The following is a 57,671-nucleotide window of genomic DNA, read 5'->3' as shown; positions in this document are numbered from 1 at the left end:
TTAATAAATGGGATATCAATTCAAATACGCAACTAATATCTGGAGTTAATTATCAAAAACACTTTAATCAAACAAATTCTCCTTGGGGAAATATTGATGAAGATGTGGCTAATTTTAACACGTTAGATGTTTATGGAGCTGTTGTTTTTACTACTGATTTTGATTTGACAATAAATACTGGTGGAAGATTAAATAAGCATAGTAATTATGGAAATCATTTAGTGTATCACATCAATCCATCGTTGCATCTTTTTACTTCGGATGACACTTCTTTAAAATTGCTAACTTCTTATAGTACTGCTTTTATTGCACCAAGTTTATATCAACTATTTTCTGTGTATGGAAATACAAATTTAGAACCAGAAACTAGTAAAACAGCTGAGTTTGGCTTTGAATCTACTTATAAAAAATGGTTGGAATTTAATGTAGTTTATTTCAATAGAACCGAAAACAATGCAATTATTTTTCAAGGACTATCTGTTGCTCCTTGGGGGCAATATGCCAATTCAAATGCAAGGATTAACGCAAAAGGAATTGAGTCAATAATTGAGTTAAAGCCGAGTTCAGAAGTTAATGTTGCAATTGGTTATACATACACAGATAAAGACGCTGAAGCAGATTATCTTCCGAAAAATAAAATTACAGCTCAAATAAATTATAAACCTTCAGAGAATGTATTTGTGTCTTTAGCTTATAAAAATGTTGGCGAAAGAACAGGAAGATATTATGATGCTACAACATTTACAACTGTAGAAGAGCAATTACCAACGTATCAATTGTTAGATATTAATGCGAATTTAAAACTGCTAAATGGTAGAGTAGTGTTTTTCGGTTCTTTGACGAATATATTTAATGAAGATTATGAAGAAACTATTGGATATACAACCAGAGGAAGAAATTATAAATTAGGAATTCGTTTACGATTTTAATTTCATTTTTACTCACAACAAAAAAGCTCTAAAGAAATTTAGAGCTTTTTTGTTAGATAATTTTTTTAATATCTTTTTTTAGATAAGCAATAGCAGTATCAGTAGCTGGAGCTGAATTTTGATAAGCAATCATCATTTTTTCTCTAAACTCTTGTGTATTTTTACTTGTTGATGCAACTTGTTTTAACTTGTTGATAATTGCACTTTTAGAAGCGATGATTACATTCCAACATTCTTCAGAAATGTATAATTGTTGCACCAAATTGTGTTCAAATTCTTGTTCAATGTTCTGCAATAAAAGGAATAAGTAATCTTCTACAACATCAGATTTTGGTTTTACTCTCACCAACATTTTTATTGGATTTACTCGCTCACAAAACAATAACATTCTTTCGTATGCTTGCAACTTTATAGGCAATGCATCTTTTTTTCTATCCGCAAACAACTCAACTTTTTGTTGACTGTCTTGTGATTTTAATTGAGCCTTAAAAAAATAAAAACCAATAATTCCTACAATTAAAATAATACCAATTACTTCTAAAAAACTAAAATCCATCAATTAAAATTTTATGAATTTGTACCCATTATTTTGATATTGCAACAACGCTGTCATTGCAGAAAGTGCAAACTTTACTTCAGGAATAATAACAGATCTATCAATTTTTCTAAACATAGCTGTTTGTCCACAAATAATAACATCTACACCAGCTTTGCTTAAGTCTTTAATAAGTTGGGTATTTGGATTTACAAAACCAAATTTCTTTTTATATTCAGCATCATTTAACACATCTTTCCAGGCATCAGCATGTATTGTCATTGCCACTTTTAATTGACTCGGTTTCATTCCTTCGTCTGCGTGCATATTTAAAAAACGAGCAGCAGTTACAATGTGTTTATTGATTACATTTTTCTTTTCTGAGGTTTTAGAAACATCAAAAATTACTTTCAATTCAGCAGAAGTGTCTGTTTTAATATCTGGATTTTCAACTTTAAAAGTTTCTCCGAAGTTTTTAATAATTTTTCCTTCAGTTCTATTATTTTGAGAAAAAACAACAGTAGAAAGCGTTGTGAACGCAAGTAAAAGGATGTACTTTTTCATGATAAAAAAATTTAATGTTGTAAATGTATTTATAATTTTATGAATCTAATAAATAAAATCGATGAACATTGCCTAAATTTACGCTTTAAAATTTTCCAATTGTCAAATTACTTAGATTCTTTAAATCCTGCTCAAAAAGATGCGGTTTTACAAAAAGACGGACCAATGATTATTATTGCTGGCGCTGGTTCTGGTAAAACGCGTGTGTTAACATATCGCATTGCGCATTTAATGCAACAAGGCGTAGATTCGTTTAATATTTTATCGCTAACATTTACCAATAAAGCGGCTAGAGAAATGAAAGAACGTATTGCAAGCGTTGTTGGGGTAAGCGAATCTAAAAATCTTTGGATGGGAACTTTCCATTCTGTTTTTGCAAGAATTTTACGCTCAGAAGCAGACAAGTTAGGATTTCCATCAAACTTTACCATTTACGATACGCAAGATTCTGTTCGTTTAATAACATCAATTATTAAAGAGATGCAATTAGATAAAGACAGATATAAACCGAAGCAAATATTAAGCAGAATATCTTCTTTAAAAAATAGTTTGATAACGGTAAACGCCTATTTTAATAATGCTGATTTGGTTGAAGCTGATTTGCATGCAAGCAGACCAAAAGTTGGAGAAATTTATAAAGAATATGTAGCGCGATGTTTTAAATCTGGTGCCATGGATTTTGACGATTTATTGTTAAGAACGAATGAAGTTTTAGCACGTTTTCCGGATGTATTAGCAAAATACCAAGACCGATTTAGATATATTATGGTTGATGAGTATCAAGATACAAATCATTCGCAATATTTAATTGTAAGAGCGTTGGCAGATCGTTTTCAGAACATTTGTGTTGTTGGAGATGATTCGCAAAGTATTTATAGTTTCCGTGGTGCAAACATCAATAACATTTTAAATTTTCAAAAGGATTATCCGGATGTGAGAACCTTTAAGTTAGAACAGAATTATCGTTCTACGAAGAATATTGTGAATGCTGCAAACTCTGTTATCGAGAAAAATAAAACTCGATTAGATAAAGTTGTTTGGACTTCTAATGACGAAGGAGAAAAAATAAAAGTAATGCGTACAATTTCTGACGGAGAAGAAGGACGTTTTGTCGCGCAATCGATGTGGGAAAACATGATGAACAAACAGTTAACTGCTGATGCGTTTGCTATTTTGTACAGAACAAATTCACAATCGAGAGCAATGGAAGATGCGTTGCGTAAAAAAGATATTAAGTATAAAATTTATGGGGGAATTTCTTTTTATCAACGAAAAGAAATCAAAGATTTATTGTCTTATTTACGATTGTTAATCAACCCAAATGACGAAGAAGCGTTAAAAAGAGTAATCAATTATCCAGCAAGAGGAATTGGACAAACAACAATTGATAAGTTAACAATTGCGGCAAATCATTATAAGAAATCAATTTTTGAAATTCTAAAACATATCGATAAAGTTGATTTAAAAATAAACGCAGGAACAAAAAATAAATTACAAGATTTTGTAAATATGATTTTGCGTTTACAAATAGAATCGCAAACAAAAAATGCTTTTGAAATTGCTGATGTTGTTGTAAAACAAGTCCGTTTAATCAAAGATTTAGAAAAAGACGGAACGCCAGAAGCGGTTAGTAAAGTAGAAAATGTTCAAGAATTATTAAACGGAATAAAAGATTTTATCACCGATAAAATAGAAACAGGAGAAGATGCTTCTTTAACATCATTTTTAGAAGATGTAGCCTTGGCAACTGATTTCGATTCAGATAAAAAAGATGACACACCAAGAGTTTCTATGATGACAATTCATCAATCTAAAGGATTAGAATATCCGTACGTATATATTGTTGGTTTAGAAGAAAATTTATTTCCTTCAGGAATGAGCATGAACACAAGAAGTGAACTCGAAGAAGAACGCAGATTGTTTTATGTAGCACTAACCCGAGCAGAACATCAAGCGTATTTGAGTTACGCACAAACACGTTATCGATGGGGAAAACTAACCGATGCAGAACCAAGCAGGTTTTTAGAAGAAATTGATGAAAGTTTTTTAGAATATATTACACCTAAAAAACCAGAACCGTCTGTAAATAAATTTGTTGATGCAAGTTTATTTGATACACCGTCAAAAACCATTCGTTTTCAAAAACCAATTCAGCGTAAAAAAAAGGAATTCAAAGCAAAAAAAGAAGAACCTTTTATTCCGCCGAAAAAATTAAAAAAAATACCGAATACTACTTCAGAGAATACCAATCTTTTTGATGCAAACATCACAGTTGGCACATTAGTAGAACACAATAGATTTGGAGCGGGAGAAGTATTGAGCTTAGAAGGAAATGGACCAAATAAAAAAGCAGAAATTAAATTTGGAACAGTAGGGAAGAAAAAATTATTATTACAGTTTGCCAAGTTAAAAGTAATCGGATAAAATAGCTCATTATTAATTTTTGATTACTTAAAATTAATCCTTAATTTGCAAGCTTTAAGATACTTCAAAAACAAACAGAGATAAAAAGCGTTACAGCTATATATTTCAATAAACTTTAGAATGGAATTCGAACTAGAATACAACTCAGAAAGACCGTTAATGATTATACCAGAATACGGCAGACATATTCAAAAATTAGTAGATTATTGTGTAGCTTTAGATGATAAAGAAGAAAGAAATGTAATGGCAAAAGCAATAGTTGATGTCATGGGAAACTTGCAACCACATTTGCGTGACGTTCCTGATTTTAAGCACAAATTATGGGATCAATTGTTTATCATGTCTAGCTTCAATTTAGAAGCAGATTCTCCGTACGGGAAACCATCTAAAGAAGAATTGCAAGAAAAACCAGAATCATTGCCGTATCCTAAATCTGCATCAAGATATCGTTACTATGGTAATAATATTCAAGAAATGATAGATGTTGCGCTCTCTTGGGAAGACAGCGAAAAAAGAGAAGCATTGGTGTTTACAATTGCCAATCATATGAAAAAATGTTACTTAAATTGGAATAAAGACACAGTTGATGATGTAGTGATTTTTAAACATTTATTTGAATTATCTGATGGTAAAATAGATTTAAGAAACTCTGAAGAAGTACTTTCTGAAAGCAAAAGTTTACTAAGAAAAAGAACCACTCAGCAAGGTAAAAGCAATTCAAAGAACTATAAATCTAACAAAACAAATAGATCAAATAACAATAACAACAATAATAGAAAGAAATAATTATGACATCATTTAAAATTGAAGGCGGACACAAATTAAATGGTACAATTACTCCGCAAGGAGCAAAAAATGAAGCCTTACAAGTTATTTGTGCAGTATTGTTAACTCCAGAAAAAGTAGTTATTGATAATATTCCTGACATTATAGATGTAAATAAGTTAATTTTTATTCTTGGAGAATTAGGAGTTAAGATAGAGAAACTAGAAGCAAACTCATATTGTTTTCAAGCCGATGAAATTAATTTAGACTATTTAGAATCTGCAGAATTCAAAAGAGACGGAAGTTCTTTAAGAGGTTCTATTATGATTGTTGGTCCGTTGTTAGCTCGTTTCGGAAAAGGATACATTCCAAGACCTGGAGGAGATAAAATTGGACGTAGAAGATTAGATACACATTTTGAAGGTTTTATAAGATTAGGCGCAAAATTTAGATACAATAGAGAAGAATATTTTTACGGAGTAGAAGCAGACGAATTATACGGAACAGAAATGTTGTTAGATGAAGCTTCTGTAACCGGAACAGCAAATATTTTAATGGCTTCTGTTTTAGCTACAGGAACAACAACTATTTACAACGCAGCTTGCGAACCATATATTCAACAATTATGTAAAATGTTGAACTCTATGGGAGCAAGAATTTCTGGGGTTGCTTCAAATTTATTAACGATTGAAGGAGTTAAAGAATTAAAAGGTTGTCGTCATAGAATTTTGCCAGACATGATAGAAATTGGTTCTTGGATTGGTGTTGCAGTAATGACACAATCAGAATTAACTATTAAAGATGTTAGCTGGAAAGATTTAGGTCAAATACCAAATGTTTTTAGAAAACTAGGAATTCAGTTAGAAAGAAAAGGAGATGACATTTACATTCCTGCACAAGAAAGTTACGAAATTCAGAATTATATAGATGGTTCAGTGTTGACAGTTTCAGATGCACCTTGGCCGGGTTTTACACCAGATTTATTAAGCATTATTTTAGTAATTGCAACACAAGCAAAAGGAACTGTTTTAATTCATCAAAAAATGTTTGAAAGTCGTTTGTTCTTTGTCGATAAACTAATTGATATGGGCGCAAAAGTAATTTTGTCTGATCCGCATAGAGCAGTTGTTATTGGTCACGATCATAAATCGCAATTAAAAGCAACCAAAATGACATCGCCAGATATTAGAGCAGGAATTTCATTATTAATTGCAGCTTTATCAGCAAAAGGAACATCAATTATTAATAATATTGAGCAAATTGATAGAGGTTACGAAAATATTGAAGAGCGCTTAAAATCAATTGGAGCTCGTATTGAAAGAATAGAAGATTAATATTGAACTTGATTCAATAATTTTTATAATACAAATAGTGTCAGTTTGACACTATTTTTTTATTGGCAAAATTATTGCCTATAAATTGTTTACAATTTAACGATTAGAATAAAATGAGTACAGAAGATAATAAGAAAGAAGAAGAGATTTTAAACAACGATGCAGAAGCAAAAGTTGAAGAAAATCAGGAAGTAGAAGTCAATGAACCTACTGCAGAAGAAATCATTCAAATAGAGAAAGATAAGTATTTGCGTTTGTTTGCTGAATTTGAAAACTATAAAAAAAGAACAACTAGAGAAAGAATCGAATTATTTAAAACTGCAGGTCAAGATATAATGACAAGTTTACTGCCAGTTATGGATGATTTTGACAGAGGCTTGGCAGAAATTAAAAAAGCAAAAGACAAAGAGTTGTTAAAAGGTATGCAATTAATCAATGATAAATTGAGAAAAACCTTAGAGCAAAAAGGATTAAGCTTGATAAAAGTAAAGGAAGGTGATGATTTTGATGCAGATATTCATGAAGCAATTACTCAAATTCCTGCTCCAACCAACAAATTAAAAGGAAAAGTTATTGATTGTGTGGAAAACGGATATAAATTAGGTGATAAAATTATTCGTTTCCCAAAAGTGGTTATCGGACAGTAAAAAAGTATGCAGTAACAGTAAACAGTTAGCACTGAAAACTGAGACTGAAAACTGAAACTAAAACATATGGCAAAAAAAGATTTTTACGAAATATTAGGAATAAGCAAATCAGCTTCGGCGGCAGAAATTAAAAAAGCATATCGAAAGATGGCAATTAAATATCATCCAGATAAAAATCCTGATGATACAACTGCAGAAGCGAAGTTTAAAGAAGCTGCTGAAGCTTATGAAGTTTTGAGCGATGAGAACAAAAAAGCACGTTATGATCAATACGGGCATCAAGCTTTTGAAGGTGGTCATGGCGGCGGCGGTTTTGGTGGCGGCGGAATGAATATGGAAGATATTTTTAGTCAGTTTGGAGATATCTTTGGTGGAGGTTTTGGTGGCGGATTTGGCGGCGGTGGTCAACGTCAAGCTAGAGTTAAAGGAAGTAATATGCGAATTCGTGTAAAGCTAACTTTAAAAGAAATTGCAGAAGGTGTTGAGAAAAAAGTAAAGGTTAGAAGAAAGGTTCAAGCTGATGGAGTAACATATTCAACCTGTTCAACATGTAATGGAGCTGGTCAAGTAACAAGAGTTACCAATACTATTTTAGGAAGAATGCAAACAGCAGCTACTTGTCCAAAATGTAAAGGATCAGGTCAAATTATCGATAAGAAACCAAGTGGTTCTGATGCAGATGGATTGGTTGTAAAAGAAGAAACGGTTTCAATTCAAATTCCTGCAGGAGTTACAGAAGGAGTGCAATTAAAAGTAGCTGGAAAAGGAAATGAAGCTCCAGGGAAAAATTCAGTTTCTGGAGATTTATTAGTGTTGATAGAAGAAATTCATCACGAAACATTAAAAAGAGAAGGCACCAATATTCATTACGATTTATATATAAATTTTTCTGAAGCAGTTTTAGGAGTTAGTAAAGAAGTTGAAACGGTAACTGGAAAGGTGAAAATTAAGATTGAGCCAGGAACACAATCTGGAAAAATATTACGATTAAAAGGAAAAGGTTTACCAAGTATTGAGCGTTACGGAAATGGAGATTTTTTAATTCATATTAATGTTTGGACACCACAAGAATTAAACAAAGAGCAAAAAAAGTTTTTTGAAGACATGAAAAGTGATGAAAACTTTGCTCCAAACCCAAATACTTCAGACAAATCTTTCTTTGAAAAGGTAAAAGATATGTTTATGTAACAAAAGTTACTTTGTAATTCAAAAAATATAGTTATATTTGAACTATTATTAGTGTCAAAGCTAATAATTTCTTTTTCATAGCAATTTTCCCACTTAAGAAATTAAGTGGGTTTTTTTTATTTGTACCTTTGCAGAATAATATAGCAGGTCAATCTTATCGCCACGATATTAACGTGGAGGAAAGTCCGAACACCAAAGAGTAGCATAGCGGATAACATCCGTCCAGCGTAAGCTGAGGACAAGTGCAACAGAAAGCAAGTACAGTTCGGCTGTAGTGAAACCAGGTAAACTCTATGCGGTGCAATGCCACGTATATTAGAGATTGAGAACTTCTCGTTCGATTCTAAGGGGTGGGCAGATTGATTCTAAGAGTAATTTTAGAACTAGATAAATGATAAGATTTCGTTTTATTACGGAAACAGGATTCGGCTTATAGACCTGCTTTATTTTTCTTTATTATCAATATGATAAATAACCTTGTCTTATTTTGTTATTTTTTATATATTTATTACTATCAAAGTGTTAAATTATCATTTTTGTAATAATTTTACGATATCACTGTTTATTATGTAATCTCATTATAAAATCGTATTTTTGCATTACAATAATTAAACAATTACTACCTATGGCTTTTGATATTGAAATGATAAAATCGGTTTATTCAAAAGTAGTTGAAAGAGTAGATGCTGCTCGAGAAATTACTGGTAAACCACTAACACTTGCAGAAAAAATACTATACTCACATCTTTGGGATGGAACACCAACTAAGGAGTTTGAAAGAGGAAAAGATTATGTAGATTTTGCACCTGATAGAATAGCTTTGCAAGATGCAACTGCACAAATGGCTTTATTGCAATTTATGCAAGCAGGAAAAGCTAAAGTTGCAGTTCCCACTACAACGCATTGTGATCATTTAATTCAGGCTAAGAACGGAGCAACAATGGATTTACAAAGTGCATTAAACACAAGTAATGAAGTTTTTAACTTTTTAGAATCTGTTTCAAATAAGTATGGTTTAGGTTTCTGGAAACCTGGAGCTGGAATTATACATCAAGTTGTATTAGAAAATTATGCATTTCCTGGAGGAATGATGATTGGAACCGATTCACATACAGTAAATGCAGGTGGATTAGGAATGGTTGCAATTGGTGTTGGTGGAGCAGATGCTGTTGACGTAATGGCAGGAATGGCCTGGGAATTAAAATTCCCCAAATTAATTGGAGTAAAATTAACTGGAAAATTATCTGGTTGGACAGCTCCAAAGGATGTTATCTTAAAAGTTGCTGATATTTTAACTGTAAAAGGAGGAACAGGAGCAATTGTAGAATATTTTGGACCTGGAGCAACAGGAATGTCTTGTACAGGAAAAGGAACTATTTGTAATATGGGAGCAGAAATAGGAGCAACTACTTCTACTTTTGGTTATGATGAATCTATGGAGCGTTATTTACGTGCTACAGATAGAGATGATGTTGCAGATGCAGCAAATAAAGTAAAAGATTATTTAACGGGCGATGCAGAAGTATATGCCAATCCTGAGCAGTATTTTGATCAAGTAATTGAAATTAATTTATCAGAATTAAGTCCATTATTAAACGGACCTTTTACGCCAGATTTATCTACAAAAGTAGGTAAAGACATGACAGAAAAAGCAACAACAAATGATTGGCCATTACAAGTTGAATGGGGATTAATTGGTTCTTGTACAAACTCATCATACGAAGATTTATCTAGAGCAGCTTCTATTGCACAACAAGCAATTGACAAAGGTTTAAAAACAAAAGCAGAATTCGGAATTAATCCAGGTTCTGAAAAAGTAAGATACACTGCAGATAGAGACGGAATTTTAAGTGTTTTTGAAAAATTAGATGCTACAATATTTACAAATGCTTGTGGACCATGTATAGGTCAATGGGCTAGATATAGCGATCCTGCAAATGCACCAAAAAACTCAATTATACATTCTTTTAATAGAAACTTTGCAAAACGAGCAGACGGAAATCCAAATACACATGCATTTGTTGCATCACCAGAAATGGTTGCTGCAGTAACTATTGCAGGACGTTTAGATTTTAATCCGATGACAGATAAACTTATCAATGAAAATGGAGAAGAAGTAATGTTAGATGAACCAACTGGATGGGAATTACCTCCAAAAGGTTTTGAAGTAAAAGATGATGGGTATTTAGCTCCAGAAGCAGATGGAAGTGGTGTTAAGATTGCTGTAAATGAAGATTCTGAACGTTTACAATTATTAGAACCTTTTACTCCTTTAGGAAATGATTTAAAAGGAGTGAAGTTATTGATAAAAGCTTTCGGAAAATGTACAACAGACCATATTTCTATGGCTGGACCATGGTTGCGTTTTAGAGGACATTTAGACAATATTGCAAACAATACTTTAATTGGAGCAGTTAATGCGTTCAATCAAAAAACAAATTTTGTAAAGAATCAATTAACTGGAGAATATGATGCAGTACCTGCAACACAAAGAGCGTATAAAAAAGCAGGAGTTAAATCTATTGTAGTTGGAGATCATAATTACGGTGAAGGTTCATCTAGAGAGCACGCAGCAATGCAACCAAGACACCTAGGTGTTGCCGCAGTTTTGGTAAAATCTTTTGCTAGAATCCACGAAACCAACTTAAAAAAGCAAGGAATGTTAGGTTTAACATTTGCTAATGAAAGCGATTACGATTTAATTCAAGAAGATGATACGTTTAACTTTATAGATTTAAATGAGTTTGCTCCAGGGAAACCTTTAACGCTAGAAGTTGTTCATGCAGATGGAACGAAAGACATTATTGTTACAAATCACACGTATAATCAAGGACAAATTGATTGGTACAATGAAGGTTCTGCGTTAAATCTTATCAAAAAAGAAAATGCTGCATAACTCTTTTCTTAATTGATACACAATAAAAAATGCTCCTAAAATTTAGGAGCATTTTTTATACAACTTATAATGTTAATCAATAATCATCATCGTTGTTATTATTGTTTCTAATTTTGCCAGTAACTCCTGTACTTTTAATATAAAAATTTATATAAAGTCTGCTTTTATCAATTCCTTTGTTAATATCGAAAGCTTCAACGTAAGTTTTTTGTCCGTCAGAAAGTTTAAAAACAAATCCAAATGTCGATGAGATTGCTGTAAGTTTATCTTTATCAATATGTAAAGAACCGTAACTAATTATTGGATAAGGAATTGTAACATATTGTAAATTGTTTATTTTATAATAATGATATCCTTGATGTTTTCCATTAGAACTATAATTATCTTCTGTATAAGAATCAACTGGAGAAATATTAGAAGGAATTGGAATATATTTTACAGAATCGGTAGCAATAAAATCTCCTTGTAAATTTTTTGCTCCAACATATAAGGTTCCTTCATTCCAAGTTGTTTCTGTGTAATTGGTTAAATCAAAATTAAACGAAGTATCTTCTAAAACAAAATCATTTACAAAAACAATACAAGAATTAAAAATAAATGTTAAAAGTAGTAAAGAGAGAATATGCTTTTTCATGTTTTTTTTTCAAATTTAAACATTTTACCATACTTAACTTTTATTAGTAAGGTTTTTATTTTGAACCGACAGAAAGTAATATCTTTATATCTATATGAAAATAACTAAAAAACATATTACAAATATTGCTTTTGTGATAATAATCGGATTGATGATTTATCCGCCAACAAAGGTATATTTTATCAGGTTAATTTCTTTTTCTCCATCAGAAATTAAAACAGAAAATCAACAGCAAATCAAAAATACAAACTGGCAATTAAAAGGATTGAATACCGAAAATATCAATTTAAAAGAATTAGAAAATAAGGTTGTATTTGTAAGTTTTTGGGCAACTTGGTGTGCGCCATGTATTGCAGAAATGCCAAGTATGCAAAAATTATATGATGATTATAAAGACGACGTAACGTTTCTCTTTGTAACCAATGAAGATTGGCAAACGGTTTCTAAATTTTACACAAAGAAAAATTTTGATTTCCCTACATACAACCAAATAACACTTTCTCCGAGTGAGTTAGAAAGCTCATCTATTCCTGCAACATTTATTTTAGATAAAAGCAAAAATATTGTTGTTGAAAAAAGAGGAGCAGCAGATTGGAATTCAACATCAACAAGAAAAATATTAGATAATTTATTAAACTAAGAAAGCTCCCAATTTCTTAGAAGCTTTCTACATCAATCAATCTAAACCAAACTAACTAGACTGAATCATTTTTAATGGAATTCTATAAACTGTTCCTTTTGTAATTCCTTTTACAGTTAATTTTTTATAATTCAATTTTGACTTTACATAATTGGTAACTGTTTCACTGTTAGAATTTACAGAAACAACCACTAATTCGTTTTTATTATTCAACATCACTGAAACTTGCGCTTCTAATGTTTTTTCTGATAAATTGTATGAATGATTTCCTAATAAGGATATAATTTCTGTTCTTAAAATGGTTTTTGAATCTTTAGAAGTTGGCTCTGTGTTTGTGTTTGCTGCTACAGAAATTACTGAAGAAATACTGATTGCTACTACAGCGATAATTGTTTTTAAATTTTTCATTTTATATGTGGTTTTAAATTAATGTTATATCAATATAGACCAACAGAAAACGAAAAGGTTGCATTGAGAAATGGGTTTTGGCAGTAACTTAACAGCATTTAACATACTTTAAGAAGTAGTTGTTAAATTCTAAGAAAAATTTAAGAAGAGATTGAAAAAAAAAATTACAAACAGCTACATCCAAACAAATCTATTGAATCAGACCAAAGATTAACTATTTTATTATCCTCAGTAATATAAAAAAGTGATCTACTTGGAGTATAAGAATCATCTCTATTTGGTGTAGGATTGTTAAACGAAAAAAAAACATTTTTTGTTCCTTTTAACTTAGCAAAAGTTTTATTTTTATCATATGAGTTAAGACAGTCGCTACATTTATTAATTATATTATCTTTTATTAAAGAGTCAATATTACTCCAATTTCCAAATTCTACATTAATATTATAAGGACTAACCACGAGTGGATTTGTGATTGAATATTTATTAGCTGTAATAAAATTGTAAAACACATAAGGTTCACATTCACTGTTTTGTTTACCCAGGATTGTAACTAAAGCTTCTGAAGTTTTATTTTGACCTATAACAAAAATTTCTCTTTCATTTTTGTTAACTTTATTAAGTATGTTCTTATAGTACTTTCTTGATTCACCAAGAAATTCATTTGAATCATTAGTTTCTACTTTATTTAATAGTTTACTTTCAGGATAATAATTAATATAGCCTTCTCCAATTTTCTTCCATTGATAATTAGAAATAATAAATGGTTCAGGAGCTAAATCTTTAAAAACAGCAGAAAGAGGTTGTTTAAACTTTAATAGAGAATCTTTATTTTCTTTTAAAGCATATAATAAACTAATGTTTTCAAATGATAAAGATTTTTTATTCTGATTTATAATCTTTTGAATAATACTATCTTTTTTAGATTGAAGTTGAGACCAAGATTTCCAGATGCTATCACAATTAATATTTTTTTGGACGAAAGAAGTATTACTTTTTTCTAAAATAGTTGTATCTTTTTTATTGTTCTTTTGACAAGAACATATTATAAATACAGTGATAAGAAAAATGTTATTTTTTTTCATTTTTTTAAAACTAAACCACTTCTTCAAAAGCATCAATAATAATTGCACAACCTTTTTTAAGTTCGTCATCAGAAATAGTTAATGGAGGCGTTATTCTAATGGCTTTTCCTTCGAACAACAACCAAAACAGGAGTAAACCCTTGTCTAAACATTTTAAAATGATTTTAGATGCAAGTTCTGGCGTTTCTACAATTGCTGCTAACATCATTCCTTTTCCTCTGATTTCTTTAATTGCTTGGTGTTGTAAATGCTTTCTAATTAATTGTTCTTTTCTGAGCGTTTCTTCAATTAGATTTGAATTATTTAACTCCGTAATTGTTGCCAAACCTGCAGCAGCAATTACTGGATGTCCACCAAAAGTAGTAATATGTCCTAACTTCGGGTTTTCTTTTAAGCAACTCATCATTTCTTGCGAAGCCATAAATGCACCAATTGGCATTCCGCCGCCAAGTCCTTTTCCTGTGATAATAATATCCGGAACAACCTTATAATTTTCAAATCCCCAAAAAGTTCCTGTTCTTCCTATTCCAGATTGAATTTCATCTAAAATTAACAACGCACCAACTTCTTCACACTTAATTTTTACTTTTTGCAAATAATTATTTGTTGGTTCTATAAAACCTGCGCCACCTTGAATGGTTTCTAAAATAACAGCAGCAGTATTTTTGGTAATCTTTTTTATATCTTTTTCTAGATTAAACTCGATGAATTTAATTCCCGGAATCAAAGGTCTAAATGCTTGGTTTTGTTCTTCTGCACCACAAACGCTCATGGCACCTTGTGTATTTCCGTGATAACCCTTTTTTGCAGCAATAATTTCTGATTTTCCTGTAAATCGTTTTGCTAATTTTAATGCGCCTTCTGTTGCTTCTGTTCCAGAATTGGTTAAATAAACTGCACAATTTTTAGAGGGAATTGTAGTTGCCAACGCTTTACACAATTCCACTTGTGGTTTCTGAACAAATTCGCCATACACCATTACGTGCGTATAGTTATCAACTTGATTTTTAATTGCTTCCGTTACTTTAGGATGATTATGTCCCAAAGTATTTGCAGAAACTCCAGCGATAAAATCTAAGTATTTTTTATGGTTTGTATCATAAACATAACTTCCTTTTGCGTGAGAAATTTCTAAAGCAAGTGGGTAAGGAGATGTTTGTGCTTGATATTTTAAAAAATCAGTTTTCATCTATTTTTCCTTTTTTAGAACTTTAGAAGTGTTTATTTCCTTTTTTCTTGGAATTTTATCTCCAACAACAAAAATGTCTTCCATTGTTTTTGGTTGTTCATCTTCTCGCCAAATAAATCCTTTTAATTTTCTGGCATTTTCTGGTAAATCTTCTGGCGGATACGAAGTTCCTTCTGGTTTCTTAATATATTTTACAGATTCTATATTGTTGGTTTCGTCTAACGTAAACTCAATAGAACTACATTCTTGTTTGGTAATGGTTTCTAAAATTCCTGCTTCGTTTCTGTTGTAAAAAACAACTTCTGCGTTTCCTTCAACTAAAAAATATTTGAGTTTTCCGTCAGCAAATTTACCAAACATATTTCTTCCTTTAATTTGATTGAAGGTAGAAATGCCATCAATAATCGTATCTAATTGAACAATTAACGCATTGTTTAAAATTTTTAAAGAATCTAATTTTTCAGTTTCTTTATTGTTTAAAAGCTGAATGCTATCACCAGTAATTTGGTTTTTTCCTGACCATAAAACAGGATTTTTAAACATTCTCGTTAAACCTGTTGTTTGATTCATGTGAATAGAATCTGCTTTTCCTTGCAAGTCTGTTTTAAAGATTTTTACATCGTTATAAATCCGCGTAATTCTATTTTCTGGCTTTCCAGTAACCAACAATGTATCTCCATGAATGTAGAGCGAATCTTTTTCCATCAACGAAATGGCAACAGCTTTATCAACAATAAAAACAGAATCTTTTAGTTCAAAAAACTCAGCATAATTTCCTTTTGCAATAAAATTTTGAATAGTATCAATAAACTTGATATTATTAGTTGCAGAAGCAAAACCTTTAAATTTATCATAATACAAACTATCGCCTTCAATGGTTTTATCTGTAAAATAAATTTTAGAATTTTTAACAAAATGAGAAATCTCTGATTTTGTGTTGTAAAATCCTTTTTCTGTATAAATAGTATTGTCTTTTCCTTTTATGGTTGATGGACCATACAAATAAGCATGCGCAGAATCTGTATAATAATCTAAATGATTCGATTCTAACACATGTTCTGGATTTGTTACCGTTACTTTAGTAGTTGCTGTAAACTTTTTATTTTCTAGAAAGTAATTTCCGACTTTACTTTTAAGAACATTGGTTTCGTCTTGTATAATGGCGTGGTTTTTATAAAACAACAATTGCTTTTGTCGATCAAAATGCAACGTATCAGTTTTTAAAGTCATTTTTGGATCTTTCAACACAACATTTCCCCAAGACAACGCTTTTTTTGTATTTCCGTCATAATCAACATAATCGCTAGTTTGTGTAATGGTATCGCCTTGCTTGATTAAAACATTTCCAAATGCTTTTGCAAAATTTCGTTTTTTATAAAGTATAATTCTCTTAGCAGTTAGAATAGCTCCTTCATGAGAAATTTTCACTAAACCTTCTTTATCTTTAGTTAAAATAGTTGCTCCAGGAAATTTTTCTTCATCCGCAGTACTAACTCCAGCATAAATAATATTAATCTTTTTAGCTTGAGAAAAGCTAGCAAAAGAAGCAAATAATAAAAAGAATAGAGTAAATTTTTTCAACCGAAATTTTATTTTCAACAAAAATAGTGAAAAGATTACGGCTTCTTATTAAAGAAAAGTGAAATTTAAATTGATTCATTTTTATTGTTTTTTTAATAAAAGATTCTCTGTTTTATTCTAATAATATATATAAGTTGACGTATTTTTGCAAAAAATAAGAACTCCATGAAATCGCCATTTGATTTAACTAAAGAAGAAATGAAAGCGTATGGCTATAAAATTATAGACATTATCGTAGAACATTACGATACCATTGAATCTCAAAAACCTGTAACTTCAGGTACACGAGAGCAAATGGATTCTCTTTTTTTACAAGAAGCACCAAATGAAGCAATGCCAGCAGATGAAGTGTTAGATTTTGTTATGCAAAATGTAATTCCGCATAGTAATTTAACAACACATCCAAAATCATTTTCTTTTGTTCCAGGTCCAAGTAATTATATCAGTACGCTTGCAGATACTTTGGCAACAGGATTTAATGTTTTTTCTGGCGGATGGATTGTTTCTCCGGCTGCAGCAGAATTGGAAATTGTTACCATGAACTGGTTGTTGAAAATGTTTGATTTCCCAGTGCAAAAAGGCGGTGGAATTTTTACAAGTGGTGGTTCGATGGCAAATTTAACAGCTTTGGTTACTGCAAGAAGAATAAAATGTGGCGACGATTTTTCGAAAGCAATTATTTATTTATCAGATCAAGCGCATTCATCAAACATAAAAGCAATTCGTGTGTTGGGTTTTAAGAAAGAACAAATTAGAATAATCCCAACTGATTTAGAATTTAAAATTAGCTTTAACAAACTAAAAAATGCCATTGCAAAAGATCGTTTAGAAGGAAATCAACCGTTTTGTTTTATTGCATCAGCAGGAACAACAAACACAGGAACTGTAGATCCGTTAGATGATATTGCAGATATTTGTGAGAAAGAAAATCTTTGGTTGCATGTTGATGGAGCTTATGGTGGTGCAGCAATTTTATCTAAAAAAGGAAGTAGAGTTTTAAGAGGAATTGAACGTGCAGATTCGTTAACAGTTGATCCTCACAAATGGTTTTATCAACCTTATGAAATAGGATGTTTATTGGTAAAAGATTCGTCTTGGTTAAGCAATACTTTTTCTGAAAAACCTGAGTATTTACGAGATATTGAAGGAAATGAATCTGAAATTAATTTTTACGATTACGGAATTCAATTAACAAGACGTTTTAGAGCATTAAAGTTTTATATGTCAATCAAAACTTATGGTTTAGACACTTTTAAAAAAGCAGTTACTTATAGCATTGATTTAGCTGAACAAACAGAAGATTTTTTGCGTAAAAGTAAAAACTGGGAAGTCATTTCTCCGGCAACTTTAGCAATAATAAATTATAGATACAATCCGATTGGTTTACATTTATCTGAGCCAGAATTAGACAAGTTAAATCAAGAAATTTCTGCAAGAATTACTAAATCTAAAGAAGCCTTATTAGTAACAACCATATTGCAAAATCAGGTTGTTTTAAGAATGTGTTTGATAAACCCTAGAACTACATTTAAGCACATTACAGAAACGTTTAATCAATCTGAGGCATTTGCTACAGCGATTCTTGCTGAGTGGAAGAAGTAAAACTCGATTTTAACAATATACCAAGAATTCCCAACGGCATTAAAGCGCTACAAATTACTAAATAAGTAAAATAATTATCTAGTAAATAGCGTTGTTGCCAAGCAGAAAACCCTTTGTAAAAAATGAGTAATTCTGATAAAACAAATCCGAGTATATAAATATTTATCCAAATCTTTGGGAGTGCTATCAACTTATAAAACCTTAGAAAAACAAGTGTAGATAAAGTTACAACGCCTAAAAAAGTTAAGTGTAAATAACCGATAACAAAATCTAAAATTATTGTTGCTAACTCAGAAAAATATGGAATTGCAGTACATGTTTGTAAAATAATTTTAATAAAAATTAAAACAAAAGCAATTTTGAGAAGTGCATAGAGTTGTGGTTTTAAAAGTTTCTTTAGTTGCACTTTAATTTCTTTTAATTGTTTGTAGTAAACCCCAAATGCAATTAATTGTAAGATAGCTCCTAAAGCTGCAATTATATAAATAATTGATGATGGTTTCATCCATAAAAAAGACAAACATAACGTAAGCACACAGCTTATAAGCATCAGTCTATAAAATTGATTTGCAATTTTTATAGAAAACTGAATTTTAGATTTTTCAAGTAGAAAATAAAATACACCAATTAACGAAAAAATAAACCAACCATTATATTGAAAATGCAAATAGAAATAAATAGCATTTTTATACCAAGATGATGTTGGTCCAAGTGTATTCATTATTGCTCCTAACGCCCAAGGACCAATTGTTGAAATTACCATTAACAATAATGATGTTGAAATAAATTTATAGGAAACACTTTTAACATCAAATGTGTGATTTTTTTTAAAGAAAAAGTAAAACCAATAAGAGCATATTAAAAACAATGTAGAAAAAATAATAGAATACAAAGCGTACCCAATAAAAGGAAATGTAACTAACATTCCTATAATGGTAATTTGTGTACTCCAGAAAATAAGATTGTATTTTTTTGCTTTCTCTTTATCTATTCCGAAATGATAAATAAGTGTTGTTAACGCTATGTAAACCCAGCCTAAAAGGGCGATATGCGAATGTGTATGGATGATGTATTTATATGTTGCATTAATATTTGTAACATAAAATAGTCTTAAAACAATTCCTAAAAAAGCAGCAATAAAAAGATACAATAAAGCAATTTTACTGTGTAGTTTTACGCAATTATTGGAGTTTAACAACATCTAGTAAATTATTATTTTTTGCATATTCATCAGCCATTTCTACAATTGTTTTTGTTTTTAATTTATCTAGCAATTCATTTTTAAATGGATAATATAAGTGATGTATAATACACGGGTTGATGTTGTTGCATTCTTTTTGACCTAGAAAACAACTATCAATCTTTTGAAATCCATCGATACTTTCAACAACATCAAAAAACGTTTTTTTATTATTTTTTGAAGTTAAATAGAACCCACCATTTGGTCCTTTTAGAGAAGAAATGATGTTCTTCTTTGTTAATTCTTGTAATATTTTTGCTAAAAAAGGAGCAGGAATTTGCAACTCATCTGCAATTTGTTTAGAACCAATTTTAGTATGTTTAGTACTATAATTTGATATGAAAATAACAGCTCTTATTGCGTATTTACTAGATCTTGATAGCATAAAATAATTTAAGGCGTGAAATTAAAGACAAAAAAGTCTTTTTTTATGACTTTTATCATATTTTTAAGCTATAAAAGTAATAATTTTGCATCAATATTATAAGTATATAAGTATAAAAAGATGAAACTAAAAATTATTATGGCATTCCTAGCAGTAGGAGTAATGGTAAGTTGTGGTAGTGATGATAAAAAACAACCAGCTAGCACAAAAAAAGTAAAAAAAGCAGTAGTTAAAAAAACTCCTGAAAAGAAAGAAGTAGAAAAAGAAAAAATAGTTGTTTCTATTGATATGAGTAATAAAGGTATTGGACCAATTAAGTCTGTAACTTTAGGAAGTTCAATCGATAAAGCTTTGGCAGACAATGGTCAACAAATATTTAAAAATAAGTGTTCTGCTTGTCATAGAACGGATAAAAAATTTATTGGACCAAACCCAACTGGAATTTTGGATAAGCGTTCGCCAGAATGGATTATGAATATGATTATGAATCCACAAGAAATGACAGCTAAAGACCCTATTGCAAAAGAATTGTTAGCACAATTTAACGGTGTTCCGATGGCAGATCAAAATATTCAAGAAGAAGAATCAAGAGCTATTTTAGAGTATTTTAGAACTTTAAAATAATGTAATTAAATTTTTTTTTGGTTGATAAGACTGTTTAATGTCTAAAATTGTAATGATTTTAGCTTTAGGCAGTCTTTGTTTTTTATTTGTTAATATTTTCTTAAAATATTTACCTTTTTGTGATAATTATCATGTTTTCAATTTTCATAAAATAATAAATTTGCTACATAAAAGATAAAAAGGTCTTTTATTAACTAAATTCAACTAATTATGTTATCAAAAAAACAAGCAAAAGCATTCTTTCTTGGAGGTACTTTAGTCACATTTCTAATTTTTATTGGATTGACTATTTATTCATTTTCAAAAAGTAATGATCAATCAAATTATGGAGACATAACCGATTCTGTTGTTAGGGGTAAAGAAATATGGGAGGTTAACAACTGTATGGGATGTCACACCATTTTAGGAGAAGGAGCATATTATGCTCCAGAATTAACCAAAGTAATTGACAGGTTAAATGAAAAGTATAACGGCGCAGGAGAAGACGTTATAAAAAGTATTTTAATGTCTCCAGTTCCATGGCAACCTAACGGAAGAAAAATGGTTGCTTACAAAATGTCTGAGCAAGAAGCAAATGACATGGTAGCATTTTTTAAATGGATTGGAAACATTGATTTAAACGGATTTGGAGAAGTTGTTGGTGTTGATAGAAAGATATCTCCATTATCAAAAGGTAGAAACAAATAAAACAGAGCATTATGAAATATAAATCACAAAAAGTAGCGTATTGGTTTTTTGCATTATCAATGCTCTTATTAGTATTACAAATCACATATGGATTCATTATGGGATTTGCACGAATTGGAATGGATAATTTACATGATTTTATACCATTTAACACTGCAAGAGCAGTGCACACAAACTTATTAGTAGTTTGGTTGTTATCAGGATTTATGGGAGCTGCGTATTATATTATTCCAGAAGAAGCACAAAGAGAACTAGCAAGTGTTAAACTAGCGTATGTACAATTAATCAGTTTAGCTATAGTTGGAGTTGTATCTATTGTTGGGTTTCACTTTAATATTTGGGAAGGAAGAAAGTTTTTAGAGATTCCAAGACCTTTAGATTATTTAGTAGTTGTAAATGTGTTACTATTTTTAGGAATCATTTTAATCACATTATTTAAAGGAAAACGTAGAACAACTACAGCTTTAGTACTCTCAATGGGTTTATTATTTGCTGCATTACTATATTTGCCAGGAATGTTACCATTTGATAGTCAAGTAACAGATTCATTTTTTAGATGGTGGGTTGTTCACCTTTGGGTAGAAGGAGTTTGGGAGTTAATTATGGGTGGTATTTTATCATTCTTATTAATTAAACTTACCGGTGTTGATAGAGAAGTAATTGAAAAATGGTTATATGTAATTGTTGGTTTAACTTTCTTATCTGGAGTTTTAGGAACAGGACATCATTATTACTATATCGGAGTAAATGATATTTGGTTAATTGTTGGTGGTGTATTTTCAGCATTAGAACCTTTAGCTTTCTTAGCAATGGCATTATTTGCTGTGAATATGTATAGAAAAGGAGAGAAAAAACATCCAAATAAACTAGCATTATATTGGACGTTAGGTGCAGCAATTGTGTCATTTGTTGGAGCAGGTTTATTAGGATTTGCACACACGTTACCACAAACAAATTTATATACTCACGGAACTTTAGTTACTGCAATGCATGGACATTTAGCTTTCTGGGGGGCATACGGTATGATTGTATTTGCAATAATTAGTTACGCATTGCCAAATATGACTGGTAGAAAATTATATGATAGTGCAAGAGGAAGAATGGCCTATTGGTTTTCTAATATAGGAATGATTGGTATGACTGTTGCTTTTGGAGTTGCAGGTGTTGCACAAGTATATTTAGAAAGAAAAATGAAGCTAGAATTTATGACAGTACAAAATGAAATTAGTATCCACTTTGTGGTATTAATGCTATGTGCATCTTTATTTGCAACAGGAATTATTCTTTACATCGTTGATTTCTATAAGCATGGGAGACCAAACGATGAAGCATTAGAAATAGAATAATATTAATTTTATAGTACTTGTAAATAATCAAATTATTTATATATTGTCATAATAACAGCAAAAATAAAAAACAATCAAAATTAACTTAAAACTAAAAAAATGAAATTATTAAAATCATTAAGTCTAATAGTAGTAGCAAGTATGTTACTAACAAGTTGTGGCGACAATGACAAAAGTGCAAAAGCTGTAGATGCGGCAACAATTCCAATAAGTGGAACAATGAAAGCAGATTTAACGTCACCACCATTTGTACCTGCACCAGTTGGAGACAGACCAGCAAAAAAGCTAATAGTAAATATGGAGATTATTGAAGAAGTTGGTGAAATGGCTAATGGTGTAAGTTATGTTTATTGGACTTTTGGAGGATCTGTACCAGGAAGCTTTATTAGAACTAGAGTAGGAGATGAAGTAGAATTTACCTTGTCAAATCACCCAGATAATAAATTACCTCACAATATTGATTTACATGCTGTAACTGGTCCTGGAGGTGGAGCAGAATCATCTTTTGTTGCCCCAGGTCACGAAAAAACATTTTCTTTTAAAACGTTAAATCCAGGTTTATATGTATATCACTGTGCTACAGCACCAGTAGGAATGCACATTGCAAACGGAATGTATGGTTTAATTTTAGTTGAGCCAGAAGGAGGTTTACCTCCAGTTGATAAAGAATATTATGTAATGCAAGGTGATTTCTACACTAGTGGAAAAAATGGAGAAAGAGGTTTGCAGGCTTTTGATATGCAGAAAGCAATTGATGAAAATGCAGATTACGTTGTATTTAATGGTAAAGTTGGTGCTTTAACTGGCGATAATGCAATTACTGCAAATGTTGGAGAAACTGTACGTTTATATGTTGGTAATGGTGGTCCAAATTTAACTTCATCTTTTCACGTAATTGGAGAAATTTTTGATAATGTGCATGTTGAAGGTGGAGATTTAATCAATAAGAATGTTCAAACAACATCTATTCCTGCTGGTGGTGCGGCTATAGTTGATTTTAAAGTTGATGTACCTGGAACACTTATTTTAGTAGATCATGCTATTTTTAGAGCATTTAACAAAGGTGCTTTAGGAATGTTAAAAGTAACTGGTGAAGAAAATAAAAAAGTATATTCTGGTGTAAAGCAAGAAGGTATTTACTTACCTGAAGGTGGTTCAATCCAATCAATGCCAAAAGGTGCTAAAAGCAAAGTTGTAGAAGTTGTAAAAGAAAAATCTTTAGCACAGAAAATGTCAGATGGTAAACAAGTGTATATGAATACTTGTTTCGCTTGTCACCAAGGAGAAGGTCAAGGAATTCCAAATGCTTTCCCACCACTTGCAAAATCTGATTACTTAAATGCAGATGTAGATAGAGCAATTGGTATTGTAAAACATGGATTAACAGGAGAAATTACTGTAAACGGAAATAAATACAATAGCGTTATGACTGCTCAAAATATTACAGATGTAGAAATTGCAGACGTAATGACTTACATATATAACTCTTGGGGTAATAACAAGACGAATGTAACTATTGAAAGAGTTAAAAAAGTAAAATAAAAATACAATGAAAACTATTTTAAGATTGACAATTTGCGGACTACTATTTCTAAATTCTTATTTAGCAAGTTGTCAATCTGAAATGGTATCAATCAAAGGTGGAGAATATACTCCCTTATACGGTAGAGACTCAATAAAGGTAGCTATTTCAGATTTTTTAATGGATGTTTATCCTGTTACAAATGAAGATTATTTAAAATTTGTAAAAGAAAACCCAAAATGGAGAAAATCTAAAGTTCTTAGACTTTTTGCGGATAACAGATATTTATTAAACTGGAAAAATGATACTGAATTAAGTGATAAACAAAAATTAAATTCTCCAGTAACCGATGTTTCTTGGTTTGCTGCAAAAAATTATTGCGAAATTCAAGGAAAAAGATTGCCAACCGTAGATGAATGGGAATATGTGGCAATGGCAAATGAAAAAGTGCCAGATGCAAGAAGTATTGAAGCTTATAATAAGTATATTTTAGGTTGGTACGAAAAACCAAAAACCTTTGATAATGTTGTTGGTTCTACCTTTAAAAATTACTGGCGTGTATATGATTTACATGGATTAGTTTGGGAATGGACATCAGATTTTAATTCGGTTTTAATTACAGGAGAATCTAGAAAAGATGTAGATAAAGATAGCGATCTTTTTTGCGGAAGCGCTGCTGTAAATGCTACAGATTTAATGAACTACGCTGCTTTTATGCGCTACGCAATTCGTGGTAGTTTAAAAGCAAAATACACAATGAAAAACTTAGGTTTTAGATGTGTACAAGATGTTAAAAAACCAATACAATGAAAATTACAAAACCTCTTATAATATTAATATTAGCAATTATTTCATTTGGCTCTTGTAAAGAATCAGATAAAAAAGAAACAGCTAAAATAGAATACCAATGCCCGATGAAATGTGAAGGTGAAAAAATCTATCACAAAGAAGGAAGTTGCCCAGTTTGTAAAATGGATTTAAAACCAATTGCAGCATCAACCAAAATATTAGCTGATGATAATGAAATTTCAGATTCTTCTATTTTTAATTTAACAACAAAATGGAATACTCAAGATGCTAAAAGTATTGAGCTAAAAGAACTAAAAGGTAAAACCTTGGTAATGGTTATGGTATATACAACTTGTAAAGCCGCTTGTCCAAGATTAGTTGCAGATATGAGAAATATTGCCAAAGAGATTCCAGAAAAATACACCAATGATGTACAGTATATATTTGTTAGTATAGACCCAGAAGTTGATACTCCAACCCGATTAAAAGAGTTTGCGAAAGAAAACTTTATGGATACCGATAATTATACTTTTTTACAAGGAACTGACAGTGGAGTTAGAGAATTTGCAAATGTATTAGCGGTAAAGTATAAAGAGATTTCTCCGTTAGATTTCTCGCATTCAAACATTATAAGTGTTTTTAATCCAAAAGGAGAATTGATTCATCAGCAAGAAGGTTTAGGTGTTGATAACAAAGAAACTATTGCTAAAATTATTGAAACCGCGGGTAAATAACAAATTATGAGTACAGAAGCTTTGATTATGGAAAAGACTATTCATGAAGTAAAAAAAATCCCTTATTATAAACCTTTAGGAAAAGAAATTAACGTTTTTGAGCATTCTTACAAACAAAAACTTCCTATTTTATTAAAAGGTCCAACAGGAACAGGAAAGTCGAGATTTATTGAATTTATGGCGCATCAATTAGACAAACAATTGATAACAGTTAGTTGCCATGAAGAAACATCATCAACAGATTTAATTGGTAGATATATAATTAAAGGAGCGGAAACTATTTGGTTAGATGGTCCATTAACTATTGCTGTTAAAACAGGTGCTATTTTATATTTAGATGAAATTGCGGAAGCAAGACCAGACGTAATTGTTGCAATCCATTCTTTAACAGATCATCGAAGAGAATTGTTTATTGATAAATTAGGAATTACTGTAAAAGCGCATGAAGATTTTATGTTGGTTGCCTCCTTTAACCCAGGATATCAAAAAGGATTTAAAGAATTAAAGCCATCTACAAGACAACGTTTTGTAGCGGTTTCTTTTGCATATCCAACAGATAAAACAGAAGTAGAAATTTTAACAAATGAAACTTCAGTTTCTGAATCAGATGCAAAAAAGTTAGTGCAAATAGCAACAAAAATTAGAAACCTAACAGAATTAGGATTAACAGAAACAGTTTCTACACGTTTATTGGTTGATGCAGCAAAATTAATAGCTTCTGGCTTACCAAAAAGATTAGCAGTTCACGTTGCAGTTGTAGAGCCTTTAACGGATGATATTGAGGTTGTGGCAGCATTGAATGATTTATGTGACTTAATGATATAAAATTGTCAGTATACAGTCTTAGTTTACAGTTTTAATAACTTTGTTATTATAAAACTTAATATTGAGATATAAATAAAAAACAATGTTTGAGTTTGAACCAGACGAATATATCTTTACAAAATTTGCTTATTACTTTAAAAGAAGAAAGAAAGCAAAAGAAAAAAGCAAACAATATGCTGCAAAGCTAGATGAGTTAAAACCTCGATTAACTTTATTTGCAAGAGCAATTACTGGTAAAACTATAGAAATTTATGAAGCAGAACGAGAAGGCGGTTATAAAAACGATAACTTTTTTTTGCCTAATCAAATCGATTTTTTTAAATCTATAGAACAAAATGTTTCTTTCTATTTGTTTAGAGTTTTGTATTTGTCAATTCAAAAAAACGGAGATTTCAATTGGAATGATAATAAAGAACATGACTTAATAGAGTCTCAAGAAAAAGCACAAGAAACTTCAGCTTTAATCTTAAAAGAACTTTTTGAACAATTCCCCATTACAGAGGATTATTACAGCAGTTTTATAGCTTACTTTAAATCAAAAGAAACAACCAAAACTTCTGTAGATTATAGTTTTATCTACGGAAAATGGATGCGGAATAGTTTAGAAGATGCAGAAAATAAAAGACTCGAAAACTTTACAGACAAAGCTAAAAAAGCAAAAGAAGAGAAGATTGAAACTATTTTAAAAGCCAATGCAGTAGAAGAAATTATTTCTGTGCAAATAGATCAAAAACAACAAGATGATGCAGTTTTACAACATCAATTTGAAAAAGTTGAAACTGCTGAAGAATTTGGTGGAAACTTTAAAGACTTTGATGGCGAAGACGAATTAGATGAACATTCTAATGCGTTAGAAGATTTAAATATGAAATATACTGTTCGTGTAGATGATACGGCACATTCTGTATATCAAGCAGATTTTATCGAAAACACAACAGTTTCTGAAAGTGCAGAAAGTGATAGTTCTGGTTATTTTATTACCTACGATGAATGGGATTATTCTAAAAGAAGATACAAAGACAATTTCTGTAAAGTATATCCAAAATCAATCTTAAAAACGGATGTAAACTATTATAAAAAAACAATCTCAGAAAACAGTTCAACTTTAATGGGATTGCGAAAAATGCTAAGCAGCGTTAATAATAGATATCAACAACAACGCAGACAAACACAAGGAGAAGAGTTTGATTTAGATGCATTAACCGATTTATTTGTTGATGTAAAATCAAGACAAACGCCAACCGAAAAAATATATTTATCAAAAAGAAAAAAAGAAAAAGACATTTCCATTTTATTGCTGTTAGATGTTAGTTTGTCTAGCGATGGTTATGCAAACGGAAATAGAGTTATTGATGTAGAAAAACAAGTTTCTATTTTATTTGGCGAAATTTTAGATGAATACAATATCGATTTTTCTATCGATTGTTTTTATTCTAAAACGAGAAATCATTCAACTTATATAACAGTTAAAGATTTTGATGAAGATTGGAATCGTGCAAAATTTAAAGTTGGAGCAGTAGAACCAAGTGGTTATACAAGAATTGGAGCTGCGTTAAGACATTCTGGCGCATTATTAGATAAAAGAAGTACCAAAAATAAATGGGTTATTTTAATTTCTGATGGAAAGCCAAACGATTACGATAAATACGAAGGAAAATACGGAGTTAACGATGTAAAACAAGCATTACGAGAACTAAATGAACGCAATATCAATTCGTATGCATTGGCAATAGAAGCACAGGCAAAATATTATTTGCCACAAATGTTTGGACAAAATCATTATCAAATTCTTACAACGCCAGTTGAATTGTTAAAATCACTTGTGCAATTGTATGAAAAAATTAAAAATCAATCTTAAAATTAATTAATTTCAATAATGAATAAAAGCCTTGTTAAGAGCATCTATTATCCTCCAGGAGGAATTTTAATGTGGATAGTTATTTTTTTAGAATTGCTAACATTTGGAATGGCATTAATTGCAATGGCGGTTTATAGCCAAGATGAACCAGAAGTTTTTCATAATTCAAGATTGTTATTAAACACAACTTTCGGAACAATTAATACATTATTTTTAATTACTAGTGGTTTTTTTATGGCTTTATCTGTTAGCTATCTAAAGGAAGGAAACGCTAAAAAATCATCTTTGTATTTAAAACTGACAATGCTTGGCGGATTGTTATTTTTAATTTTAAAAACAATTGAATACAATGCAAAAATAGACGCCGGGCTTACAATTGATTATAATACTTTCTTTACTTTTTATTGGATGTTAACGCTGTTTCATGTAATTCATGTTATCGTTGGTTTGGTTATTTTAGTTATTGTTGATAGAGATTTAAGTAAGAAAAAAGAGCAAACCAATTTAGATGATTTTGAAGCAAGTGCTGCCTTTTGGCATATGTGTGATTTAATCTGGTTATTATTATTTCCAATAATCTATTTAATTTTTTAAAATGACTAGAAAAAACCTTTTTATAGTTTGGATTTTACTGCTTATTTCTACAGTAACAGTAGTCTTTTTTTCATCTTCTTTAGTTAGTGAAAACTCTTCGGCAGCACTCATTATTTTAATTTCTGTATTAAAATTTTTAGCTGTTTCGTTTTATTTTATGGAAATGAAGAACGCACATGTTTTTTGGAAAGCTTCAATTATAATATACCTTCTGCTTTTTTCTGGAGTTGTACTTTTTTATTAATTCTAATTAAATTTTAAAACTTGACATTTATCAGTTTATTAGGTTTAAATCTACTGTAACTTTACAGGGTAAAAGATGAAATAGTCTTTTATTAATCATATAACATAAAAGAAACATATTATGAGAAAATTAATTTTTTCATTACTAATGATAACAATATTTGCATTGCCGTTATCTGCACAACAGGTTCATTTATCAGGAGAATTAAGACCAAGATATGAAAACAAACATGGATACCAATCTTTACTTAAACTAGGTGAAGAAGGGTCAAGTTTTATATCTCAAAGAACAAGGTTAAATTTAAATTATCAGCAAGATAATTTTAAAGTTAGAATTTCTTTACAAAACGTTCGTGTTTGGGGAGATGTTGGAACTTTATCAGCACAAGACAAATCAAGTTCATTTCATGAAGCTTGGACAGAGTTTTCAGTTGCAAATTATTTTGATTTAAAGTTAGGAAGACAAGAAATTATTTATGATGATAGTAGAATTTTTGGTAATGTTGGTTGGGCACAACAAGGTAGAAGTCATGATGCAATTATTGCCAAATTTAAAACATCAGATAATGGAAAATTAGATATCGGATTTGCTTTAAATAATGATTCACAAGCTGGAGTTAAAACTATTTATAGCAATGTAGCAGGCTATAAAACATTTCAATATGTATGGTACAATACAAAAATTAATAATTTCGGAATTAGCATTTTGGCTTTAAATAATGGAATTGAGCATTTAGATGTAAATAACGAAGCAGATGTTAGTTACTCTCAAACTTTTGGACCAAGAATAACTTATAAAAAGAAAAGCCTTTCAATAGACGCAGCTGCTTATTTACAATCAGGAAAAGTAAAGACTACGCCAATTTCTGCAAGCTATTATTCGGCTAATATCAATGTAAAAACTACAAAAGAATTTAATTTAGGACTTGGTTTTGAATACTTATCAGGTAAAGACACAAACGATTCAAGTACAGATTTAAAATCGTTTAACCCAATATTTGGAACAAACCATAAATTTAATGGTTGGATGGATTATTTTTATGTTGGAAATCATATAAATTCAGTTGGATTAATTGATATACATGCAACTGTTTCTTATACAAAAGATAAATTTTCGGCAAAGTTAGTTCCACATATTTTTAAATCTGCTGCAGATATTTATAACGGAACTACAAAAATGAATAGCAGTCTTGGTACAGAAATCGATTTTACTTTAGGATATAAAATAGCAGATAATATTCAGTTTAGCGCTGGTTATTCACAAATGTTTGGAACTACTTCTTTAGAAGCATTAAAAGGTGGTTTAAGCAATAAAAATAATTCATGGACTTGGTTTATGTTAACATTTAAACCAACTTTTTATGCATCAAATTAGTTTTTTTAGTTAACGAGAAAGCCTCTTTAAGATGTACATCAAAAAGAGGCTTTTTTTATATTAAAAAGAATAATATATAATACTAAATATATATTTTAAATAATGAAAAAAGCACACACATTTCATATTCCAGTAATGGGAATAGGATTTACAATAGATTCGCCTTTAAAAGTTGCACAATACGGAATCGATTCTGTTATTTCTTTGGTTGATGATATTTTACTAGAAAAATTACGAAAAGTTTATAGTGAAAAATTTGAAGTTCCTTATAAAGAAATATCTGATAAAGTGGATGATTTTAGAGCAAAGAGAATTACTTCTTATTTAAATTTAATTCATGAACAAACCGAGAAAAAGTTCAATCAATTAAAAAACATCACTTCTGAAAAAAGCAAAGCTTTAAAAGATTATATTCAGATGTTACCAGAATATTCTTCCATGAAAAAAGATTTTCTAAAACTAACTGAAGAAGGAGTAGATTTTTCTAAACTAAAAGATTGGGCTAATAAAAATTTAACAATGGGAAGTATTGATGTAAATATTATGACCAAAGTTGATAAAGGAAATTATAAAAATAAAGAATTATTGCCCATAGAATTTAATGACGCTCATGCTGCTTTAAGAGGATATTCTAAAAGTAAATTATCATCTTCTTTAGTACTTTCTGCGGGAATGAATCCGAGATTGTATTCGTATATAAGTAGTTTTGATGATTTTTTTCCGGATGAAAACGGAACAATTAAAAAGAAAATTATTTTAAAAGTTAGTGATTATAGATCTGCAATGATTCAAGGTAAGTTTCTAGCAAAAAAAGGATTGTGGGTTTCAGAATACAGAATAGAATCTGGATTAAATTGTGGTGGTCATGCTTTTGCAACTGACGGATTCTTACTTGGTCCTGTTTTATATGAATTCAAAGAAAATAAAGATGTTTTAAAGAGTGAAATCTATGCTTTATTGATTGATGCACTTAATGAAACAAATAGAACTGTACCAAAACATGGATTAAGTTTAAAAATAACAACTCAAGGTGGAATTGGAACAGAAGAAGAGCATTCCTTTTTAATGGATCATTATAAACTTGATTCTGTTGGTTGGGGAAGCCCGTTTTTATTGGTGCCAGAAGCAACAAGTGTTGATGAAAAAACGATGGAAAAATTAGCAAAAGCAAAAGAAGAAGATTTGTACTTGAGTAATACATCGCCACTAGGAGTTCCGTTTAACACATTAAAAGGAAATACAAAAGATTTTGAAAAACAACAATTTATAGATAAAGGCAGACCAGGAAGTTCGTGTCCGAATAAATTTATAGCTTTAAATAATGAGTTTAAAAAAACAGGTTTGTGTACTGCGTCTAGAGAATATCAATTTTTAAAATTAAAAGAATTAAATACTTTAGAAATTTCATCAAACGAAAAAGCACAAAAGCATCATAAAATTATAGAAAAGTCTTGTATTTGTGTTGGTTTAAGCACTTCTACATTAATTTTAAATAAGATGAGTACCAAGAAAACTGGAGATGGAGTTTCTGTTTGTCCTGGTCCAAATATGGCTTATTATGATAAGGTGATGAGTTTACGAAACATTACAGATCACATTTATGGTAGAAAAAATGTTTTAACAAGAACTGACAGACCAAACGTGTTTATAAAAGAATTATCTCTTTATATTACACATTTACAAGAAAAAATTGAAACTGTAAAAACTTCAATTGATAAAAAGCAGTTGCGATATTTATTAAAGTTTAAAAATAATTTAGATGAAGGTATTCGTTACTACAAAGAGTTATTTTTAAATCAAAAAGAATCTTTTGTTTCTTGTAAAGAATCACTTATAGAAGCCTTAAGGATAGAGCAGCAGAAGCTTGTTTTATTAGGTATTGAGATAGAGAAGCTTTAACAAATTGTTTCCATTAAAAAAGCATCTTTCAATAATTGAAAGATGCTTTTTAATATTTTATATAGTAATAATTATCTGGTAATCGTTTGTTTTCTATCTGGTCCAACAGAAACAATACTTACAGGAACACCAGTTTCTTTTTCTATAAAAGCAACAAAATCTAATAAATTTTGTGGCAATTGATCTGCACTAGTCATTTTAGTTAAATCATCTTTCCAGCCTTTAAATTCTGTATAATTTACTGATACATTTTCAGGCTCAATATTATAAGGAAAATGAAAAATTTCTTTTCCTTTATAATTGTAAGAAGTACATATTTTTAATGTGTCAAAACCAGAAAGAACATCGCCTTTCATCATCATTAATTGCGTAACTCCGTTTACATCTACAGCATATTTTAAAGCAACTAAATCTAGCCAACCACAACGTCTTGGTCTTCCAGTTGTAGCACCAAATTCGTGACCAACTTTTGCCATTCTTTCTCCATCTTTATCAAATAATTCAGTCGGAAAAGGACCAGAGCCAACACGAGTTGTATAGGCTTTAAAAATTCCGAATACATCTCCAATTCTATTTGGAGCAACTCCTAAACCAGTACAAGCGCCTGCAGCAGTTGTGTTAGATGATGTTACAAACGGATACGTTCCAAAATCAATATCTAATAAAGAACCTTGTGCACCTTCAGCTAAAATTGTTTTTTTATCTTTTATCGCTTGATTTAAAAACTCTTCGCTATCAATAAATTGTAACGTTCTTAATTTGTCAATTCCTTTACAGAATTCAGATTCTAATTCTTTTAAATCATATTCGATTTGAACATCAAAGAATTCTAGCATTTTTAAATGCTTTTCTGTTAAAGCATCGTATTTTTCTTTCCAATTATCTAATTCTAAATCTCCAACTCGCATTCCGTTTCTACCTGTTTTGTCCATATAAGTTGGACCAATTCCTTTTAATGTAGAACCAATTTTAGCTTTTCCTTTAGACGTTTCTGATGCTGCATCTAGCAATCTATGTGTTGGTAAAATTAAATGTGCTTTTCTAGAAATCAATAATCTAGATGAATAATCTATTTTATGATTGTCAAGATTTTCTAATTCTTTTTTAAAGATTACTGGATCTATTACAACACCATTTCCAACAACATTTAAAGCTGTTTTATGAAAAATTCCAGAAGGAATTGTATGTAAAACGTGTTTAAATCCGTCAAAAATTAAAGTATGTCCAGCGTTTGGACCTCCTTGAAATCTTGCGATAATATCATATTGTGAAGTAAGAACATCTACAATTTTTCCTTTTCCTTCGTCGCCCCATTGTAATCCTAGTAATAAATCTACTGCCATTAGTTGTTGTTAAGAGTGTTGTTGTTTTGTTTATTTTGTTTGTTTTTTTGTGCCGTAAAAATAAAGAGAATGATTATGAATATCAATATCAAAAACTTCTTCTATTGTTTTTTTAATTATCTGAATTCTTGGATCGCAAAATTCTTTAACTTCTCCAGTATCTGTTAAAATTACATGATCGTGTTGTTTATCAAAATAACTTTTTTCGTAATGCGCCATACTTTGACCACCAAATTGGTGTTTTCTTACCAATCCGCATTCTAATAATAAATCTATTGTATTGTATAATGTGGCTCTACTTACTCGATAATTTTTATTTTTCATGTTGATATATAAAGATTCTATATCAAAATGCTCTTCTAAATCATAAATCTCTTGAAGGATTGCATATCTTTCTGGAGTTTTTCTATGTTTTTTAGATTCTAAAAATGCAGTAAAAACATTCTTTACAATGTCCTGATTTTCTTTTGTACCCATTTTTCTGAATTTATCGAAGCAACAAATTTAAACTTATTTATCAATATAAATTATCTTTTTATACAACTAATATCTACATAGTATTAACACGTTCTACTTTTTGTACGCCTTCTACTTTTTTTATGCTAGCAATTAGCTTAGTTAATTGCGTTTTATTTTTAACACTGATAGATAATTTCCCTTCAAAAACACCGTGATCGCCAGAAATATTTATATTGTGTATATAAACATCCATTGTGTTTGTAATTATACGTGTTAAGTTGTTAACAATTCCTTTTTTATCGTTTCCACTTACTTTTAAAATTGCTTTAAATTCTTGCTTAGAAGAATCTATCCAAGTAGCTTTTAAAACACGATACGCATAATTTGATTGCATTGATATTGCATTCGGACAATCTTTTTTATGAATTTTTATTCCGTCGTTAATGGTTAAAAACCCAAATACTTTATCACCAGGAATTGGGTTACAACATTTTGAAAGTGTGTAATCTAATTTTTCGTCTTGATCACCAAAAACAAGTGCATCATATTTGTTAGTAACCTCTTCTTTATCAAAGTTTTCTTTACTTGGAGAACGTTTTAAACGGTTTTTAAAGAAGCTTATAAAAGCATTGTTTTTTTGATTTGCAAAAGCTTTTAATTGTTTGTTGTCAATAGCACCATTTCCAATTCTATAAAACAAATCAAAACTAGTTTTTAATGAAAAATAAGAAGCCATTTCATTAACAACACGATCGTTTAAAGTTATTTTTAAGTGACGTAATTTTCGTGTTAAAATAGCTTTTCCTTCTTCAGCTATTTTCTTTTCTTCTTCTTTTAAAGCAGCTTTAATTTTGGTTCTAGCTCTTGCTGTCATTACAAAATCTAACCACCTAACATTTGGTTTGTTAACAGTAGATGTTTGTACCTCTACATGATCGCCACTTTTTAATTCATGACTTAACGGAACTAATTTTCCGTTTACTTTTGCGCCTCTACACTTTAAGCCAACATCTGTGTGAATTGAAAAAGCAAAATCTAATGCTGATGCTCCTTTTGGTAAGGATTTTAAATCACCAAGTGGTGTAAAAACGAATATTTCTTTAGAATATAAGTTCAACTTAAAATCTTCTACAAAATCCACTGCATTTGTACTTTGATTTTCTAAAGTTTCTTTTAATTTATTTAACCAAGTATCTAAACCGTTTTCTTTTTCTACACCTTGCTTGTATTTAAAATGTGCAGCATAGCCTTTTTCGGCAATTTCATCCATTCTTTCTGAGCGAATTTGTACTTCTACCCATTTACTATCTGGACCAATAACAGTTATGTGCAAGGCTTCGTAACCTGTAGATTTTGGTTGAGAAATCCAATCTCTTAAACGTGATGGGTTCGGTTTAAAAAAATCGGTAACAATAGAATAAATTTTCCAAGCATCAAATTTTTCATCGTTTGAAACAGGTTTAAAAATAATACGAATTGCAAATTTGTCATACACTTCATCAAAAGAAACATTTTGTTTTTTCATTTTTCTTCGGATAGAAAAAATAGATTTGCTTCTTCCTTTAATTTGATATTCAAAATCTTCTTTTTGCAAGCCTTCGTGTAAAATTGCTTCGAAAGTATCTATGTATTTTTGTTGCTCTTCTTTACTGTCTTTTATATTACTTAAAATATCTGCATAAACTTCTGGTTCTGTATATTTTAAACCTAAATCTTCGAGTTCAGTTTTAATATTGTATAAACCCAATCTGTGTGCTAATGGAGCATAAATATATAAGGTTTCGGATGCAATTTTTACCTGTTTATATTCTGGCATAGAATCCATCGTTTGCATATTGTGTAAACGATCTGCAATTTTTATTAAAATTACACGAACATCATCATTTAAAGTTAGTAGCATTTTTCTAAAATTCTCTGCCTGTATAGAAACATCTTGACTTTTATTTAAACGAGAAATTTTGGTTAATCCGCTAACAATACGTGCAATGTTTTGTCCAAACAAACGCTCCATATCTTCAATGGTGTAGTAGGTGTCTTCAACAACGTCGTGTAATAATGCAGCAGCAATAGAAGTTGCGCCTAAACCAATTTCATAAGCTACAATTTTTGCTACAGAAATTGGATGATAAATATAAGGTTCGCCAGTTTTTCTTCTTTGATCAGAATGTGCTTCTACAGCCAAATCAAATGCAGAACGAATTAACTTTTTATCTTGTGCAGATAAAGTTTGATACGTTCCTTTTAAGAGATCTTTATATCGTTTAGAAATCTCTTTATTTTCTTCTTCTATGGTTGCCTTATACATCATCATTTAAAAGTAAAACAAATAATGAACTAAGCAAAGTTTTTTTGCTTTTTTGATGAGAAGAATTATTTTTCTAAGTTTTGGACTCTTTTTAACAACGTTGGATGTGAGTAATGCATAAAAACATAGGCTGGATGCGGCGTTAAATTACTCAAACTATTTTTTGATAATTTTTTTAATGAAGTAATTAAAGGTTTTGCAGCAAATGTTTCTTTGGCATAATTATCTGCCTGATACTCAAACTTTCTAGAAATATAATTCATAAATAAACCAGTAATTTCTGATATTGGTGAATATAAAATTCCGAATACAATTAATCCAATATGAAAACTTGGATTAGAAATATTTAAGGCTTCAGAAAAAATTGGTAAGCTCACAAATAAAGATAGCAACCACAAAGTAAATCCGGTTAATAGAGTAGAAGCAATCAAGTTAAAAATGATGTGTTTGCGTTTGTAATGACCAACTTCGTGCGCTAAAACGGCAACAATTTCATCGATTTCTAAATCGTTTATTAATGTGTCATATAACGTAATTCTCTTCTGCGAACCAAATCCAGAGAAATAAGCATTTGCTTTTGTAGAACGTTTAGAACCATCAATTACAAAAACATTTTTTAGTGTAAACCCAACTTTGGTTACATATTTTTCTATAGCTGTTTTTAATTCTCCTTCTTCTAACGGCGTTTGCTTATTGAATAAAGGAACAATTAGTTTTGCGTAAAATAGATTCATAAACAAAGAAAAAATTGCAACCAAAGCCCAGGCGTAAATCCAAAAGTTATTTCCTGCAAACTGATAAAACCAAATTATCAATGCTAAAATTCCGCCACCAATAATTGCAGTCATTAATAATCCTTTTATTTTATCAACAACAAATGTTTTTAAAGTGGTTTTGTTGAATCCAAATTTTTCTTCAATAACAAAGGTTTTATAATACGAAAAAGGAGTGTTTATAATATCTGATCCAATGATAATAATTCCGAAGAAAATCAACGCAATTATAATAGAATTTGAACTGTAACTTCTTGCCAATTCATCTACAAATAGAAATCCATCAAAAAAGAAAAATGCAAGTGTGAGTACTAAAGAAAAAAGTCCTGTTATATTTGAAAATTTTGCATTTGTCTTTTTATACGCTTGCGATTTTTCATATTCTTCTTTTTCATAGACATCTTGTAATTCAGCCGGAATTGCATCATCAAAATGTTTTGTGTTTAAAACATCTAGTATTTTATCAACGATAAAGTTGATGATTAGAATTGCGATTAGTATGTAGAAAAGTGTAGTTGGAGTCATTTAATCTGGTTTGTATTCATACATGTCAAAAACATTTGAACCGCCTGATTCATTAGAGCCTCCACCAACATAAGCTTTACCATTTAAAACAAAAGAAAAATGTGAACCTCTTCCTATAATTCCAATATTTTCAATTTTATTCCACGTATCTAAATTTGGATCATATTGCCAACAATCAGTATTATTACCGCCACCAACTTTACTTCCACCAGTAATATATCCAAAGTTATTTAAAGCAAAAGAAGAACTTCTAGATCTAGCATCTGGAAAATCAGCAATTCTTAGCCAACTATCCGAATTAGCATTATACGACCAAAAATCTGTCATTCCTGTATGAGACGCTCCGTTTCCTAGATATGCAATATTATTAATAACAAACGTAGACGTGAAATTTCTTCTAAATGAATTGTTGTAAGGAAAATCGGATATTTGTTTCCACAAGTTTGAAGATGGATTATATTTGTAAAAATTTTTGTAAAAAACAGAAGTATAATTTTCATCATTTGACCCTAAACCAATATAGATTTCGCCATTTAAAAGAAACTGAGAAGCACCTCTTCTTTTAGCACCTGGATAACTTTGTTTTTGAGCCCATTGATTTGTTGCAAGATTATATTCCCAAAAATTATTATTACTACCATCGTAAAAATACAGGTTTATACCATCAGATATGAAATTATTAATTTGAATATTGTTTGGAATATCAAATCTTTCCCAACTAAAATCATTAGGGTTTAGTTTCCATAAGTAGTCATCATCCTCACTATAATGCTTTGGTCTTGCTACAAGATATATTTCATTATTAGCAGATAAATAATAGCTACTATGTCCATAATATCTAAAAGGTAAATCATCTGAAACCAAAATCCATTGATCTATTAAACTAACTTCTTTTGAATACTCTACTATTAAATCAGCAACTTTTAATTTTATTTTTAACTCTCGTTTTTTAAAAGGACCTAAAGGAATTTTTACTTTTATGTTTTTATTTTCGATTGAAATAATTTCTCCTTCAATATTATCAAATAATATTTTATTATTTTCTTTCTTTGGATTAAAATAATCAGCTTTAATTATAATCTCTGTATTTGATTTAATATTATCATCAACAAAAGTTATCACTGGTTTCTTTAAAATAAAATTTTGATTATAAGTAACATCTATAGCATTTGATTGTACCTTTACTGGGGCAAAACTTAATTCTAAATCATTTGGAACAATAACTTTAATACTATTCTTGTTTGAAGCCGAAACTTCTGCTAAAACATCTCCAAAATACACTTTGTTAAATTCTGGTTTAAGCCCAAAATTATCTCCTGTAATTGTTATTTCTTCTCCAAAAGTTGCTGTTAATGGAGCAATAGAGGTTATTGTTGGAGATTTAATTATAAATTTAGTTGCAGCATAAGTTTCTCTGTTGGCAATTTCTAAACCTACAGTAACTTCCTTACTATTAACTCCTTCTGGTACAACTGCAGTAATAATAGAATCGTTGCTCTTAATTACACTAGCTACTTTATCTTTAAAAGTAACTTTATTGTTTGAGTTTATATAACTAAAGTTTTTTCCCTTTATCTGAATAGTATCTCCCCAAACGCCTGAATTTGGTTCTAAGCTAAGAATAAGTGCTGCACTACTACCAAAACTCATAAACTCTTTTTGATTGCCATAAACTAAATAATCTTTTGTTTTTACAAAAGACCTTACATAATACTTATTGCCATTTACTAATGTGGTTGTTATCGTTGCAGAAAAACCACCTGAAGTCAAATTAGAGGATATTATTTTTTTATCAGAAATATTAATATCAGGAAATGTTCTTACTGACCAAACAAAACCATATTCTATAATATCATACTGATTTATATTGTTAATCGTTGCATTTAATTTTACTCCATTTTCAGAAACATCTGTTACTTGTAGCGTTTCTATAGTTGGGTAACTTCTTTCTAAAATATCATTTTCTGTACACTGAATTAAAAAAAGTACACTAAAAAAGATAATTGCTAAGGATTGTATGTTTTTCTTTTTCATTTTTAAAATCTTATTCCAATTAATACTTGTAAACTAGACATAGAGTTTTGATAATCACTAATTCCGGTTGATGCACCGACATAGGGATCTAATACTTTACGACTATTGCTCATTGTAGAGTTTTCGTAAACAACATCAATAAAGCCATGAAGTTTTTCTGATACTTTTTTCTTAAAACCTATACTAGCAAAGTAACCAACTGCTAAACTACCAGTTTCATATTTTTTGTTAGAAATGCTTACTACATTATTAATTTCACTTTCTCTAATCCAATTGGTAGACGAGCTAATGTTGGTATAACTTGAAACACCAAAAGTAACATAAGGTGTAAAATTTCGCTCTGGAAAAGTATAGCGAACTCCAATTGGAATTTTCAATTGTTTTAAAGTAGTTCTCACTTCACTAATATAATTAAAACTACTATTAGAGCTTAACATGTTTGTATTAAAATTATTTGTAGAAAAGAAGATACCAGTATAAAACGATATTTTTTCAGAAATTCTAGGAGAATTTAATTCAGCAAAACCACCAAACAAATAAGAGAAACTAGAATTAGATTTTTCCGTAAAGTAAAGTACTTCAGTAGATTTATGATCATAGTTTAAGCTTGAAGAACTAATTCCAATGGAAGCTCCAAAATTAGCTTTAAACCAAGGTTTATCCTCTTTATAGACAATACTTTTTTGTCCTTTACATTCGTTATACTTGCGAACTATAGCTTCTAAACTTTTTTCACCATAACCCGTAGCATCAATTTTTGATTTTACTTTTGGACAATCATTTAAGAATACTTTTAAGATACCAATATACTTTTTTGAGGGTCTTCTAAATTTATTATTATTTTGCGTATATTCTATAACATCATTATTTAATTCTTTAAGAAGTCCTTCTTTTTCAAGATAATAAGTTCCTGTTGTTTTGTATAGCGTAGCAATACCAAAAATAATAACTTCTAAAAATTTATTTTCAGTTTTATTAGCTTCAATACTTATGTTTTTTGAAGCAAAAAACTTATCATTTTCAAAGCCATATCCTCTAATTGAGTTTGGGTAGTATTCTTTAATTTGACCTTCAGGAGTTGTTTTAAATTCACAATACTCATAAATAGATGAGTTTTCTTTGTAATTTATAAATCCATTAACTTTTTCGCCTTGACTATTGATTATGTATCCTTTTCTAAAATCTGTTTGTGAAAACACACTAATAGACATTAAAAAACAAACAATTATTGCAATTTTTTTCATGAAATGATTGGGGGTAAATAAGTTTTTTTATTAAAAGTAAAGGTAAATATTATTATCGAAATTAAAGCAATTAAAACAAGATTTAGTAACAAAAAAACACAAACTCTAAATAACAATTTTTCTAATATAAATCTCAGCTATTATAATATTTGGAACCCAACACAACCAAGAAATTATGATGTATGCTTCATCAAAAGAAATATTTAAGATTGCTGGTAAAGTTGGTAACCATAATCTTAATGTAACAGCAGCTAAGGTATGGGCATAACTACGAATCATCCATTTTCTATGTGGAATAACATTTTTCTTTTTAATTGTTTTGTAGCCTTTTAAAGTTGTAAAAAACCAACCAATTGCTAAGAATGAAAAACCAAGTTGTGCAACAATTCCGCCATTAGCAAATAGCGCAACATAAAAACCAGCAATGGCACTAATTAAAACAGCAATTACATATATTTTACCTAATAAACGATGTAGTTTTAATCGTTTACCTCGAATGCGTTTAGAAAACTGAGACCAACCAACTAATAATGAGACTCCACCAAAGTAGATATGTGAAAAGAATGCAATTCTCCAAAGAGAGTTCTCTAAAATATTTATTGGTTTAGATTGAAGAAAACCTTCAGCTTCCATATCAACAATCAAATAAATTAGAGGATATAAACCAATCGCAATTGAAAAAAAAGCAATTACCCAATATCTTATTTTACTTTTCATATTTTTTCTAATTAAAATTTCGTTGTCTTTTGGCTTCAAAAATGACAATGGCAGCTGCAACAGAAACATTCATAGAATCAATTTCTCCTTGCATTGGTATATTAATATTTTGTGTTGCATCATTTCTAAAATCTTCGGATAAACCAGTGTCTTCAGTTCCAACAATAATTGCAGTTGCTTTTGTGTAATCTTCTTTGTAATATTCATTAGAATTTTGCAAAGTTGTAGCAAATGAATTGATATTTTTCTCTTTTAAAAAAGTAATAATTTCTTCGGATGTTCCTGTTGCTATCTGATTGGTAAATAAACCACCAACACTAGAACGAATAATGTTTGGATTGTACATATCCGTTTTTGGATTTGCAATTAAAACAGCATCTAAATTTGCAGCATCAGCAGTTCTTAAAAGCGCACCGATATTTCCAGGTTTTTCTAGAGCTTCTGTAATTAAAATTAATGGAGTAGAAGTAGAAAATTGAATGTTTTCTAATGAAAAGTCTTTCGTTTTTGCAAGTGCAATAATTCCTTCTGTTGAATTTCTGTACGCTACTTTTTGATATACATCTTTAGAAACTGAAATAATTTCTGTTTCTGCTATTGAGTAATTTCTTAACTCGCTTTCGGTAATATAATCATCACAAAACAAAAGAGTTTTAATTGTATAATTCCCTTTAATTGCTAATAAAACCTCTCTTTTACCTTCAATAATAAAAAGTCCTGATTTTTTACGCTCGCGAGATTTCTCTTGCAATTTTAAAATGTTTTTTATAGTTGAATTTTGAAGACTTTCAATGTATTTCATAGTTAACAAATGTATCTATTTCGCTTTAAAAATCAAGTCGTTTTTTTTTCATAATTTTAGAATGTTAAAATAAAACAATAAAATGATGAAAAAAAGAGGGATTTTTTTATCAATCTTTATGTTAATAATGATTGGTTCAATGGCTTTTACAAATACGACTGAAAGTCAAAATACATGGAGTGAATGGAAAAACACTAAATGCTTAAAAGGAATTAGCTTTAAAGTAAAAATGGGTAAATACGAAATGTCTCGTAGAGCTCGTAAATGGGAAATCCAGTTTAAAAACAGATATAACGCAAAAATTTATTTTAATTTTAAAGCAATTAGTTCTACTCAAATTAAGAATATCAGATCTGCTAGAGAAAGTAGAAATAGAATTATTTTAGAAGGCGAAGGAGCAGAGTCTAAAGTGTTAACTACTTATGTAAAAGCAAATAAAGAACTTTTTGTAGATATTACTAAAATACGTTTTGGTAAAGAAGATGTTGGAAAGAATTATTATAAATGTGATAAAAATTAATTAAAAAAACCCGAAGAATTTTCTTCGGGTTTTTTTTAATTGTTTCAACTTATTTATTTAATGACAATCTTTTTAGTACTTAAACCTTTATTTGCATCAAATAGTTTTAAAAGATAAATTCCTGGATTTAATTTCGGTATTTTATATTTGATTTCTGAACTATTTTTACTGATAATATTCCCATTATAATCATTGATTAACTGTCCGTTAATTGTAAATAGTTTTATCGATAAATCTTTTATATCTGTAGAATAATTGATTGTCATTATATCGTTTGGAGCAATTGGGTTAGGATATAATGAGAATTTTCCAATACTATTTTCATCTACACTTGCAGTTTTATTACCTGGTCCAATTTGAGAATACAAACCAGTATCTGTACCAACAAGTAAATCATCATAATATAAAAAATTAATTCTTGTTCCATTCGGATACGTATATCCTTTTGCCCAAGCTGATGCAGTTTTAGCTAAATAATAAATCTCATTATCTACTGCACAATACAATGTATCTACACCATAAGTTGTTGCTTTTCCTTCTTTTCCTGCAACAAAAGGAAACCCAGAAGTTGTATTAACGGTCCATTTTCCTGTTCCACTTAATGGCTTGTAATAACTTACAGGATGATTAGTCCCTGCATCTGTACCTGTAGCATAAACGGTATTATTTGTAGATTCATAATCTAAATCATTGATGGTAACAACAATGGTTGTTCCTGTGCTTGTTGTTGCAGCGTCCATATCTCGCGTAACCGTCCAACTAGAACTTCCTTTTGTTACTTTATAGATACTTCTTCCGGTCGGAGAACTTAAATCGTAATCTACGCCAACGTAGGCTGTGATAACGCCAGATTCTTGAGTAAATACAATATCTCTAACATCTACATCATTTGCAGAACCGCTAGAATGTAATAATTGTTGCGTCCAAGTAACTCCGGCATCTTCAGAAATAAATAAACCACCTTTATCTGCATCTTTTATTTCAAAACCAGCAAATACAATATTTTCATTATACGGGCAAATGGTTATTGCTTTTGCCATGGTTCCTACACTTGGAAAATTATAAGGAGCACTTTCAGGCGTAAAAACTCTAGACCAGTTTGTACCACTGTTTGTTGTTTTATATATTCTAACATTTCCTGCGTACGCAGTATTATCATCAGAAGGTTTCATTGCTATAGAATGATATCCAGATCCGTCACCAGTTGGAAACATTGCATTTGTCCAAGATGGAGTAGTAGTTTAAGATGTTACTTTTCTTACTCCAGATTTAGAAGCTATCCATCCAGTAGTCTTATCTGCTGTCATTTCCATATCATTTACTTGAACAGCTTCAATACCATCATCTGCACTAGAAACGTTTATTCCTTTATCAAAAGAAATTCCCAATCCTTGATCTGACGTTGCATAAAAAATATTGCTATTATTTGGGTCTACAAATACAGCTCCATCATTAGGATGCGTATAGTGTGATGTTGTTCCAAATTTAGCCCAAGTTCCACTAGCTCCTTTATTATTGCTAAACATTGTTGCTGTTAAAACATAATAACTACTTGCTGTTCCCGAAAAACTAAAATTAGTTGCAGAAACTCCAGTAATTGTAGTATCAAATTCGCTCCAAGTGGTTCCGTTATCATCAGAATAGGCAATAAATTTTGTTGAACCATTATTACCACTTATAAAAAAACGACCGTCTGGTGCAATTCCAAATGCAGTCCATGTAACAGCAGGACTTGTTAATGTTGGAGAAATGTCTGTAAATGTAGTTGTTGCATTAAAAGCATCATACATATCAGTTGAAACATATAATTTTGGAGTAGCACCTTTGCCAAATGCATAGACTAATTTTGAAGTTGCATCAATATTAAGATAAAACAAATCAGTAAATGATGGAAAACTAATTGGAGATCCAGTTCCTGTTGTATAAGATCCAGTTGCATTTAGGGAACCAAAATTCATATTACCTGCACCAGCTGCAAAAGTATAATCTCCGTTAATTAAAATATCTCCAACACCACTTATTCCAGTATCTGTTGCTGTAGCAGCACCAATTGTTGTTGTATAAAGTTTGTTGTTTTCATTGATAAATACAAATTGTTCTGATGGTTCATGTATTTGAATATTGTTGATTCTAGACCCAAAATTTTGTGTATTATCTAAACTCGGTACCACTTTAAATTTAGTGGCAGATGGTGTACCAGAATTTGTAGTGTACATATCAGCATAAAAAACTGAATTTGCACTTTCTGTAGAAATAAAAATTCTAGTAGAATCTGCGTGAATTTTATATCCGTTGATATAATTAATTCTTCCTCCATAAACTTCTTCTACGTCTGGAGCTTTAAGTTCTGTTATTGCTGTAAAAGTGATAAAGCCAAGTGATAATAATACAGCAAAAATTAATAAGTAATTCTTTTTCATGTGTAAAGTTTTTAGTTAATATACTAGCAACTAAAGTAATAAAAAAAAATTATAAAAAAAACTCTGAAGAAATTCAGAGTTTTTATAGTTGTTTTTATGTTGGTTATTGATTTTTATATTTATTGGAATACCGTTTCCAAAGTGTTGTTTGATGTGTTTCTAAACTCAGCTTTCTTCCTTGAATAAATGCATCATTAATAATATTACCTCGCATATCTAAAGCATCTCCTTCAGAAATAAATAGTGTTGCATCTTTACCAACAGTTAAAGTACCTACTTTATCATCTATTCCTAAAATTTTTGCAGAATTAGAAGTTATCATTTTTAAGGCAACTTCTTTATCGATTCCGTATGCAGCATACGTTCCAACATAAAAAGGTAAATTACGAGTATTCATACGTTCCATGCTTCCGTCCATACCAACAGCAACAGTAACGCCTTTGTCTAATAATAACTTCGCTAATTTGTATGAAAAATCATAATCAGAATCATCACCATTCGGAATTCTATGTGCTCTTTCTACAATTACTGGCACATTGTTTTTCACTAATAAGTCTCCAACTTTGTATGCTTCGTCTCCGCCAACAATTACCAATTTAAAATTGAATTTATTTGCAAAACGAACTGCATCAATAATTTCTCTTTCTCCACTTGTATGTACATATAGTTTTTTAGAACCATTTAACAAACCTTCTAAAGCTTCAAACTCTAAATTTTTAGGAGATTTACTTCCTTTTAAATAGATTTTTGCATCGTTTACATATTCTTCAAAATCTTCAATAGATTTAGCATATGTTTTGCTAATTTTTGCTCCAGCATCTTCACCTAACCACCATCTACCAAAAGTAATGCTGTTTGGCCAATTTACATGAATACCATCATCAACTTTTAAAGCTGCATCTTCCCAGTTCCAAGCATCAAACTGAACAACAGATGAAGTTCCAGAGATAATTCCGCCACGAGGTGTAATTTGTCCCATTAAAACTCCGTTTGGTCGCATACTTTCAACAACTTTAGATTCTGCATTGTAAGCAATTAAACTTCTAATATGCGGATTCATTGTTCCTATTTCGCGGTCATCAATAGATGCTTTTACGGCATCAATTTCTCCTAGTCCTAAAGTTGTATTTGCTGCAATAAAACCTGGGTACACATGTTTTCCTTTTGCGTTGATAATGGTTCCTTGTCTTGCAATTCTCATTTTTGCAGAACCTACAAAAGTTATTTTTCCGTCTGCAAACATAATAAGAGAATCATCTATTACGGTTCCGTCTCCTAAATGTGCTGTTGCTCCTTCAATAGAAAAAGCTGTAGTTTGTTTAGAAGCTGGTGTTTGCTGCGCGAAACTATTTCCTATTAGTAAGAAAAATAGCACACTATATATAATTTGTTTTTTCATAATTTTCTTATTTTAATTCAGTTTCTTCAGTTTCACAATACAAAACTCTTTTCACGTTTTTTCTAGGAGCTTGAACTTTTCCGCCATTATTCTTTTCATTAAGCATCATGTTCATTAACAAGCTACGTTCTTTTTTGATAGCAGCTCTTTTAGCCAAATCTTGATCGATGTCAAAATAAACACGTCCTTCTATAATAGTAGTTTGTGCTTTTGCATAAATAGACATTGGATGATCTGTCCATAAAACAACATCTGCATCTTTACCTACTTTAATACTACCAACTCTATCATCTAAATGCAATAATTTTGCAGGATTTATAGTAACCATTTTCCAAGCTTCTAATTCTGTCATTCCACCATATTTAATGGTTTTTGCAGCTTCTTGATTTAAACGTCTAGACATTTCTCTATCATCAGAATTGATTGCAACTGTAATACCAACGTTGTTCATAATTGCAGCGTTAAACGGAATTGCATCATTTACTTCATATTTATAAGCCCACCAATCTGAAAAAGTAGAAGCACCAACACCATGATCTTTCATTTTATCAGCAACTTTATAACCTTCTAAAATATGTGTAAATGTATTGATGTTAAAGTTGAATTTGTCTGCAACTTTCATCAGCATATTAATTTCTGATTGTACATAAGAGTGACAGGTAATAAAACGTTCTTTATTTAAAATTTCTGCTAATGTTTCTAATTCTAAATCTTTTCTGTACGGTTTACCACTTTTCTTTAACGCATCATATTCTTTAGCTCTTTGAAAATAATCGATATAAACTTGTTCAACTCCCATTCTAGTTTGAGGAAAACGTGTTCCGTTTGTAGAACGAGATTGTTTTACATTTTCTCCTAAAGCAAATTTGATAAATTTAGGGGCATTTTTATACACCATATTATCTGCTGTTTCTCCCCACTTTAATTTTACAATTGCAGATCTTCCTCCAATCGGATTTGCAGAACCATGTAATAATTGCGCAGTGGTTACTCCACCAGATAAATTTCTGTAAATATTCATGTCCGAAGGATTTATTGCATCTTCCATTGTAACTTCTGCAACAGAATTATGTCCAGATTCGTTAGAAGAAGACAATGCAATATGTGTATGTTCATCAATAATACCAGCAGTTAAATGTTTGCCCGTTGCATCTACAACTCTTGCACCACGAACTCTAAGGTTTTTACCAATTTGAGCGATTTTTCCGTCTTTTAATAAAACATCGGTGTTTTTTAAGATTCCTTCTTTTTCACTTGTCCAAACAGTTGCATTTTTAAACAAAATTGTTTCTTGTTTTGGTTTAGAAGTAAAACCGTAACCAACATTTGGATAGGTTACAGGAACTACAAATGGAGTAGTAGTTTTAGAATTTTTCTTCTTTGATGATTTCTTTTTTGCATCTTTCTTTTTGGTTGCTGTCCAAGAAGATTCATTTCCGTATTCATCAACTACAGTTCCAGTAAATCTATTTTGACTTTCATTTAAAGAACCAACAAAGCGCGTAAATTTAGAAGCATCACTTTGATTATTCAATGTGATAGAAACCCAATTGTCTTTAAAAGAAAATTTAGATTTTAAACTTGTTGTTCCACTTTTTAAAGTTCCTTTTGTGCCAGAAATAGTTAGATTTAAGTTTTTGTTATTATAAGATAAGGTGTAATCTCCACTTGCGTCAACAACATTCATATCGGTAATTACATGTTTATCTCCTTGTACCCAGTTTTCATAAATTTTTGTTGAAGCGTCGAAAATGGGACCAGAAGTAATTAAAAAGTTTGCATAACTACCATTTTTTAAAGTTCCTATTTCAGATGATTTTCCTAATAATTTTGCAGGAATCGTTGTTAATGCTTCCAATGCTTTTGTTTCGTCTAACCCATATTGAATTGCCTTCTGAATGTTTTTCTGAAAACTTGCAACAGATTTTAACGTGTGTGTTGTAATTGTAAAGTTTACATTGTTTTTTGCTAAAACCGCTAAGTTAGATGGTTCTTGATTCCATCTACGCATATCATTTAATTCTAGTTGATTTGCCAAATACGGATTTGAAACATCGTAAGCATTACGGAAATTTACAGGAACAATCATAGTTGCATTCATGTTCTTAATTTCATCAATATCTTCATATTCGTAACCAGAACCTACAAAACTGTATTGAACGCCGCTTTCATCACCAACTTTATCTGCTCTAATGGCATTTAAGTTGTTTTGACCAGCATCAAAAATTTGAGTTAAGTTTCTGTTTGCAATCAATGCTTCTAAAGACATGTCTTTATTTGTAACATTACCAGCTTCGTACCATTTTGCATCCATATAAACTTGTCTTAATAAAGACGTTGACCCCATAAATGAAGTTGGATATGCTTGTCTTGACATTCTACTTTTTCTGAAAGAAAAATATTGAGCAGATTTTGTATCAAGAATTCTAAAAGCATCAGAAGAGTTTGCATTTAAAGCAACTAAAACTCCGTTACCACGAATAATTCCGTCTTGTAAATGAGTATTTACAACTCCAAATCCAGCTTTTAATAAATCATTTGCTTTTTTGGTATCGAAAGAAAAATTGTCAAAAGCATCGGTTTCTGGTCTGATATGATCATTCCAATAATACCCTTTTCTGCCAGCTTCGTATTGTCTAACATTGCTAGAACTTCTTGGCGGAGTCGGATTTTTAATCCCGAAATTAGAATACACTTCTATAAAAGAAGGATACATTGTCTTTCCTAATAGATCTACAGTTTTAGCTCCATTAGGAATTCTCACATTTTTACCAACAGAAACAACTTTACCATCTTTTACAAGTAAAGTCCCTTTGTTGATAATTTGTGTAGGTGTCACATAAATTTTTGCATTGGTAAAAGCTACAGTTGTGTTTTTTGTAGTCTTAACACCAGAGTTTGTTGGAAAATATTCTTGAGCTTGTACAACCAAAGTTGACAAAAACAAAAATAGAAGTAGTGTTTTTTTCATTAGTTAAGTTTGTTTTAGTTTATAAATTTATTGAGAAGAAAATTGTTAAGTTACAATTAAAAGTACTTTAACATAATTTTAAGATTTTAAACCTTTTTTTGATTGGTTAGCATAACTAATAATTAAATCAACAACATAATTGTAAGATTGTATTCCGTTTGCTTGATTATTAGCTTTTAAATACGAATTATAGCCTTTCTTAATCAATGGTTCAATCGGATTTTGATATTCATTCCAAAACGCTGAACTTTCTTTAAAATCGATTAAAACTCCTTTGTTTACAGAATTTATCAATGTTTTAAAAAGTTCTTTATCACGTTTTCTAACTTCAGAAATTAAATAGCTAAATGCCATTCTGTAAGCAGCATATTTAAAATAAACATCCTCATTAGACAAGGCAGCTAAATAACCTACAAAATTGGCTTCATTTTCCGCTGCAATTCCTAATTGATGTGCCATTTCGTGACAAACAGTTGTTGGGTAACCCGTTTTTGGAATCCGATCATTTACTTGCGCTTCTCCAGTAAACGGATTAAAATATCCAGAGGTTCCATTATAGGTTTGCAATAAGCTCATCAACGAATTTTTAACAGATTTAAATTGATATTCAAATTGCGGAAAAGTAATTGCTAAAGTTGCATATCCAGAAAGTGCTTTTTGATACATTTCTTTTTGAGAATATGGATTTACAACTTTTATAGAATCGTTTTTTGTGATTAAAAACTGTGTTTCGTTTAATTGTTGAATGACGTTTTTAGAAACCTCGGTTAACTGCTCGGTTGTGTATGTTGTTTGATGATACCCTAAGTTTTTTGCCAACGGTTCTCTAAAATAATTGAATCCCCAAAACCAATAAAAACATGAATATAAAATTGAAATAAAAGCAATTGCTTGGAATGATTTTTGCTTTATGTTTTTAAATTTATTTTTAAATAAGCGATAGATAAATCGGAAGGAAACAAAAACTAAAAAACCAATCAACAAATCACCAAACGAAAAAGGAATCCAACCAAAAAGAATTCGAAATAATGTACTTGTAAAAAGATAAATTCCGTTTGAATAGTAGTGTTCAACAAAACTCGGATAGTTGCGTATCAATTGTACAAATACAATTTGAAACACAAATAAGTAAGAAAGATAAACGGTTAACTTTTTGTTTTTCATCGTTTCAAAAATAGAGAAATAGTTTTGAGTTTTGTCTTAAATTAAATTAAAAGCGCATTGTCTGTTCGAGCGAGTCGAGAACTATTCAAAACCTCTCGACTCGCTCGAACAGACAAGTTGAAAAATTAATTATCTTAAATCTTACATTAAAAATAGAGAAATAAATGAATCTTGAGGTGTTGTTAACAGGTTAATAACATTTTGTAAACAAAAAATGTGCATAAAGAAAATGAAATTTCAGCTTAAAAGTATCAACCTAAAAAACTACATTTGTTGTTATGGAGGAAACAAAATTTGTATCTGGTAAAAAAGTAGATAAAGCTAGAATTATTAGCTTAGAAAAAGGGAAAATACCACCACAAGCATTAGATTTAGAAATTGCTGTGTTGGGTGCAATGATGATTGATAAAAAAGGAATTGACGATGTCATTGATATTTTACATCCAGATGCTTTTTATGATAAAAAACACCAAGAAATTTACGCTGCTATTTATACCTTGTTTCAAAATTCTGAACCTACAGATTTATTAACGGTTTCTCAACAACTTAGAAAAGACGGAAAGTTAGAATTGGTTGGCGGCGATTTTTACCTCATCAATTTAACACAAAAAGTAGCTTCTTCTGCACATATAGAATACCATGCACGTATCATTTTACAAAAGTACATTCAGCGTAAATTAATTTCTATTTCAAGCGATATTATAGAAACTGCTTATGATGAAACAGTTGATGTTTTTGATTTATTAGATGAAGCAGAAGCAAAACTATTTGAAGTTACCCAAGGAAACTTAAAGAAAGGTTCTGAAGATGCTGGAGATTTGGTAAAACAAGCCTTAAAGAAAATTCAAGATATTTCTAATCAAGAAGGAATGAGTGGTTTAGAAACAGGTTTTTCTAAATTAGATGCTTTAACTTCTGGTTGGCAACCATCCGATTTAATTATTATTGCTGCGCGTCCTGGTATGGGAAAAACAGCTTTTGTAATTTCAATGGCAAAAAATATGGCGATAGATTTCGGTCATCCTGTTGCATTATTTTCACTTGAGATGTCTTCTGTACAATTAATTACACGTATGATTTCTTCTGAAACAGGTTTAACTTCAGAAAAACTGCGTAAAGGAAATTTAGAAGCGCACGAATGGGAACAACTAAACGTAAAAGTAAAAAAATTGTCTGATGCACCTATTTTTATTGATGATACACCATCATTATCAATTTTTGATTTACGTGCAAAAGCAAGACGTTTGGTTTCGCAACACGGCGTAAAAATTATTATAATTGATTATTTACAATTAATGACAGCTGGTGGTTCTTCTGGAAAAGGTGGAGGAAATAGAGAACAAGAAATTTCTACCATCTCTAGAAACTTAAAAGCATTGGCAAAAGAATTAGAAGTTCCGGTAATTGCATTATCTCAGTTATCGCGTGCGGTTGAAACACGTGGTGGCTCTAAAAGACCTTTACTTTCTGATTTACGTGAATCTGGTGCAATTGAACAAGATGCAGATATTGTATCGTTTATTTTTAGACCAGAATATTACGGACTTACAGAATGGGACGATGATGATCATACGCCATGTGAAGGACAAGGAGAATTTATCGTGGCAAAACACAGAAATGGTGGATTGGAAAATATCCGTTTAAAGTTTACAGGACATTTGGCAAAATTCTCAGATTTAGAAGAAGGCTTCAGTTCTGAATTCCAATCGAGTATGAATTCTGTTTCTCCAGATCAATTTATCAGCCCAAAAGATGCTTTTGGAATTGAAGATGAAAATACTGATGTTCCTTTTTAAATTTTATTAATAATTTTGAGGTTTGTCATTCCCGCGTAGGTGGAAATCTATAATAAAGTTAATGGACACAAACTAAGTTAAATATGGATTCCTGTTTTCACAGGAATGACATTTAGATCATTAAATAATTCTTAAAAAATAAATAATGCACAATTGCTTACTTGTAATTGTGTATTTTAGTTTTCTGAAATGAAAAAAATCTTTTCCATACTCGCTTTTTTATTGATTACCAATTCACTTTGGGCGCAATTCATTTATATACCAATGAGTGCAGAGAATCAGAAGAATCATTTAAAAGCTTACGGAATTGTTTTCTTTTCGTTACAAAATGGCGTCAAAGCAAAATGGTTGTTAAATTATGATGGCGGCGCATTTTTAATAGAAAATAATGAAACTATTATCAAAGAATGTAAAATCAGAGGCGTTTCGTATCAAGTAATTTCTGATGCAAAAGCACAATTAATTTTACAAGATATTTCTTCTCCGTCTAAAAATCAAGAAGCTGTAACTTTAGAAAAAGCGCCTAAAATAGCAGTGTATTCTCCAAAAGATAAAATGCCTTGGGACGATGCTGTAACCATGGTGTTGAAATATGCTGAGATTCCGTTTGATGTTATTTACGATGAAGAAGTGTTGAATGACAAGTTATTGTTATACGAATGGTTGCATTTGCATCACGAAGATTTTACTGGTCAATACGGACGATTTTATGGTTCTTTTAGAGCAGAACCTTGGTATATTGAAAGAAAAAAACAAGCCGAAGCATTGGCAAATAAATTAGGTTTCGACAAAGTTTCGGAAGAAAAATTAGCAGTTGCAAAAAAGATTAGAGATTATGTAATTGGTGGCGGATTTATGTTTGCAATGTGCTCTGCAACCGATAGTTTTGATATTGCGTTATCAGCCGAAGGCGTTGATATTGCAGAAACTATGTTTGATGGCGACCCATCAGAACCCAATTATCAATCTAAAATAGATTTTTCAAAAACCTTTGCATTCGAGAATTATACGTTGGTAAGAAATCCGACAACCTACGAGTTTTCATCCATCGATATGACACGAAAACGTAGAATTCCGAAAACATCAGATTATTTTTATTTACAAGAATATTCTGCAAAATGGGATCCTGTTCCTACGATGTTAACGCAAAATCATACACAATTGGTAAAAGGTTTTATGGGACAAACCACTTCTTTTGATAGAAATACTGTAAAGCCAACCGTTTTGGTGATGGGAGAAAATAAAGTAAATAGAGAAGCACGTTATATCCACGGAACCAAAGGAAAAGGAATGTTTACGTTTTATGGTGGACATGATCCTGAAGATTATCAACACAGAGTTGGAGATCCAAAAACTGAATTAGATTTGCATCCAACTTCACCAGGTTATCGTTTAATCTTAAATAATGTGTTGTTTCCTGCTGCAAAGAAAAAAAAGCAAAAGACTTAAAAAATGTCCGTTCGAGCGGAGTCGAGAACTATTCTTAATAACTTTTAAATTATGTCAATAAAAAGGTAAAAATGCCATTGTCAAATTGTATTTAAAAAAGTACTTTTGTCAGCAACAAACAAAACACACATGTCTACAACAGTACAACGCTTAGAAATTTTTACACAACAAGTTAGAAGAGATATTTTACGCATGGTTCATGCAGTAAATTCAGGTCATCCAGGAGGTTCTTTAGGATGTGCAGAATTTATTACTTGTTTATATCAAGAAGTAATGGAGTATTCTACCGATTTTAAAATGGATGGAATTAACGAAGATCTATTCTTTTTATCAAACGGACATATTTCTCCGGTTTATTACAGCGTTTTGGCGCATACAGGATTCTTTAAAGTAGAAGAATTAGCAACTTTTAGAAAACTAAATACACGGTTGCAAGGACATCCAACAACACATGAAGGTTTAGAAGGAATTAGAATTGCTTCTGGTTCTTTAGGTCAAGGAATGTCTGTTGGAATTGGAGCTGCAGAAGCTAAAAAATTAAACAACGATTCGCATTTAGTATATACTTTACATGGTGATGGAGAACTGCAAGAAGGACAAATTTGGGAATCTGCAATGTATGCCGCAGGAAAAAAAGTTGATAATTTAATTGCTACGGTAGATTTAAACGGAAAGCAAATTGATGGTGCAACAGATGATGTATTGCCAATGGGAAGCATCAAAGCAAAATTTGAAGCTTTTGGCTGGGATGTTTTAGAAATTAAAAAAGGAAACGACATTGCATCAATCTTAGAAGGATTAGCAGAAGCAAAATCTAGAACAGGAAAAGGAAAGCCAGTTTGTATCTTATTATATACAGAAATGGGTAACGGTGTTGACTTTATGATGCATACACATGCTTGGCACGGAAAAGCGCCAAACGATGAGCAATTAGAAAGTGCATTGGCTCAAAATCCAGAAACATTAGGAGATTATTAATTCCCTTTGTCTTTCAGACATTTCCCCAAAGGGGAAAATTTGTTAAGTTAAAACATAAAAAAAGAGTTTTTCAAATATTTGAAAAACTCTTTTTTTATGTTTTTATTTAGGATTAGAATGTAAGAATAGTTTTACCTTTACAACTAACAAGTTGAAGTTTTTGTAGCTTTAATTTTTTAAATCATTTAATCTTTCAATTATTAATATGAAAATAGGTATTGTTTGTTATCCAACTTTTGGAGGAAGTGGAGTAGTTGCAACAGAATTAGGAATGGCGTTGGCAGATAATGGACATGAAGTCCATTTTATAACTTATAATTTACCAGTTCGATTAGATTTTATTTCTCACAATTTACATTTTCACGAAGTAGTAATTGAGGAATATCCTTTGTTTCAATATCAACCTTATGAATTGGCATTATCAACAAGAATGGTAGAAGTTGTTGCTAAATATCAATTAGAAGTTTTACATGTTCATTATGCAATTCCGCATGCATACGCAGCTTATATGGCAAAGCAAATGTTAAAGGAAAAAGGAATCGACATAAAAGTAGTGACAACTTTACACGGAACAGATATTACGTTAGTTGGAAGTCACCCAACCTATAAAACCGCGGTAGAATTTAGCATCAACAATTCTGATGTTGTAACAACAGTTTCAAAGAGTTTAAAAGAAGATACATTACGACTTTTCAATATTAAAAAAGACATTCATGTTATTCATAATTTTATTGATACAGAAAAATATGATAAAGCGCATGAACAAGAATGTCAGCGAATTGCATTGGCAAAACCAAACGAAAGAATTTTTACGCACGTTAGTAATTTTAGACCAGTAAAAAGAGTTGAAGATGTTATCAAAACTTTTGAAATTGTACACAGAACTGTTCCGTCTAAATTGTTAATGGTTGGTGATGGTCCAGAAAGAAGATCTGCCGAATTATTAGTAAAAAGATTAGGCATTAAAAAAGATGTATTGTTTTTAGGAAATAGTTCTGAAGTTGCAGAAATTTTATGTTATACTGATGTGTTTTTACTGCCTTCTAAAACAGAAAGTTTTGGACTGGCTGCTTTAGAAGCAATGGCAGCTGGAACAGCTGTTGTTTCTGCAAATTCTGGAGGTTTGCCAGAAGTAAATGTTCATGGTGTAACTGGTTATTTAAGCGATGTTGGTGATGTGGAAGACATGGCGAAAAATGTCTTAAAAATTATAAAAGATGACGCTACTTTATTGCAATTTAAACAAAATGCAAAAGCACATACAAAGAAGTTTTCTATCAAGAATATCTTACCAGTTTATGAAGATATTTATGAATCGCTTAAAATAAAAGTGAGTTAAAAATTTCGCATTGTGAATTTTGATGCTGAAATGTATCAAAATTCTCAAAGAGTTAAGAATTGTAATACTGAATACTTTCAATAATCAATTCTGTTGCAGCTTTACAATCTATTTTTGTTTGCTCTAAATCAGTTAATAATACAAAATTAACTTGTCCGCCAACATTCTTTTTATCGTGTTTTAGATATTCTAGAATTCCGTTAAAATCATCTTCTAAAATTTCAGTTCTTCCATAAATATTTACAATGACTTGTTTGATGTTTTCTAATTCGTTTTTAGGAAAACCAAGAATTTCTGAAGACAGATAACACTCCGCAACCATTCCGATTGCAATAGCTTCACCGTGAGTTAAATTTTCTTTCGATTCAGATTCTAAAAAATACGATTCTATAGCATGACCAATTGTATGACCAAAATTTAAAATTTTACGTAAGTTTTGTTCTTTGGGATCTTCTAAAACAACTTCATTTTTAATTTCTATAGAACGATGAATTAACTCCGTAATATCTAAGTTTTCTGAATCTTTAATTTTATTGTACAAACTTACATCGTAGGTTAATCCGTATTTGATAATTTCTGCAGTTCCAGATCTAATTTCTCTTGGAGTTACCGTTTCTAAATAGTTTGTATCTACGATAACCATTTCTGGATTTGCAAACAAACCAATCTGATTTTTTAATACACCTAAATCAACACCCGTTTTTCCTCCAACAGAAGCATCAACCATACTTAATAAAGTTGTAGGGATGTTTACAAAATCGATTCCACGTTTAAAAGTTGCCGCTACAAAACCTCCTAAATCTGTAATAACACCGCCACCTAAGGTAATTAGTAAACTTTTTCTATCAGCATTTAATTCGGTTAACACATTCCAAACACCAATACACGTTTCTA

The 57,671-nt window shown here is 30.4% G+C and carries 49 protein-coding genes and 1 other RNA gene (2 of these 50 running past the window's edge); 27 read left to right on the top strand and 23 right to left on the bottom strand.

Annotated elements, in window-relative coordinates:
• Positions 1-929 carry the 3' portion of a TonB-dependent receptor plug domain-containing protein gene (locus ABDX67_RS10735; protein ID WP_347175028.1) on the top strand. It extends 982 nt beyond the left edge of the window, so 929 of the gene's 1,911 nt are visible here — the last part of the coding sequence; the start codon falls outside the window, past its left edge; it ends in the stop codon at positions 927-929.
• A 52-nt stretch (positions 930-981) separates the two neighbouring features.
• Here the strand turns inward: ABDX67_RS10735 and ABDX67_RS10730 are convergent, their stop codons facing one another.
• Positions 982-1,485, bottom strand: a complete 504-nt coding sequence (locus ABDX67_RS10730) for a DUF7935 family protein (RefSeq protein ID WP_347175027.1) — start codon at positions 1,483-1,485, stop codon at positions 982-984.
• Positions 1,486-1,488: 3 nt separating this feature from the next.
• Positions 1,489-2,028, bottom strand: a complete 540-nt coding sequence (locus ABDX67_RS10725; RefSeq protein ID WP_347175026.1) for a DsrE family protein — start codon at positions 2,026-2,028, stop codon at positions 1,489-1,491.
• Between the two features lie 99 nt (positions 2,029-2,127).
• On the opposite strand from ABDX67_RS10725, the gene ABDX67_RS10720 reads away from it, so the two are divergent.
• From ABDX67_RS10720 to ABDX67_RS10690, 7 genes are all read left to right on the top strand, one after another.
• Positions 2,128-4,452: an ATP-dependent helicase gene (locus tag ABDX67_RS10720; RefSeq protein WP_347175025.1), complete on the top strand. Its 2,325-nt coding sequence runs from the start codon at positions 2,128-2,130 to the stop codon at positions 4,450-4,452.
• Between the two features lie 120 nt (positions 4,453-4,572).
• Positions 4,573-5,238, top strand: coding sequence for a DUF4290 domain-containing protein (locus ABDX67_RS10715; protein ID WP_347175024.1), 666 nt, complete (start codon positions 4,573-4,575; stop codon positions 5,236-5,238).
• A 2-nt stretch (positions 5,239-5,240) separates the two neighbouring features.
• Positions 5,241-6,551, top strand: coding sequence for a UDP-N-acetylglucosamine 1-carboxyvinyltransferase (gene murA / locus ABDX67_RS10710; RefSeq protein ID WP_347175023.1), 1,311 nt, complete (start codon positions 5,241-5,243; stop codon positions 6,549-6,551).
• A gap of 113 nt (positions 6,552-6,664) precedes the next feature.
• Positions 6,665-7,198, top strand: coding sequence for a nucleotide exchange factor GrpE (locus ABDX67_RS10705; RefSeq protein WP_347175022.1), 534 nt, complete (start codon positions 6,665-6,667; stop codon positions 7,196-7,198).
• 66 nt (positions 7,199-7,264) lie between these two features.
• Positions 7,265-8,386, top strand: a complete 1,122-nt coding sequence (gene dnaJ, locus ABDX67_RS10700) for a molecular chaperone DnaJ (protein ID WP_347175021.1) — start codon at positions 7,265-7,267, stop codon at positions 8,384-8,386.
• A 140-nt stretch (positions 8,387-8,526) separates the two neighbouring features.
• Positions 8,527-8,835, top strand: an RNA gene (rnpB, locus tag ABDX67_RS10695) — RNase P RNA component class A.
• Positions 8,836-9,011: 176 nt separating this feature from the next.
• Positions 9,012-11,282: an aconitate hydratase gene (locus ABDX67_RS10690; RefSeq protein WP_347175020.1), complete on the top strand. Its 2,271-nt coding sequence runs from the start codon at positions 9,012-9,014 to the stop codon at positions 11,280-11,282.
• Between the two features lie 76 nt (positions 11,283-11,358).
• On the opposite strand, the gene ABDX67_RS10685 is transcribed toward ABDX67_RS10690, so the two are convergent.
• Entirely contained in the window at positions 11,359-11,916 is a 558-nt protein-coding gene (locus ABDX67_RS10685) for a hypothetical protein (RefSeq protein WP_347175019.1), read from the bottom strand.
• 94 nt (positions 11,917-12,010) lie between these two features.
• Here ABDX67_RS10685 and ABDX67_RS10680 point away from each other — a divergent pair, with 94 nt between their 5' ends.
• The gene (locus ABDX67_RS10680; RefSeq protein ID WP_347175018.1) at positions 12,011-12,556 is read left to right on the top strand and encodes a TlpA family protein disulfide reductase; all 546 of its coding nucleotides are present in this window, start codon (positions 12,011-12,013) and stop codon (positions 12,554-12,556) included.
• Between the two features lie 51 nt (positions 12,557-12,607).
• Here ABDX67_RS10680 and ABDX67_RS10675 read toward each other — a convergent pair whose 3' ends face one another.
• The 4 genes from ABDX67_RS10675 to ABDX67_RS10660 form a co-directional block, all read right to left on the bottom strand.
• Entirely contained in the window at positions 12,608-12,964 is a 357-nt protein-coding gene (locus tag ABDX67_RS10675; RefSeq protein WP_347175017.1) for a hypothetical protein, read from the bottom strand.
• Positions 12,965-13,128: 164 nt separating this feature from the next.
• On the bottom strand, positions 13,129-14,046 hold the full coding sequence (locus tag ABDX67_RS10670) for a hypothetical protein (protein ID WP_347175016.1): 918 nt from the start codon (positions 14,044-14,046) through the stop codon (positions 13,129-13,131).
• A 10-nt stretch (positions 14,047-14,056) separates the two neighbouring features.
• Positions 14,057-15,235, bottom strand: coding sequence for an aspartate aminotransferase family protein (locus ABDX67_RS10665; RefSeq protein ID WP_347175015.1), 1,179 nt, complete (start codon positions 15,233-15,235; stop codon positions 14,057-14,059).
• Complete coding sequence (locus ABDX67_RS10660; RefSeq protein ID WP_347175014.1) at positions 15,236-16,816, bottom strand: OstA-like protein; 1,581 nt, start codon at positions 16,814-16,816, stop codon at positions 15,236-15,238.
• A 165-nt stretch (positions 16,817-16,981) separates the two neighbouring features.
• On the opposite strand from ABDX67_RS10660, the gene ABDX67_RS10655 reads away from it, so the two are divergent.
• Positions 16,982-18,418, top strand: a complete 1,437-nt coding sequence (locus tag ABDX67_RS10655) for a pyridoxal phosphate-dependent decarboxylase family protein (RefSeq protein WP_347175013.1) — start codon at positions 16,982-16,984, stop codon at positions 18,416-18,418.
• On the opposite strand, the gene ABDX67_RS10650 is transcribed toward ABDX67_RS10655, so the two are convergent.
• Complete coding sequence (locus tag ABDX67_RS10650) at positions 18,387-19,568, bottom strand: hypothetical protein (RefSeq protein ID WP_347175012.1); 1,182 nt, start codon at positions 19,566-19,568, stop codon at positions 18,387-18,389. The two genes, ABDX67_RS10655 and ABDX67_RS10650, sit on opposite strands and share 32 nt — an antisense overlap.
• Positions 19,569-19,599: 31 nt before the next feature.
• On the bottom strand, positions 19,600-20,043 hold the full coding sequence (locus ABDX67_RS10645; RefSeq protein WP_347175011.1) for an RrF2 family transcriptional regulator: 444 nt from the start codon (positions 20,041-20,043) through the stop codon (positions 19,600-19,602).
• Between the two features lie 120 nt (positions 20,044-20,163).
• Here ABDX67_RS10645 and ABDX67_RS10640 point away from each other — a divergent pair, with 120 nt between their 5' ends.
• The 12 genes from ABDX67_RS10640 (at position 20,164) to ABDX67_RS10585 (ending at position 32,539) form a co-directional block, all read left to right on the top strand.
• The gene (locus ABDX67_RS10640; protein ID WP_347175010.1) at positions 20,164-20,667 is read left to right on the top strand and encodes a c-type cytochrome; all 504 of its coding nucleotides are present in this window, start codon (positions 20,164-20,166) and stop codon (positions 20,665-20,667) included.
• Positions 20,668-20,877: 210 nt separating this feature from the next.
• Positions 20,878-21,354, top strand: coding sequence for a c-type cytochrome (locus tag ABDX67_RS10635; RefSeq protein ID WP_347175009.1), 477 nt, complete (start codon positions 20,878-20,880; stop codon positions 21,352-21,354).
• A gap of 11 nt (positions 21,355-21,365) precedes the next feature.
• Positions 21,366-22,700, top strand: a complete 1,335-nt coding sequence (locus tag ABDX67_RS10630) for a cbb3-type cytochrome c oxidase subunit I (RefSeq protein WP_347175008.1) — start codon at positions 21,366-21,368, stop codon at positions 22,698-22,700.
• A gap of 99 nt (positions 22,701-22,799) precedes the next feature.
• A complete protein-coding gene (gene nirK, locus ABDX67_RS10625) occupies positions 22,800-24,242 on the top strand; it encodes a copper-containing nitrite reductase (RefSeq protein ID WP_347175007.1) in 1,443 nt (480 codons plus the stop codon).
• Between the two features lie 7 nt (positions 24,243-24,249).
• Positions 24,250-25,032, top strand: a complete 783-nt coding sequence (locus tag ABDX67_RS10620) for a formylglycine-generating enzyme family protein (protein ID WP_347175006.1) — start codon at positions 24,250-24,252, stop codon at positions 25,030-25,032.
• Positions 25,029-25,745 (top strand): SCO family protein, encoded by a 717-nt coding sequence (locus ABDX67_RS10615; protein WP_347175005.1) that lies wholly within the window; start codon positions 25,029-25,031, stop codon positions 25,743-25,745. The genes ABDX67_RS10620 and ABDX67_RS10615 overlap by 4 nt, the downstream gene beginning before the upstream one ends.
• A 6-nt stretch (positions 25,746-25,751) precedes the next feature.
• Positions 25,752-26,570, top strand: coding sequence for a CbbQ/NirQ/NorQ/GpvN family protein (locus ABDX67_RS10610; RefSeq protein WP_347175004.1), 819 nt, complete (start codon positions 25,752-25,754; stop codon positions 26,568-26,570).
• 82 nt (positions 26,571-26,652) lie between these two features.
• The gene (locus ABDX67_RS10605; protein ID WP_347175003.1) at positions 26,653-28,428 is read left to right on the top strand and encodes a nitric oxide reductase activation protein NorD; all 1,776 of its coding nucleotides are present in this window, start codon (positions 26,653-26,655) and stop codon (positions 28,426-28,428) included.
• Between the two features lie 18 nt (positions 28,429-28,446).
• Complete coding sequence (locus ABDX67_RS10600; protein WP_347175002.1) at positions 28,447-29,022, top strand: cytochrome c oxidase subunit 3; 576 nt, start codon at positions 28,447-28,449, stop codon at positions 29,020-29,022.
• A gap of 1 nt (position 29,023) precedes the next feature.
• Positions 29,024-29,266 carry a cytochrome C oxidase subunit IV family protein gene (locus ABDX67_RS10595; protein ID WP_347175001.1) on the top strand — a complete coding sequence of 81 codons (243 nt, stop codon included), beginning with the start codon at positions 29,024-29,026 and terminating at the stop codon, positions 29,264-29,266.
• Positions 29,267-29,386: 120 nt separating this feature from the next.
• On the top strand, positions 29,387-30,640 hold the full coding sequence (locus tag ABDX67_RS10590; RefSeq protein ID WP_347175000.1) for an alginate export family protein: 1,254 nt from the start codon (positions 29,387-29,389) through the stop codon (positions 30,638-30,640).
• Between the two features lie 102 nt (positions 30,641-30,742).
• The gene (locus ABDX67_RS10585; protein WP_347174999.1) at positions 30,743-32,539 is read left to right on the top strand and encodes a hypothetical protein; all 1,797 of its coding nucleotides are present in this window, start codon (positions 30,743-30,745) and stop codon (positions 32,537-32,539) included.
• A 71-nt stretch (positions 32,540-32,610) separates the two neighbouring features.
• Here the strand turns inward: ABDX67_RS10585 and ABDX67_RS10580 are convergent, their stop codons facing one another.
• The 8 genes from ABDX67_RS10580 to ABDX67_RS10545 form a co-directional block, all read right to left on the bottom strand.
• A complete protein-coding gene (locus ABDX67_RS10580; RefSeq protein WP_347174998.1) occupies positions 32,611-33,882 on the bottom strand; it encodes an adenylosuccinate synthase in 1,272 nt (423 codons plus the stop codon).
• Positions 33,883-33,912: 30 nt separating this feature from the next.
• The gene (locus ABDX67_RS10575; RefSeq protein WP_347174997.1) at positions 33,913-34,359 is read right to left on the bottom strand and encodes a Fur family transcriptional regulator; all 447 of its coding nucleotides are present in this window, start codon (positions 34,357-34,359) and stop codon (positions 33,913-33,915) included.
• A gap of 73 nt (positions 34,360-34,432) precedes the next feature.
• A complete protein-coding gene (locus ABDX67_RS10570; RefSeq protein ID WP_347175062.1) occupies positions 34,433-36,649 on the bottom strand; it encodes a RelA/SpoT family protein in 2,217 nt (738 codons plus the stop codon).
• A 62-nt stretch (positions 36,650-36,711) separates the two neighbouring features.
• Positions 36,712-37,944, bottom strand: a complete 1,233-nt coding sequence (locus tag ABDX67_RS10565; RefSeq protein WP_347174996.1) for a M48 family metallopeptidase — start codon at positions 37,942-37,944, stop codon at positions 36,712-36,714.
• Complete coding sequence (locus tag ABDX67_RS10560; RefSeq protein ID WP_347174995.1) at positions 37,945-39,978, bottom strand: IPT/TIG domain-containing protein; 2,034 nt, start codon at positions 39,976-39,978, stop codon at positions 37,945-37,947.
• Positions 39,979-39,980: 2 nt separating this feature from the next.
• Complete coding sequence (locus tag ABDX67_RS10555) at positions 39,981-41,222, bottom strand: hypothetical protein (protein WP_347174994.1); 1,242 nt, start codon at positions 41,220-41,222, stop codon at positions 39,981-39,983.
• 105 nt (positions 41,223-41,327) lie between these two features.
• Positions 41,328-41,939 carry a DUF2306 domain-containing protein gene (locus ABDX67_RS10550; protein WP_347174993.1) on the bottom strand — a complete coding sequence of 204 codons (612 nt, stop codon included), beginning with the start codon at positions 41,937-41,939 and terminating at the stop codon, positions 41,328-41,330.
• A 7-nt stretch (positions 41,940-41,946) separates the two neighbouring features.
• The gene (locus tag ABDX67_RS10545) at positions 41,947-42,741 is read right to left on the bottom strand and encodes a TrmH family RNA methyltransferase (RefSeq protein ID WP_347174992.1); all 795 of its coding nucleotides are present in this window, start codon (positions 42,739-42,741) and stop codon (positions 41,947-41,949) included.
• A gap of 82 nt (positions 42,742-42,823) precedes the next feature.
• Here ABDX67_RS10545 and ABDX67_RS10540 point away from each other — a divergent pair, with 82 nt between their 5' ends.
• Complete coding sequence (locus tag ABDX67_RS10540; RefSeq protein ID WP_347174991.1) at positions 42,824-43,261, top strand: hypothetical protein; 438 nt, start codon at positions 42,824-42,826, stop codon at positions 43,259-43,261.
• 53 nt (positions 43,262-43,314) lie between these two features.
• On the opposite strand, the gene ABDX67_RS10535 is transcribed toward ABDX67_RS10540, so the two are convergent.
• From ABDX67_RS10535 to ABDX67_RS10515, 5 genes are all read right to left on the bottom strand, one after another.
• Entirely contained in the window at positions 43,315-44,475 is a 1,161-nt protein-coding gene (locus tag ABDX67_RS10535) for a T9SS type A sorting domain-containing protein (RefSeq protein ID WP_347174990.1), read from the bottom strand.
• A gap of 27 nt (positions 44,476-44,502) precedes the next feature.
• On the bottom strand, positions 44,503-45,681 hold the full coding sequence (locus tag ABDX67_RS10530; protein WP_347174989.1) for a beta propeller repeat protein: 1,179 nt from the start codon (positions 45,679-45,681) through the stop codon (positions 44,503-44,505).
• Positions 45,682-45,784: 103 nt separating this feature from the next.
• Positions 45,785-47,080, bottom strand: coding sequence for an amidohydrolase family protein (locus ABDX67_RS10525; protein WP_347174988.1), 1,296 nt, complete (start codon positions 47,078-47,080; stop codon positions 45,785-45,787).
• Positions 47,081-47,087: 7 nt separating this feature from the next.
• Positions 47,088-50,051, bottom strand: a complete 2,964-nt coding sequence (locus ABDX67_RS10520) for an amidohydrolase family protein (RefSeq protein WP_347174987.1) — start codon at positions 50,049-50,051, stop codon at positions 47,088-47,090.
• Positions 50,052-50,129: 78 nt separating this feature from the next.
• A complete protein-coding gene (locus ABDX67_RS10515) occupies positions 50,130-51,215 on the bottom strand; it encodes a DUF3810 domain-containing protein (RefSeq protein ID WP_347174986.1) in 1,086 nt (361 codons plus the stop codon).
• A gap of 278 nt (positions 51,216-51,493) precedes the next feature.
• Here ABDX67_RS10515 and dnaB point away from each other — a divergent pair, with 278 nt between their 5' ends.
• The 4 genes from dnaB to bshA all read left to right on the top strand — a co-directional run bounded on the left by dnaB (position 51,494) and on the right by bshA (position 56,777).
• The gene (dnaB, locus tag ABDX67_RS10510; protein WP_347174985.1) at positions 51,494-53,011 is read left to right on the top strand and encodes a replicative DNA helicase; all 1,518 of its coding nucleotides are present in this window, start codon (positions 51,494-51,496) and stop codon (positions 53,009-53,011) included.
• A 189-nt stretch (positions 53,012-53,200) separates the two neighbouring features.
• A complete protein-coding gene (locus ABDX67_RS10505; RefSeq protein WP_347174984.1) occupies positions 53,201-54,460 on the top strand; it encodes an asparagine synthetase B in 1,260 nt (419 codons plus the stop codon).
• A 129-nt stretch (positions 54,461-54,589) separates the two neighbouring features.
• On the top strand, positions 54,590-55,438 hold the full coding sequence (locus ABDX67_RS10500; protein WP_347174983.1) for a transketolase: 849 nt from the start codon (positions 54,590-54,592) through the stop codon (positions 55,436-55,438).
• A gap of 205 nt (positions 55,439-55,643) precedes the next feature.
• Positions 55,644-56,777: an N-acetyl-alpha-D-glucosaminyl L-malate synthase BshA gene (bshA, locus tag ABDX67_RS10495; protein ID WP_347174982.1), complete on the top strand. Its 1,134-nt coding sequence runs from the start codon at positions 55,644-55,646 to the stop codon at positions 56,775-56,777.
• Between the two features lie 52 nt (positions 56,778-56,829).
• On the opposite strand, the gene aroB is transcribed toward bshA, so the two are convergent.
• Positions 56,830-57,671, bottom strand: the 3' portion of a protein-coding gene (gene aroB, locus ABDX67_RS10490; RefSeq protein WP_347174981.1) for a 3-dehydroquinate synthase. Its footprint extends 217 nt past the window's final position; only the last 842 of its 1,059 coding nucleotides appear in the window; its start codon lies off the right edge, out of view; its stop codon occupies positions 56,830-56,832.

The sequence above is a fragment of the Polaribacter uvawellassae genome, assembly GCF_039748955.1.
Taxonomy (GTDB): Bacteria; Bacteroidota; Bacteroidia; order Flavobacteriales; family Flavobacteriaceae; genus Polaribacter; species Polaribacter uvawellassae.
The sequence above is the reverse complement of the archived record's forward strand: the minus strand, read 5'-3'. Positions and strand labels throughout refer to the sequence as shown.

What these genes read in the sequence shown, in the direction of transcription:
- ABDX67_RS10675 (WP_347175017.1), bottom strand. Translation starts at nt 12,964, where the DNA reads ATGAAAAATTTAAAAACAATTATCGCTGTAGTAGCAATCAGTATTTCT.
- ABDX67_RS10560 (WP_347174995.1), bottom strand. Translation starts at nt 39,978, where the DNA reads ATGAAAAAGAAAAACATACAATCCTTAGCAATTATCTTTTTTAGTGTA.
- ABDX67_RS10605 (WP_347175003.1), top strand. Translation starts at nt 26,653, where the DNA reads ATGTTTGAGTTTGAACCAGACGAATATATCTTTACAAAATTTGCTTAT.
- ABDX67_RS10535 (WP_347174990.1), bottom strand. Translation starts at nt 44,475, where the DNA reads ATGTTTCCAACTGGTGACGGATCTGGATATCATTCTATAGCAATGAAA.
- dnaB (WP_347174985.1), top strand. Translation starts at nt 51,494, where the DNA reads ATGGAGGAAACAAAATTTGTATCTGGTAAAAAAGTAGATAAAGCTAGA.
- ABDX67_RS10550 (WP_347174993.1), bottom strand. Translation starts at nt 41,939, where the DNA reads ATGAAAAGTAAAATAAGATATTGGGTAATTGCTTTTTTTTCAATTGCG.
- ABDX67_RS10540 (WP_347174991.1), top strand. Translation starts at nt 42,824, where the DNA reads ATGATGAAAAAAAGAGGGATTTTTTTATCAATCTTTATGTTAATAATG.
- ABDX67_RS10520 (WP_347174987.1), bottom strand. Translation starts at nt 50,051, where the DNA reads ATGAAAAAAACACTACTTCTATTTTTGTTTTTGTCAACTTTGGTTGTA.
- nirK (WP_347175007.1), top strand. Translation starts at nt 22,800, where the DNA reads ATGAAATTATTAAAATCATTAAGTCTAATAGTAGTAGCAAGTATGTTA.
- ABDX67_RS10730 (WP_347175027.1), bottom strand. Translation starts at nt 1,485, where the DNA reads ATGGATTTTAGTTTTTTAGAAGTAATTGGTATTATTTTAATTGTAGGA.
- ABDX67_RS10515 (WP_347174986.1), bottom strand. Translation starts at nt 51,215, where the DNA reads ATGAAAAACAAAAAGTTAACCGTTTATCTTTCTTACTTATTTGTGTTT.
- ABDX67_RS10630 (WP_347175008.1), top strand. Translation starts at nt 21,366, where the DNA reads ATGAAATATAAATCACAAAAAGTAGCGTATTGGTTTTTTGCATTATCA.
- ABDX67_RS10610 (WP_347175004.1), top strand. Translation starts at nt 25,752, where the DNA reads ATGAGTACAGAAGCTTTGATTATGGAAAAGACTATTCATGAAGTAAAA.
- ABDX67_RS10690 (WP_347175020.1), top strand. Translation starts at nt 9,012, where the DNA reads ATGGCTTTTGATATTGAAATGATAAAATCGGTTTATTCAAAAGTAGTT.
- ABDX67_RS10565 (WP_347174996.1), bottom strand. Translation starts at nt 37,944, where the DNA reads ATGACTCCAACTACACTTTTCTACATACTAATCGCAATTCTAATCATC.
- ABDX67_RS10715 (WP_347175024.1), top strand. Translation starts at nt 4,573, where the DNA reads ATGGAATTCGAACTAGAATACAACTCAGAAAGACCGTTAATGATTATA.
- ABDX67_RS10600 (WP_347175002.1), top strand. Translation starts at nt 28,447, where the DNA reads ATGAATAAAAGCCTTGTTAAGAGCATCTATTATCCTCCAGGAGGAATT.
- ABDX67_RS10595 (WP_347175001.1), top strand. Translation starts at nt 29,024, where the DNA reads ATGACTAGAAAAAACCTTTTTATAGTTTGGATTTTACTGCTTATTTCT.
- bshA (WP_347174982.1), top strand. Translation starts at nt 55,644, where the DNA reads ATGAAAATAGGTATTGTTTGTTATCCAACTTTTGGAGGAAGTGGAGTA.
- ABDX67_RS10685 (WP_347175019.1), bottom strand. Translation starts at nt 11,916, where the DNA reads ATGAAAAAGCATATTCTCTCTTTACTACTTTTAACATTTATTTTTAAT.
- ABDX67_RS10635 (WP_347175009.1), top strand. Translation starts at nt 20,878, where the DNA reads ATGTTATCAAAAAAACAAGCAAAAGCATTCTTTCTTGGAGGTACTTTA.
- ABDX67_RS10570 (WP_347175062.1), bottom strand. Translation starts at nt 36,649, where the DNA reads ATGATGTATAAGGCAACCATAGAAGAAGAAAATAAAGAGATTTCTAAA.
- murA (WP_347175023.1), top strand. Translation starts at nt 5,241, where the DNA reads ATGACATCATTTAAAATTGAAGGCGGACACAAATTAAATGGTACAATT.
- ABDX67_RS10575 (WP_347174997.1), bottom strand. Translation starts at nt 34,359, where the DNA reads ATGGGTACAAAAGAAAATCAGGACATTGTAAAGAATGTTTTTACTGCA.
- ABDX67_RS10655 (WP_347175013.1), top strand. Translation starts at nt 16,982, where the DNA reads ATGAAATCGCCATTTGATTTAACTAAAGAAGAAATGAAAGCGTATGGC.
- ABDX67_RS10580 (WP_347174998.1), bottom strand. Translation starts at nt 33,882, where the DNA reads ATGGCAGTAGATTTATTACTAGGATTACAATGGGGCGACGAAGGAAAA.
- ABDX67_RS10585 (WP_347174999.1), top strand. Translation starts at nt 30,743, where the DNA reads ATGAAAAAAGCACACACATTTCATATTCCAGTAATGGGAATAGGATTT.
- ABDX67_RS10705 (WP_347175022.1), top strand. Translation starts at nt 6,665, where the DNA reads ATGAGTACAGAAGATAATAAGAAAGAAGAAGAGATTTTAAACAACGAT.
- dnaJ (WP_347175021.1), top strand. Translation starts at nt 7,265, where the DNA reads ATGGCAAAAAAAGATTTTTACGAAATATTAGGAATAAGCAAATCAGCT.
- ABDX67_RS10525 (WP_347174988.1), bottom strand. Translation starts at nt 47,080, where the DNA reads ATGAAAAAACAAATTATATATAGTGTGCTATTTTTCTTACTAATAGGA.
- ABDX67_RS10680 (WP_347175018.1), top strand. Translation starts at nt 12,011, where the DNA reads ATGAAAATAACTAAAAAACATATTACAAATATTGCTTTTGTGATAATA.
- ABDX67_RS10670 (WP_347175016.1), bottom strand. Translation starts at nt 14,046, where the DNA reads ATGAAAAAAAATAACATTTTTCTTATCACTGTATTTATAATATGTTCT.
- ABDX67_RS10555 (WP_347174994.1), bottom strand. Translation starts at nt 41,222, where the DNA reads ATGAAAAAAATTGCAATAATTGTTTGTTTTTTAATGTCTATTAGTGTG.
- ABDX67_RS10620 (WP_347175006.1), top strand. Translation starts at nt 24,250, where the DNA reads ATGAAAACTATTTTAAGATTGACAATTTGCGGACTACTATTTCTAAAT.
- ABDX67_RS10590 (WP_347175000.1), top strand. Translation starts at nt 29,387, where the DNA reads ATGAGAAAATTAATTTTTTCATTACTAATGATAACAATATTTGCATTG.
- ABDX67_RS10615 (WP_347175005.1), top strand. Translation starts at nt 25,029, where the DNA reads ATGAAAATTACAAAACCTCTTATAATATTAATATTAGCAATTATTTCA.
- ABDX67_RS10500 (WP_347174983.1), top strand. Translation starts at nt 54,590, where the DNA reads ATGTCTACAACAGTACAACGCTTAGAAATTTTTACACAACAAGTTAGA.
- ABDX67_RS10645 (WP_347175011.1), bottom strand. Translation starts at nt 20,043, where the DNA reads ATGCTATCAAGATCTAGTAAATACGCAATAAGAGCTGTTATTTTCATA.
- ABDX67_RS10640 (WP_347175010.1), top strand. Translation starts at nt 20,164, where the DNA reads ATGAAACTAAAAATTATTATGGCATTCCTAGCAGTAGGAGTAATGGTA.
- ABDX67_RS10725 (WP_347175026.1), bottom strand. Translation starts at nt 2,028, where the DNA reads ATGAAAAAGTACATCCTTTTACTTGCGTTCACAACGCTTTCTACTGTT.
- ABDX67_RS10530 (WP_347174989.1), bottom strand. Translation starts at nt 45,681, where the DNA reads ATGAAAAAGAATTACTTATTAATTTTTGCTGTATTATTATCACTTGGC.
- ABDX67_RS10545 (WP_347174992.1), bottom strand. Translation starts at nt 42,741, where the DNA reads ATGAAATACATTGAAAGTCTTCAAAATTCAACTATAAAAAACATTTTA.
- ABDX67_RS10505 (WP_347174984.1), top strand. Translation starts at nt 53,201, where the DNA reads ATGAAAAAAATCTTTTCCATACTCGCTTTTTTATTGATTACCAATTCA.
- ABDX67_RS10665 (WP_347175015.1), bottom strand. Translation starts at nt 15,235, where the DNA reads ATGAAAACTGATTTTTTAAAATATCAAGCACAAACATCTCCTTACCCA.